The sequence below is a fragment of the Actinomadura sp. RB99 genome, assembly GCF_014706005.1.
Lineage (GTDB): Bacteria > Actinomycetota > Actinomycetes > Streptosporangiales > Streptosporangiaceae > Spirillospora.
Map to the genome: position 1 here is coordinate 1 of NZ_JABMCA010000058.1, position 56,118 is coordinate 56,118.

Consider the following 56,118-nt stretch of genomic DNA (forward strand, 5'->3'; position numbering starts at 1 on the left):
CACGATCGGCACCTTCATCGACGGCTGGAACGACCGCTGCGAACCATTCTCCTGGACCAAAGACGCCGACGAGATCATCGCCAAAATCAAACGAAAAGAAACTATTCGAGCGAAACACTAGAGGATCCGTCTTTGTTCTGGCGCTGAGACCACTTCGGCTGCTGCTCGGATGGGCGGGCTTCTGTGCTTCGGGCAGCGTTGCTTGATCCATAACCGTCTGGGACGGTGGAACTGATCCACTCACCCGGCTCCGTGCACAGCAACGTCCGCCAGATCGGACGGACGCTGTCGCTCCGAAGCCGCCGCCGTACCGATTTGAGGACCCACGTGTGGCAGGAGCTGGACGCTGCCGTAGCCGCGAAGCTTTCGGCGGCCTCTGTCGACGAACGCACCGTCTTTGCGGCCGGGGTCGCCGAGCGGTTGCTGCAGGCCCACGAAGCGTTGCCGGCCGAGGACCAGCGCGCGTTCACCATTGGCCTGCGACCGCTGCTGAACGCGGTGTGGGACGCCGCCCTTGGCGACCAGACCGCTTTCCAGGCGATCAAGCACGCGCTGGGCACCTACTATTTGAGCGAGTTCTGCCACAACGACGGGCAGGACGGCCCAGGGGATGCAGATGAGCCTGCGGCGGCTGCGGTGCTGTATGCGGCGGAGGCCTACATGCACGGCTGTGTCGACTTCGCGGTCTGTATCAGCGGGCGTGCCGTCGAAGCCATGGATGAGCTCCTCAACGAGGGCGACATCGACGCCGACGACCCGGACGAAGTCCTCGCCGACGAACTACGTCGTCAGCTCAGGGACCTCGATTTAATCTCCACGTACTCAAGACAGCTCCGCCACGCACGATCGGGACTGAGCGTCGACACCACGGCCCGGCTGAACGACACCCTTCGCCCGCTCCTGTCCCGCGTCAACGATCGGTGATGTCCGTCTGGGCTTTTGCGGCTTGCGGGCACTGAACCGGGCGATGGGCTTGGTGGTGGTCCGGGTGACCTCGGCGAGGCCCCGGCCTGCGTGGGTCATGCGGAAGGTCCCGTCAGTGTCCTCGATGGTGACGGTCGTTCCGGCGTGGTGGATGTCGACCTGGATTTTCTGCCTGGCGATGACGAGTTGGCCGCAACTGTGCGCGTAGATCGTCATCGTCACCTCGATGTCGCCGTGCCCGACGATGTCGTGGGCGACGTTGGCGCGATGCCCAGGTGGAGCAGCAGCGAGACGCAGGTGTGACGAGGCATTCCCCGACCGTCGGGTCCTCAGTGTCCCAGGAGCGACCTGAGGCAGAACGGCGGATCGTCGTCGAAATGACCATCTCAGGGCTTCAGCGTTGCAGCGATCTTGCGTGCGGCGGCATAGACCAAGTTGAGCTGCCGACTCCGCTTGTCGTCGGGCGACTGTACCCGTACCTCCACCACAAGGTTGCGGACTCTGAAGACCACCTCGGCCCCGGAGTAGTGCAGGTAGCCGTGCAGGTTGGACTGCATGTACGTATACCTGGCGAACGCTTGCTCGCCAGGACCGGTCAGCGCACTGAAGAAGTGCTTGAACTTCGCGTCATTCTCGCTGAACGCCGGGCCGTGGGCCTCGCGGGCCAACGCATCGTACCTACGAACGGCTTCGGCCACCGCCCCACCGTCCGTCGACTTGGGAACCGCAGTGGCCCTCACCTCGTAGGTCTTATACCCCTTCCCCACCTCTCTGACATGCTCGCACGCCCCGTCGTGTTTGACCGGATCGGTGAAATCGCCCAGCGACTGCAGTAGCTTGCACGGATCGGGAGCTTGCGAGAACAGCGCTGAGTCCGTCAACGAGTCGGCAGGGCGGACCGGGGCAGTCTTCGTGAACGCCTCGGCGATCGGACCACCGATGGGCGGCTCGTAGAAGAACTTCCACCACGTTGCTGTTGCAAGCGTCAGCACCAGGATGAAAGCCGCCACTACTGCCACCGTGCAAATGATCACATTCCGCCGCACCTTGTTGATCTTGCCAGCTCGTCGGCTGGGGCGTGGCGTTTAGCCGGATCCGGTAGCCAAGACGAGACACCGGAGGCGAAGCGCCCCAATTTTGACGGAGGCTCTAGGTTGTGGCCGTGACCTGGGACTCTGCGCCGTTCCGGCGGGAGTGAAGGCTTCCTTCCCGACGGGTGGTGCGTGGCCGACCCCACCGTGGATCCGAGTGGTGCTGTACCAGGCCATGTACTCGCCGGCGACTAGCTCGGCACCAGACAGGTTCTTACGCGACCTTTCATCTGCGCCGTCACGGCCTAGGCAGGACCGCGAAGACCCAGGGCGCCGGTGGTTCGCATTCAGGTGACGGCGCGGCAAGCAGTTATCGTCGGAGTGTGGACGAGGCCGAGGCGACCGAGGATCTCTGACGGGACCACGGGCGCCGACGAGTCACCCCGAGCAAGACCGAGACACGTTGGCTTGTCTCATCGAGCACGACGCAGATCCGTTCGAAGTCGAGCTGTACGAGTTAGCGGCCGCCCCGCAAACGTTGCTCATCGACCGTGCCCAGCGGCTGACGCGCCGCGCAGCACGAACGGCACGTCCAGCGGTTGAAAGGACGACGTCGGCAGGTCGATCAGTGACGGCAACGACTGCAGCCAACCGGCACCGCGGACGTACGTCAGGCACCGCATGACCTCGGCGGGCGCCACCGACGCAGGAAGGTGGCCGCTTCTGAAAGGCGGAAGGGCTCGACACTATGCCCGACGTACTCCCCGCAACCGGCACCGCTTGCGAGTGCCGCTCCGGTCCTGAGGAGAGGATCGCGGATGACGACAGACCGGCAGCCCATGGACCATGAGGCGTACGAGACCCGGGCGCGCAGCGGACCTTGTTTCGTCTGCGCCTTCCTCGAAGGGGACCCTGACTACGCACACGAGACGATCTACGAGGACGACGAAACCGTGGCCTTCCTAGACCGGTGGCCTACTCTCGCCAGCAAGGTCCTGGTCGCTCCGAAGGCCCACGTCGAACACGTCGTCCGAGACCTCGACGAGCCCGCCTACACCCGGCTGATGCTGACCGTCCGGCGAGTAGCCCTGGCCGTCGAGTCGGTCATAGAGCCAGAGCGTACGTACTTGCTGTCACTCGGCAGTCAACAGGGCAACGCCCACCTGCACTGGCACATCGCCGGACTGCCTCCAGGCGTCCCCTACCGGCAACAGCAGTTTCACGCCCTCATGACCGAGAACGGTGTGCTCCGCATGCCTTCAGACGAGACCGCTGCGCTAGCCACCCGCCTCCGCCAAGTGCTCAACACACCTTGAGCCGCTCCGGAACTGCCTAGCCGCGCCGCGTCGAGTGCCTGCCGGATCAGCCGGCCGAGGCGGTCGGCGTCATCGAGGTAGACCAGACCGTCGAGTGTGCCCTCGACGTCGGGGGCGGCCGTGTAGAGGTTCGCCCGTCAGGTCCTAAGACTCGCCGCCGGCCACCGTCGTCTCGCTCCCCATGCCGGCAAGTATCGCCGGGCTCCGGATCCCGTCGTCCATGCAACGCCTCGACGATCATCACAGTGTTGACACCCGAGGAACGCCCGGTGAGTACGAATCGGCGAAATTCTCCTTCTTATGGCCTGATCTCCCCCTGCCCGCGCCTCACCTCTCGAGACGCCCCTTCATGGACGAACAGGGCATAGGAGCGGCTGAGCGGCGCTCGCACATCGACCGTTCCCGTCGAGAGTCGGCGTCACTACTCGACTCCATGTCAACTAACAGTCAAGGGCTGCAGGTACAGGGTTCAGCTTCTGGCACACTGCAAACTACTCGACAAGGAGCAAAGCCTCCTGTATATGTTACAGTCATCCCTTTTCTCAAGTATCGGTACGACCATTACCGGTCACCCGGAGACGCCCATGCGCAAGCACGGCCGCGGTAGCTCGCCCAGGTCGACACCCCTCCCGCAGGCCGCGAGGGCAATGGCCAGAGTCGGGCGGGCGAACCAGCGCTGAAAGCCCGCAGCAAGGCGCGGCTCGGCCGCGCACGTCACGTTCCACGGTGTCAGGGAAGGAACCAATGGCGGAGAGGCAACCCGGGCCATATCCCGTGGCCCACTTGCATCGTGCGCTGCAGTTGGAGATCGCAGCGACCCTGCACAGTGACATGACGAATGCCGAGAAAGTGTCCCTGCATGACGGTCGGCTCGTCCGGCAGTCCGGCGCAGAGCGGGAGTACCTGTTCTCCTGCAGAGGATGGAGGGAGTACTTCGCCAGCAAGGATCTGCTGATCCGAACGTCGCGGTCCCGTGGTCCGTGGGAGCACGTCGAAGTGGCGCGAATGCCGGATGGGAAGATCCGGGCCACCACGGAGGCGAACCTGGGCGCCAGGTCGGTGAACGCCCAACTCGTCGAGGATGACACCGCGGGCCTTGTGGCGCTGACCGAGCGATTGGAGCAGTTAGGCGCGGGGGCAGCGGCGATGAACCTCACCGCCGCAGGATGGCTGGTCGGTCAGGGCAAGCCGAAGATCGGACGATGCGCCGACACCGAGCGGTTCATCCCCGGGTTTCGGAACCGCCAGCTGAACACCCGGCAACGGCTGGCCGTGGAACGGGCGCTCGACAGCGAGCTGACCTTCGTCTGGGGGCCGCCGGGCACTGGGAAGACCGAAGTGGTCGCGAGCATCGTGGAGGGCTGTTACCGGCAGGGCCTGCGTGTGCTGTTTCTGGCCCCCACGCACGTCTCGGTCGACCAGGCACTGCTGAGAATGTGCGACCTGCTGGCTCGGGAACCCGAGTTCGAGTCGGGGCTGGTGCAGCGCGCCGGGGACATCGCCGTCGCATCGCTCGCCGAGAAATACGGAGAGCAGATCGACCGTGCTCGCATCGCCGACAGGCTGGGCGGCGAGTTGGACACCGAGATCGCGCAAGTCACGACCGAACTCGCTGCGGTACGCGGAGCCATTGCCCGCCATGACGAGGCGGCGCGTGCCACCACTGAGCGCCATGAGCTCGGGCAGCGGCTGGCGGCTGCCGGCCAGTCCGTCCTCGGTGCCGAGGCAGGGATGAAAACTGCCGCCGGGCAAATCGCGCGGGTGCAGGAGCAGATAGCCGGCATCGGAATCCCATCCGGGATGTTCGCTCAGCGCAAGCAGGCGAAGCTGGATGCGCTCGACGGCGAGCTATATCACCATCGCCTCGCCTGGGAGGCGTACCAGCAGCAACGCGGAGTCGCTTGGGCGGACTACCAGCGTTGTGAAGCAGAACTGGCCGCCGTCGATTCGGCCATGCCACGCATATTGGCCCAGGTGCAAGGGCTGCCGCCGGTGGCGCGGCTGCGGGAGGATGCCGGGCTACTGCAGCAGCGACTCGACGACCTGCAGAAGCAACGCGAAAAGATCGCGGACACGGTGCGGAGCCGCTGCCGCGTCCTGGGAACAACGGTGTCCAAGGCGGTTCAGACCCGCCGGCTGCTCGACGAGGTCGATGTGGTGGTCATCGACGAGGCCGGGATGGTCAACCTGCCGTCCGCCTGGTACGCGGCGGGCATGGCCCGCAAGCGGGTCGTCCTGGCCGGTGACTTCCGGCAGTTGCCCGCCGTCACACGCGGTTCGAACAACCGCAACGCATCGGCTCAAGACAGAGAGCACTCGCGGTCATGGATGGACCGGGACGCGTTCCACGCCGCCGGGCTCGTCGATCCGCAGGGCCGCGTCCGCGGTGACGACTCCAGGATGATCGCTCTCAACGAGCAGTACCGGATGCGCCAGGCGATCTGCGCGGTGGTGAACGAAGTCGCCTACCCGGACGCGCCGCTGCTGACCGGCCGAAAGGACGGGACGCGACTGCCGCCCTCGCCCCTGATCGACAACCCACTGGTACTCATCGACACCTCCAGCCGGGTCCCCGACCGGGGAAGGAGGAACGCCCATACCACCAACGCCGTCCATGAAGCGGTGATCCACGAGCTGATCCGGGGCTTGCAGTACGACACGGTTCTCCCCGCCCGCAAGCACACCGGCCTGGCTGAAGGGGAAGGGCCGGCCGATCGGCTCGCTGTCATCTGCCCTTATAAGAACCAGAAGAAGGTGCTGAACACGAGCTTGACGCACCGCTTCGGTGAGACCTACGACGGCGTGGTGGACACCGTCCACCGCTTCCAGGGAAGCCAGCGCCCGCTCGTGGTGATCGATACCGTCGCGGGAGCCGGCGACCGGCTCGGCTATTTCTACGAGGGCATCGGGCTGTCCTCGGCGACCTGCCGGCTGCTGAACGTCGCGCTGAGCCGCGCACAGGACCATCTCGTCCTGGTCGCCAACACCGATTTCATGCACCGCAACCTCAGCCCGGCCAGCGAGGCCGCTCGGATGCTCGAGTACTTCGAGCGGCACGCCCAGCGGCTCCCGGTCGAGGAACTCGTCCCGGTTCGCAGCGCCGCCGACCTGAGCGGCCTGGCCCCTGAAGAACTGGCGCGGCCCGCGTTCTTCCCCGCCGACGAGGTCTCCCGCGGCGTCGAATGGGACATCGCGCACGCCCGCCACAGCATCGACATCTACTGCGCCTTCCTCGCTGCGAACCCGGTGCGGTACTGGCTTCGGCGTCTCGAACCGCGGATCGCCGCCGGAGTGCGTGTCACCGTCCACACCCGGCAGCATGAACCCGGCACAAAGGACGCCGACCTCGTCGCGACCCTGCGGTCGGCCGGCTGCCAGGTCGAGGCCCGCGAGCGCATGCACGAGAAAGTTCTGATCCTCGACGACACCGTCCTCTGGCACGGTTCCCTGAACCTGCTGGCACACGGCGGTTCGACCGACCTCATGATGCGGATCACCGACTCGACGTCCTGCGAACGCGTCCGGCACATCGTCGAACGAGCCCGGATGGACCGGCCCGCACGCTCTTGGCAACCGGCGGCAACTCGATCCACGAAGGCACCCGCCGCAGATGGGATCTCCCCCGGCGACGTGGTCGACGGCCGCCTCTACCTGCGGGTCCCATACGGGGAGAAGGACGAGGCCAAGCGTCTGGTGCAGGCGAGGTGGGATCCCAGGCATCAGCTCTGGCACGTCGCGGCGAACGTGCCGAAGGCTCGCCTGAGCCGCTGGCTTCCCGATGACACGTGAAACGCCCGCTCCCACTCCCAATGAGACTTGCTGATCGGCCATAGAGCAGTAGCCGGCGGGGCAGCCCGAAGCCTCTTTTTGTCTAGCTGACAAAAAGCTACTCTCGCCGCATGAGCGACGACCACTGGACGCCGCCGGCCGTGATGCTCGCGGTCGACTTGGTGATCTTGACGCTGCGCGACTCGCGCCTGCACGTCCTGCTCGTGGAGCGTGGCGTCGAGCCGCACAAGGGCGCCTGGGCACTGCCTGGCGGATTCCTGAGTCACGCGGAGGAGGACCTCACCGCCGCTGCTCATCGCGAACTGGCGGAGGAGGCCGCCATGGACGTTGAGGCGCTGCATCTGGAGCATCTGGATGTCTACGGCACTCCGGGGCGTGATCCGCGCGGGCGGGTGGTGTCCGTCGCTTACCTGGCGATCGCACCTGGGCTTCCGGAGCCGACGGCCGGCACGGACGCGGCAGGCGCCCGCTGGCAGAGCACCGATCAGGTGCTCTCCGGCGAACTGGAACTGGCCTTCGATCACCAGAAAATCGTTGCGGACGGTGTCGAGCGCGCCCGAGCCAAGCTCGAGCGATCGTCCTTGGCGACGGCGTTCTGCGGCCCGACCTTCACGATCACCGACCTTCAGCGGGTCTACGAGGCGGTCTGGGGAATCCCCCTCGACCCCCGAAATTTCTATCGGAAGGTCCAGAAGTCCAGCGGCTTCATCATCGCGGCGGACACCGATCGCAAAATCACGGCTGGACGGCCGGCTCGGCTGTTCAAGGCCGGCCCGCGCAAGGACCTCTACCCGCCCATGGTCCGTCCGACCGAACCTCTCGACATGAAGGGGCCAGAAGGATGAGTGGCAGCACCATCGTTGTGCTCACGGCACTGGACGTTGAGTACGACGCCGTCCGAGAGAAGTTGCACAACCCGCGGTTGCATCGGCACCAGCAGGGCACCCGCTTCGAAGTCGGCCGGCTTGAGGGTGGCCGCTGCCGGATCGCGCTCGGGCTCGTCGGCAAGGGCAACCAGTCCGCCGCGGTCCTGGCCGAACGCGCTATAGCCGAGTTCTCCCCCACCGCCCTGCTGTTCGTGGGAGTGGCGGGCGCCCTGCACTCCCACATCGCTCTCGGCGACGTCGTCGTGGCGACCCATGTCTACGCTTTCCACGGCGGGACCAGCGAGGACGACGGTTTCAAGAGCCGTCCCCGTGTCTGGGAGGTGTCTCACGGCGCCGACCAGATCGCCCGGCACGTCGACCGCGAGCGCGCCTGGATGAGAAGCGGACGGGCAAAGCACCGCCAGCCCAAGGTGCACTTCGGGCCCATCGCCGCCGGCGAGGTAGTTCTCAACTCCACAGTTTCAGCGCACGCCGATTGGATTCGACGTCACTACAACGATGCGCTCGCGATCGAGATGGAAGGGGCCGGAGTCGCGCAGGCCGCGCATCTGAACAGATCGCTTCCGGTGGTCGTGATCCGGGGTGTCAGCGACCGGGCCGACGGAACCAAGGAGGCCACAGACCGCGAGGAATGGCAGCCGCGAGCGGTGGCCAACGCCGCTGCCTTCACCGCCGCCCTGGCCGAGAGTCTCACTACGGACGAAGCGGATCACCCACGACATGAGACGACCGGAACGACGGGGAGCCAGCAGATGGGTGACACGGTCCGCAACATCGCCAAGGACAACGCGAGAGTGGGCGTCCAGGCCGGCCACGTGCACGGCGGCGTCCACCTGAAGACCGACAAGGCCGCGCAGGCGGACCCGTCCGCTGCGCTCGCGGACCTGACCGCTCGGCTTGAGCAGGCGCGGGACACGGGAGTCATCGACGAGGACACGCACCGCGCGGCGCTTGCCGAACTCGACGACGCCCGCGAAGCCTTGCACGCGACCCCCCGGAACACGGGCGCGATGACACTCGCGCTGAAGAAGGTGCGCGGGCTCGTCGCAGACGTTGCCGCCCTGGCGGCCGAGGTGGCGAGCGTGCTCGGGCTCGTCCGGAACCTGTCATGACCGGGCCGGAGACGACCACGACCAACTACGCCGAGGACAACTCCCAGGTCGGCATGCAGGCGGGAGTCGTCCATGGCGACGTCACGATCTATTCGACGCCGCCAGGCGCCTCGCCCATGGAGAGGTTCGAGATCGGCGTGAGGCTGCTCGACGGCGGCCAGTCGAGCAGAGCGCGGGAAGTCATCCGCGAGGCCGTGGAGGCCGGCCTCACCGGCAACAGGGTGTGCTTCCACTGGCAACTCGCCCTCCTCAGCGGGAGGGCGTGGAACGAGATGCCGGACGCGGACGCCGCAGCGCTGCGGCAGGCGCCGTCCTTCTGCCGCCTGAGCGGCGGGGACGTCTGGGCGGACGGCGCGAAGACCGTCCTGCGGCTCATCGACGCCGCCGCCCGGCCCAACACCGACCTCCGGCCGCTGCTGAAGGACTTCGACAATCTCGCCGAACCTCAACGCGGCATGATCCTCCGGCACCTCGAACTGTTCCTCGAAGGGCCGCTGAAAAACGAGATCTGGGACCGCGCCCTGACCGAGGCTCGGAAAGAGCAGCTGGCGGACAGTCGCAGGGACCGCGTCTGGAAATATTTCCACCCCAACCCCGTCGGCCCTCGGTTCCTTCCGGTCCGACCGCCACTGGTACCAGCCGGTACACAGGCCCGGGCCATCTGCGGGGCGGTCGTCCTTGGCGGTGCGGCGTTCAACCTGGGCTACCTGCTCCTTCGGGATCTCCAGCTGCTCACGCTGCTCGTGTACGCGCTGGGCATCGGCGGTGGATTCTGGGCCCTGCACGCGGGCACCGAATGGCATTACCTCACAGAAAGACTCCGCGCGAAGGACAGGGAGTTCAGGCGGCCGCGGGAGCTACCGTCCCGCGCGAAACCCTCCGGCTTCGCCGGCAAGGTCGACCAGCGCTTCGACCACTACTTCGCCAGGTACGTGCCACGCAATGCGAGCCGTCAGACCTGGCTGGACGGCACGGTGGGCATCCGTAGGCGCCTCCGGGACGAGATGGTCGAGGTCTACCGGGAGCAGCGCACCAGCGTCGAGCAGATCGCCTGGCTGATCCGGTACCGGGTGAGCGAGGTCCGCCGGCAGTGGGAGAACGGAACGCTGTGGGACTACCGGCGGGAACTCGCCGTCCCGCTGAGCACGAAGGCGGCGACCCTGCTCGGCCTCGCCGCGCTCGCCTCCGGGACGATCTGGGCGGTGGCGGACGCGACGCGGACGGCGCCCACGAACGCGGCGGTGTCAGCGCTCCTGGCGCTCGGGGCCACGGTGGTCGCCGCCCGCGCCCGAATGCGGATCGTCGCGGAAGCCCGGCGACACGCGGCGGACGTCGCCGAGCAGCGCCGAATCGAGGAGGGCTGCCGGGCGGCCTTTGAACGCTGGAAGCGCAAGCTCGCCGACAAGCCGACCGACCCGGAGATGGCCGTCTGGCTGGACCGCGACCGGAAGGTTCTGCTAAGTGATGCCCTGCGCCATTACGGCCTCACGATGAGCAACGTGATCGCGCACGCCTTCATCGAGGCGCCCGGGTCGTCCACTAAGCGCGCACGGGTCCGCAAAGGCCCCTGGCGCTATACGCACTATCGCCTGCTCCTCTTCGTCCTCACCAAGGACGGGGTCCGCCAGGTCACCGCTGACCTCGACTTCGAGCGGGGGACGTTCCACGACCGAGCCCGCACAAATTACCGCTACGAGGCCGTGGCAGCCGTCCGGGTAAACCAAACCGATAACGGCGACCACAGTTTCGAACTCGCTCTCGTCAACGGAGAGCTGGTCAAGGCCAAGATGTTGGCTGCAGCGATCGACGAACTCCAGGTAGACGAAACCCTTGCAACAGTGTCAGAGACGACGCTGGATGCCGCCGGCCTGGGCCACACGCTCCATGTTATGGAGGGGATCGCAGCAGAGGGCAAGCGTTGGCTCGAACAAGAACGCCGACGAAGGGCAGATCGCCAAGACCGCGCAACCGCTTGGACGGCCGCCCCACCACAGGCACCAACAAGACCACCGCGCACGTGAAACCGACCGCGACCGCCGTGTCGGAGTCGGAGGCAACCGGGGCGTGAGCCCTGACCGTCGTCGGCTCGTTTCACGGCATCGCCAGGCAAGCCCGAAGTCGTACGACATAGGTGTCGAGTGATCCGTGGTCATGTGGGCGCGATCCGTGCTAAATGTCAACGGCAGGGCCGGTTCTGCCTCATGCCTATGGCCCGAAGCACCGCCCGCCCCCGACATCATGGAGCCCCCGATGTCCTTCGCCGAGCACATCGCCCCGATCTTTCGCGCGGCCATGGAGGTCCTGCGGGACGCAGAGCGTCCGCTACAGCCCGCGGAGGTGAGGGAAGCCGTCGCGGCACGGCTCACGATTGATCCGGAGCACGAGAAGCCCAACGCGCACGGCCAGATTCGCTGGCATTCACAGCTCGGCTTCCGTACCGGAGAGGCAGCATCGATCGGCTGGATGACCAAGAGAAACGGCTGGGCGATCACTCAAGCCGGGATCCGGGCTCTGGAAGACTTTCCAGGAGACGAGCTCTATCGGGCGTTGGGGCGCCAGTACCGCGCTCGGCGCCAAGCCAATGAGACCCGGACTTATACCGACCCTCGATGGAAGCAGGTGCGCGAAGCGCTCGCACGGGTGACGCCTGGGATGTGGACGACCTATGGAGACCTCGCTGAACTGGTGGGCATGGCGGCCCAATCGGTAGGCGGGTTCATGGCCGAGTCCGGGGCCCCGGGCGCACACCGTGTTCTGCAGGCGAACGGCAAGGTCTCACCGGGGTTCCGCTGGCCAGACCCGGAGCGAGCCGACGACCCGCAAGCCGTGCTCCAGCAAGAAGGACTCAAGTTCGACAACGCCGGCCGCGCCGATCAAGCAAAGCGGATCACCGTCGACAGGTTCCGGAAGATGTTCCCGGACGCGAAGGTGCCTACGTCCCCCACCGAGACTCAGGATGACTCGAATGGGCTTCCGGCCCCGTTCGACCAGTTCCAGCAGAACATCAGCTACGCACGCCAGCTCATCCAGGGCGGGCGAAACCTGGAGCACCTCAAGGTGGGCGCCTTCGACGTCACCGACCTCTACCGAGCGGCCTGGAGCCAGGCCGTAGCGGCAATCGATCACTGGGTCACCCGGGAGATCGTCGACCGAGGCGTCGTCCTCGCGCTGCGTCCCGGGATACCGCGCCCCGCCAAGTTCGACAAGCTGACCATGCCCGTGGCGGTGTTCGAAAAGATCCATCATTACTCCGAACCGCTGGCCGAGGTGTTCCGAGCCCACCTCGAGCAGGAGTTCGAGTTCAAGACTTTCCAGAGCCCTGAGAAGATCCAGGAGGGATTCGCGCACGTCAGTGAGGTCAAGCTCTGGGTGAAGGTGGCCGAGATTCTCACCGGGCAGGATCCGAGCTCTCCGGTGACCTCCGATGAGGTGCGGGCGAGGATGCGAGAGATCGCTCGCCGCAGGAACAACATCGCCCACACCGCTGACCACAATCCTGATCAGCCCGAGCAGAAGCTGCACATCACGGCCAGCGAGGCGGAACAGACCATCGATTGGCTCGAGTCGATAGCGCTCGCCATCCAGCAGGCTCTCGGAGATCCCCCGCCACCGACGATCGATTACGACTCCGCGCCAACGGAGGCAGGGACCCTGGGACCGGCCCCAGAGCCCGTCGGCGAACGCCTCGACGACACCTCACACGCGAAACGCGGATGGGGCGAGGAAAGCCTCCTCCAAGTCATCAACCGGTACTGCCCTGACAAGGTTGCACATGCGCTGCTAGAGGTGTACAGACACGCTGAACGGCATGTCGCGTTCCGCGGTTACCATTATGGCGAAGGCGCATACCCTTCAGTCACAGCCCGGTTCAGCGTCGGCACTGACGAGGCTGCAGCCTGGAGCATCTACATCGGCGTCACGAAGGCCCTACTTTCAATCAACTTCGGCGAGCTGCGAGACCATGGAGTCTCGGCGCAGACGCTCTCCCAGCTCGCAGGAATTCTGTCACGGCTTCCAGGCTGGACCGATGTGCCGCGACGCCTGAAGAAGGCGAACTACGCTGCACGTGTCTCGATCGAGTCCGCCGCGCTGGCCGAGCCCAACACGGCGAACGTCGTCCTCGAGGCGTTCAACGCCCTTCTGGCGGCATCGAGCGACAGGTCGTGAGCGAAGACCCCAGACACAAAGGGAGGCTCCGTGCCAAATACGCGCCGAAGGCACACCCAGAGCTCACGGCACGAGCGCTTTGAGTACGAGTGTCAGTGCCAGTTGCTGAGACAGCCCCCAGAGCTCAACCTGATTGTCGTTGACTTGGCCCGCGAGCACCGCGTCCGCAGCAGCGGTCCGCCCACGTGCCGGTTCGTGGGCAGCCGGCCCGCTTGCCGAGCAGGAACGCACCGAGTTCGTCCATGTCGTCGCCGGTGACGTGATCGGCGCCGGGGGAGAACTCGGCGCCGGCCAGGGCGTGGCCGTGTGAACGGCGCGGAGCAGCATACCCTCGTGGAAGTGCTTCCGGGTGGGAAGGGTCGATCGCTGTGCTTGTGGCGCACGGGAGTTGGTCCGGTGAACGGCTCGTGCTGTGGGCGGAGCGGTCCGGTGAGGTGACGCGGAGCACCTCGCGGGCGAAGGTCAGACCGCACCCGTTCGCGGCGTCCTGCGCGGACCTGGTCAGTGCCTTTCCCGAGGTGAACGGCGTGGAGGGGCAGGTGACGCTGACGCTGCCGGGATCGGCGGGATCTCCGTTGGCCTCGCCCGGGTGCGGGGTGGCGGTGTCCGCTCGTGCGCCTCGTCTGGGTCGGTGGCGGGTTCCTGTGCTGTTCGTCGAGGCGCCCGAGGCGTTCGCGCTGCTGACGGACCGGTCGGTCGACGAGAAGGCCGGCGCGTCGCTGCGTTACCTCGTCGCAGTCGCGGCGCGGGCCTGTGACCTGGTGCGGCGCGGCCGCGTCCTCCCCCAGCTGGTGCGGGAGCCCGGTGGGTTCGCGGCGCGCTGGCGGCCGGTGCTGACCGGGGACGATGCGCGGTGGTTCCGCGATACGGCGGCGGCGATGCCGCCGGTGGGCCGGGCGGTCGAGGAGGAGCGCCCGTCGGCGCACGTGCTGATCGAGGCACTGGTGTGCCTGGTCGACGCCGCCGTCCGCGCGACGCTGCCCGGGCCGGTCGTCGGCGGCCGCCGTCCGGGCGTGCGATCCGCGCTGCCCGACCGGTGGGCGGCGGCGCTGACCGGCGCGGACGGTTCGCTGCCGGGCGTGCGGGAGGATCAGGCGCAGGAGCTGGCCGCCGCGCTGCACGCGTGGTTCACCGACGCGCAGGCGCTGGACCAACCGGTGCGGACGTGCTTCCGGCTGGCCGAACCGGACGGCGGTCCAGGCGGCGATCCGGACGGCGGTCCAGGCGGCGATGACGACACGTGGCGGCTGGAGTTCGCGTTGCAGTCGGCCGACGACCTGAGCGTCTACGTGCCGGCTGAGGAGGTCTGGGCAGACGGCGGACGAGCCGAGGAAACGCTGCTGGCGGGACTGGGCCGCGCCGCGCGGCTCTACCCGGCGCTCGACCGCGCGCTGCAGCGTGCCCGGCCGTGCGCACTGGAGCTGACCACGGCCGAGGCGGCGGCGTTCCTGCGCGACAGTGCGGCCCTGTTGCAGGCGGCCGGGTTCGGGGTCCGGCTCCCGGCATGGGCGGGTCGGCGGCGTGTCGGGCTGAGGATGACGGCGCGGCAGCGCAAGGGGCCGGGTTCGACGGTCGGGCAGGGGTTCGGGCTGAAGGAGCTGCTGGACTTCCGGATCGACCTGGCGATGGACGGGGAACCGATCGGCGAGGAAGAGCTGGCCGAACTCGTCCGGCTGAAGGTACCGCTCGTGCGGGTGCGGGGGCAGTGGGTCGAGCTGGACAGCGGCCAACTCGATGCGGCGCTGCGGGTCCTCCAGGAGCGGGGCCGGGGTGAGATGACCGTGGCCGAGGCACTCGGTGGGATTGCGCTGGCGGGGGAGGAGGACCTGCCGCTGGTGGAGGTCGACGCCGACGGGGTGCTGGGGGACCTGCTCTCGGGCGAGACCGACCGCCGGCTGGCGCCCGTCCCGACACCGGAGACGTTCCGCGGCACGCTGCGTCCGTACCAGGAGCGGGGGCTGGCATGGCTGTCGTTCCTGTCGGGGCTCGGGGTGGGCGGCATCCTGGCCGACGACATGGGCTTGGGGAAGACCGCCCAGACGCTGGCGCTGCTGCTGGCCGCACCGGGCCGGACCCTGCTGGTGTGCCCGATGTCGCTGGTGGGGAACTGGCAACGGGAGGCGGAGCGGTTCGCGCCGAGCCTGCGCGTGTACGCCCACCACGGCCCGGACCGGGACGTCACGCTCGCCCACGAGGCCGATCTGGTCGTCACCACCTACGGAACGGCACTGCGCGACCGGGAAGCGCTGGCGGCGGTCGAGTGGGCGCGGGTCGTCTGCGACGAGGCCCAGGCGATCAAGAACAGTGCGGCGAAGCAGGCGCAGGCGGTCCGCGCGATCCCCGCGCCGTTCCGGCTGGCGCTGACCGGTACCCCGGTCGAGAACCACTTGGCCGAGCTGTGGGCGCTCATGGAGTTCACCAACCCGGGGCTGCTCGGTCCGGCCCGTCGGTTTCGGCGGCGGTTCCAAGAGCCGATCGAGGCCCGCGCCGACGAGCAGGCCGCCGCCGCGCTCAAGCGGGCGACCGGCCCGTTCGTGCTGCGCCGCCTGAAGACCGACAAGTCGATCATCTCCGACCTGCCTGACAAGCTGGAGATGAAGACCTGGTGCACCCTGACGCCCGAGCAGGCCACCCTCTACCAATCGGTGGTGGAGGACATGATGGCCCGTATCGACGGCAGCGAGGGCATCGAGCGGCGCGGGAACGTGCTGGCCGCGATGACCCGGTTGAAACAGGTGTGCGGGCACCCCGCGCTGCTGCTCAAGGACGGCTCGGCGCTGCCGAGCCGGTCGGGAAAGCTGGCGCGGCTGGAGGAGTTGGCCGCGGAGATCGTCGAGGAGGGCGACAAGGCGCTGGTGTTCACCCAGTACGCCGAGTTCGGCACGGTGCTGCAGCCGCACCTGCAAGCCCTGCTGGACCGCCCGGTGCTGTGGTTGCACGGCGGCCTGACCAAGCGGCGGCGGGCCGAACTCGTGGACCGCTTCCAGCACGACGTCGGGCCGATGGTCTTCCTGCTGTCACTGAAGGCGGCCGGGACCGGCCTGAATCTGACGGCCGCGAATCACGTGATCCACCTGGACCGCTGGTGGAACCCGGCGGTGGAGAACCAGGCGACCGACCGGGCGTTCCGGATCGGCCAGACCCGCAACGTGCAGGTCCGCAAGTTCATCTGCCTCGGCACCCTGGAGGAGCGGATCGACGAGATGATCGAACGCAAGCAGGCCCTGGCCGAGCGGGTCGTCGGCACCGGTGAGGACTGGATCTCGGAGCTGTCCACCGACCGGCTCCGCGACCTGTTCGCGCTGGACCAGGAGAAGGCGGTGACATGAGCCCTTGGTTCGAAGCGTCCTGGCCGATCCAGGTCGAGGGCGGGCTCAAAGCGAGATCGCGGCGCGGCTCCATCGGTGCGCAATGGTGGTCGCGGCGGTTCATCGACGTCCTGGAGGACATCTGCGACCCCGGTAGGCTCTCGCGCGGCCGCGCCTACGCCCGCAAGGGCCAGGTCCTGTCGCTGGAGGTCGCTCCCGGCGAGGTCCGCGCGCTGGTGCAGGGGTCGCGTCCCCGCCCCTACAAGGTCGCGCTGCGGATCGACGCCTACGACGCGGACGAGTGGGGGGACCTGACCGACGCGTTGGCCGCGCGGGCCGTCCACCGCGCCAAGCTTCTGGCCGGAGACATGCCGCCGGAGATCGAGCAGGTCTTCGACGACCTGGAGCTGCCGCTGTTCCCCGACGGCTCCGAACTGGAGATGGACTGCTCCTGCCCGGACTGGGGATGGCCGTGCAAGCACGTGTCCGCAGCCCTGTACCTGCTGGCCGAGGCGTTCGACGACGACCCGTTCCTGGTCCTGGCCTGGCGGGGCAGGGCCAGGGAGGACCTGCTGGACGACCTGCGCAGCGCCCCCACCGATGAGGAGCCGCGACGCCCCGGATTGCTCGATGTGGAGGACGCCCCGTTCGCCGAGCGCATGGAAGACTTCTTCACCGGCGGACGGGTGCCGCGCGTCGCCCCGGCCCCCGCCCCGGCGGACCTGCTGCTGCGCGCTCTGGAGCCTCCCCGAGTCGAGGTGCGCGGCACGCCACTGCTCGACCTGCTCGATCCCGTGTACCAGAGTCTCGCCGCCCAGGACGAGGAGGACCCGCTGCCGGGCCCCTGAGCGCGCCCGAGGCGTCGCGGCGAGGATCAGAGGAAGCGCGTGCTCTCGGCAGCGCCGCCGGCAAGCCCCAACCCCCGTCCTGGTCGCCGCTAAGCCTCTACCAGCTTCACAAGGGCTTCCCGCTTGCCTGAAGGGGCGTCACGCAGCACCTGTCGAGCACGCAAAAGAGCATCCACATCAGCAGTGGCGGCGGCGACCTCTGCAGCAACCGAGTCGATCTTTCCGAGTCCGGCGTCAGCAAGCCAGCGAGACACCTGTGCCCAGGAGTACAGCTTGACGCGACTTCCGCGATGGATGACGGGAGCGGGAAAACCTCCAGGCCCGCGTTCGCCGGTCGTCCAATGCCCGACCGCTGCGGCGGACCTGCTGGTCTTCTCGGCGATGTCGTCGATGGTGACCAGGTCCTCCATGACACCGGTCACCGACAGCCCACTGCGCTCGCTGTCGTCGATGGCCGACAGGATCGCCCTGATCGCGTTGGGCGCCTCGCGTGAGAACAGGATGGTGCCACCCTGCTCGTCACCGGAAAGCTGACCGTCACCGCAACGCGCGTACAGCCGCTCCGCGGCCTCCTCAAGGTCGCTGACCGGACCGACTTCAAGCTCGAACCAATAGATGCTCATCAGTCCCTCCCTTCCTGCTCAGCCACCTTGGCGTTGTGCTGTCGCATTCGTCTCCGGATCTTCTCTGCCCCGTGTTCGTCGACGTCAGGAGTTCCGTTGATCGAGAACGGAGGCGTACAGCAGCCAGGTCCGCCAGGGCAGGACGCTCTCGCATAGGCGTGAGCCCGTCCACTCGTGTACGTGACCTTCCACCCGGCTTCCTCCAGCTCCTTGATGGCCGCCCGCGTGTGCTTGCCTGGCATGTAGATATTGTACTACTCATGTAGGGCTAGGCTAACATCCTCGTCCGGCGACACCCAACGGAGTTCTCCCCCAGGGCCGCATGGCCCTGGGGGAGCACAGCCATGCGTGCCGTCTAGTCCAACCAAGGTCGAAGCGGCCGCCGTGTCGCATGGAGCAATTAGACCCCCTGGTCTGCGTCGGACCGTAGGTGGGCGGCCCAGGCGATGGGGCAACCGTGGATGCCGCCGGCCGCCCGACCAGACCGCCAAGCAAGGCGAGCTCCGAGTAGTCGATTCGTAGCACAGCGTGATAGCTTGGCGAGGAACACAATCCGCTTATCGGCTTCTCGCTCGTGAGCGAGCTGGGTTTTCGCAGGTCAGTACAGCGCTGGGACGCTGTGACCTGAAAAGCGGAGGGTCGGCGGTTCGACCCCGCCCCTGCCCACACTCGCAAGCAGCACAAAGGCCCGGTACCTCATCAGGTGCCGGGCCTTTTGTACAGCAACGGTCTCAGCCGAAAAGCGCATCATCCAGCTTTCCGAGGGCCGTCCGCTTCTTTTCCGGGGCCGCATGCGCGTGGGTCGTCGTGGTCACTTCGATGTCGCTGTGCCTGACGATGTGCGGCGGGACGCGGAGTGTGTCGGCGATCGGCTGGTTGTGCGCGATGCGTGAAATCTTGGTGGGCGGGAGGGTGTCGCCGGCTGGTCGGTGACGACGGCGGTCGTGGCGGTGCTGGTTTAGAGGTCTATGACTACCTTGCCGTGGACGTGGCGGCCGGCTTGGAGTTCGGCTGCGCGGCGGATCTGCTCGAGCGGGAAGGTCGCCGTGATGGGCACGCGGAGCCGGCCCGCCGCGACCAGGCGGGCGATCTCTTCCAGGGCGCCGGGGGCCGCGTTCGCGCCGTTGGCCGCGGGCACGCCGTCGACCTGCGCGGCGATGGTGCAGATGCGGCCGTCCGGGACGCCGAGTTCCCTTGCGGCGTGCGCTGTCTCCGTCCCGTGCAGGTCGATGGCGGCGGTGACGCCGCCGGGGGCGAGGGTTCGGACCCGGTCGGCCAGGCCGTCGCCGTAGGCGACCGGGTCGGCTCCGAGATCGCGCAGGAAGTCGGATGACGTGGCCGATCCCGTCCCGATCACGCGAGCTCCCGCGATCCGGGCCAGTTGGACGGCGAACACCCCGACCCCGCCCGCCGCGCCGCCGATCAGCACCGTGTCGTCCGGGCCGGGGTCGACCAGGGCGAGGGCGGCGGCTGCCGTGCGGCCGGCGATCGTGAGGGTGGCGGCGGTGCGGTCGTCGACGCCGTCCGGAGTGCGATGGGCCTCGTTCGCCGCGGTCCCCCCGGCCGCGTCGATCACCACGAAGTCGGCGACGGCGCGGGACAGCGCGCCCCCGAACACCCGGTCGCCGGGTGCGAAGCCGGTCACCCCGTCACCGGCCTGGTCGACCAGCCCCGCATAGTCGGTCCCGAACCCGGCCGGGAGGCTCAGGCCGAACCGGGCGGCGGTGTCCGCGTCGGCGGTCATGATCCAGTCCATCGGGTTCAGACCGGCGGCGGTGACCCGCACGCGGATCTGTCCCGGACCGGCCTGCGGAGCGGGGACCTCGCGGACGTCCAGCACTTCGGGTCCGCCGAATGAATCGAGCCGGACCGCCCTGCTCCCGCCCGCCGGCGGTTGATCGCTCTGTTCCTGCATGGACGTCCCTCTTTCTGAAACGGACTATGCTCCGTTTCCATGGACGACCGTAACACAACCGGAGCGTGATCCGTTTTGGCTGAGGCGGAGAAGCGCGCGCCCCGGGCGGACGCGGCCCGCAACCGCGACCAGTTGCTCGCGGTGGCGACCCGCGTGTTCGTGTCGGCCGACGCCGAGCCGTCGATGCGTGCGATCGCCCGCGAGGCCGGGGTCGGCATCGCCACGCTCTACCGGCACTTCCCGACCCGCGAGTCGCTGGTCGACGCGGTCTACCGGGACCAGGTCGCGCGGCTGACGACCGGCGCCCGCGAGCTGCTCGGCCGGCTGCCCCCGGCCGCGGCGATGCGGCGCTGGATGGACCTGTTCGGGGACTGGATCGCGACGAAGAACGGGATGCTCGACACGCTGCTCGCGATGATCGAGTCGGGCGAGATCGCCCATGCGCAGACCCGGAGCGAGCTCCTGGCGGCCATCACCGCGATCCTCGACGCCGGTCGCGCGGCGGGCGACCTCCGCTCCGACGTCGCCGCCGACGACATCGCCGCCGCCCTCATCGGCATCTTCACCGTGGCCCCCCGGCGCGAGCACGAAGCCAAGGCCGGTCGCCTGCTGGACCTCCTGATGGACGGCCTCCGGCCCGCCGTGCGGTCGGCCTGAGGCCGGAACGAGGCGGTGGCCGACGGCGTCCGGGCGACATCCGAGCGGGTAGCACCGGGTATGGGTAGGGTCGGCACGCTTCGGGGGAGGTCGATATGGCGGAGGTCATCGCGGGGTTGGCGGTTCCCGAGACGGCGGCGGTCGCCGACGCGACCGGCCTGATCCGGGAGACGACCGGCCCTTTCCTCTTCCACCACTCCCGGCGGGTCTTCTTCTTCGGTCTGATTCAGGCGCGAAAGCTCGGTGTGGAGCCGGACCCGGAGCTTCTCTACCTGGCGGCCATGTTCCACGACGCCGGGCTCTTGAATCCCTTTTCCGACGTTGAGCAGCGCTTCGAAGTCGATGGCGCCGACCACGCGCGCAGGTTCCTTCTGGACCGGGGGTTCTCGACGGCGGCCGCTCAGACCGTCTGGACGGCGGTCGCGCTGCACACCACGCCGGGCATCCCCGTCCGGATGGGCCCGGAGATCGCGGCCACGCACCTCGGCGTCCTGACCGACGGGATCGGCTTCGGGCTGGACGGACTGGAACGCGAGCAGGTGGACGAGATCCTCGCCGTCCACCCGCGCGGGGACTTCAAGAACGAGTTCCTGCGGGTCTCCGTCGAGGGGCTCAAGGACCGTCCCGGCACCACGAACGGCACGGTGAACTCCGATCTGCTCGAACACTTCGTCCCCGGCTTCCACCGGACGACGATGGTCGAGCGCGTCCTCGGCTCACCGTGGCCGAGCTGACAGGACGCCTGATCAGGGCCGTGTTCGTGGTGGGTTGGTCGTTGCCGAGCGGGTATCGGGTCGATGTCGGCCCAGCCTCAGCGCGCCGGCGTTCTGGAAAGGAGCGAGCATGCGAGCGATCACCGCACGGGACCGTGACGCGGGCGTCGGCGGCCTCACGCTGACCGACGTGCCCTACCCGCACGCAGCGGAGAACGACGTCATCGTGCGCGTGCACGCCGCGGGCTTCACCCCCGGAGAGCTCGACTGGCCGGGGACGTGGACCGATCGCGCCGGTCGCGACCGGACGCCCAGCGTCCCCGGGCACGAGCTGTCGGGAGTGGTGGTCGAACTCGGGTACGGAACCACCGGCCTCACCGTGGGCCAGCGGGTGTTCGGGCTGACCGACTGGACCCGCAACGGCTCCCTGGCCGAATACACCGCGGTGGAGGCCCGCAACCTCGCTCCCCTGGCGGCCGACGTCGACCACACCGTGGCCGCCGCGCTGCCCATTTCGGGGCTGACGGCATGGCAGGGACTGTTCGACCACGGCCGCCTCACGACGGGTCAGACCGTCCTCGTCCACGGCGCCGCGGGCGGTGTCGGCTCGATCGCCGTCCAGCTCGCGCGGGAGGCGGGCGCCCGCGTGATCGGCACCGGCCGGGCCGGCGACCGGGACGTGGCGCTCGGCCTCGGCGCGCAGAAGTTCCTCGACCTGGGCGCGGACGATCTGCGGGACGCCGGGGAGGTGGACGTCGTGTTCGACGTCATCGGCGGAGAGATCCTCGAACGATCGACCGGACTGGTGCGGCCGGGCGGCACCCTCGTCACCATCGCCATGCCGCCCACCGTGCAGCCCGATGACGGGCGAGCCGTCTTCTTCGTCGTCGAGCCCGACCGCGCCCTGCTGGCCGAACTCGCGCGCCGCCTTCAGGACGGACGGCTCAAGCCCATCGTCGGCGACGTGCGGCCGCTCTCCGAGACGGCCTCCGCGTTCGCCCGCCACCGCCGCACGCCCGGCAAGACGATCATCCGGGTCGCGGACGAGGAGGGCTGACGTCGGCCTCGCCGCGCGGGAGGCGGTCGCTGACGTCGGCCTCGCCGCGCGGGAGGCGATCAGGGACGGGGTGGGCGGAGGCCGTCGATGAGGATCGACAGCAGTCGCGGTCCCCGCGCGTCGAGTTCGGCGTCGTCCAGGCGTGACAGCCAGCTGATGAGCACGATGACGTCGCGGGCCTCGGCGTCGGCGCGGACACTGCCGGTGGAGCGGCCAGCGGCCAGGAGGAGCTCCACCGCCTCGCCGATCGGGCCGAGGCTGTGGGCGGCGAGGTCGCGCCACGTCGCCGCTTCGATGGCGGCGAACACGTCGCGCTTGACCCGGGCGTAGGCGGCGACGCGGTCGAACCACGCCGCCAGCGCGTCGAGCGGTTCGTGGGTCTCCAGCAGGCGTGGAGCGGCGGCGACGAGTTCTTCCACTTCGCGGCGGTACACCTCGGCGAGGAGGTCCTCGCGCGTCGGGAAGTGCCGGTACAGCGTGCCCTGCCCTATGCCGCAGGCCTTCGCGACGGCGTTGAGCTTCAGCTCGCCCGGCTCGCGCACGAGGTCGCGGGCCGCCTGGAGGATCCGCTCGCGGTTGCGCTGGGCGTCCGCACGCCGCGCCGCGCCTTTGACAGAAGCGGACACGTGTCCGTTAGGCTGGTCGGAGTAACCGGACATGTGTCCCATTCTAGGCGGAGGTTCTCCATGACCATCCAGGGCAAGGTCGTCGCCATCACGGGGGCCAGCAGCGGCATCGGCGAGGCCACGGCCCGCCACCTCGCGTCGGAGGGCGCGGCCGTCGTCCTCGGCGCTCGCCGGACCGAGCGGCTGGACCGGCTCGTCGGCGAGATCGAGGCCGCCGGCGGGGAGGCGGCTGCCCTCCGGGTGGACGTCACCGATCCCGGCGACCTCCAAGCACTCGTCGCCGGGGCCGTCGAGCGCTTCGGCCGGCTGGACGTCCTGGTCGGCAACGCCGGGGTCAGCCGGATCGGCCCCGTCGCCGACCTGGACGTGGAGGGCTGGTCGGCGATGGTCGACGTCAACGTCAAGGGGATCCTGCACGGCATCGCCGCGGCCCTGCCGGTGTTCCGCCGCCAGGGCACCGGTCACCTCGTGACGGTCGTATCGACCTCCGGCCTGAAGATCGTTCCCACTCAGGCGGTGTACGCGGGGACGAAGAACGCGGTGCGCACCCTGATGGAGGGCCTGCGGCAGGAGAGCACGGACGGGGTCCTGCGGACGACGTCGATCTCCCCCGGCTACGTCCGCACCGAGCTCATCGACAACGCCGTGGACGACCCGGCCGTGCGCGAGCAGGCCAGGCGGAACATGGCCGACCTCGGCATCGACCCCCTGGCGGTGGCCCGCGCGATCGCGTTCGCGATCGACCAGCCCGACGACGTCGAGATCGGCGACCTGACCATCCGGCCGTCCCGCCAGGGCTGATCGTCCCGGAGGGTCAGATGTCGGCTTCGATGGCGAAGGTGTTGCCGTCCGGGTCCTGGAACCAGGCGATGCGCCCGCCCCCGGCCCGCGGGCAGATCCCCCTGGCGTCGCACTCGAACTGGTCGTAGCGGACGAACTCGACCCCGGACGAGGCGAGTTCGTCCACGATCTGGTCGATGTCGTCGACGTACCACGTCGCCAGCGTCGCGTCGGTCTTTCCGGCGGTGACGGACTGGTACACGTTCAGCGCCGGGCCGCCGCCGGACGCGTAGACGCGGCTGCCGCCGATGATGTCGGCGCTGGGACCGGTCTGCAGGACCTCGAGGCCCAGTCTGCCTTCGTAGAACGCGACGGCCTTCTCGATGTCGGAGACGGCGACGGACGTCCTGACGTCATACGTGCTCAAGGGCATGAACCACTCTCTCACACACGATCGGCTCGGACCTTGGGGTGCCTCGAAGGCCGCCTTACCGCGGGCATTGGCGGGGAAGGCGGACTTTTCCGGGAGTGTGCTTGAAGGTGTTCATCACGAGCCATTCGTCCAGTTCCGGATCGAAAAGGTTCTGGACGCCGAACTGGAGCACCTGCCAGAAGGTCCCCCGGTCGCGCTGGTCGACGTAGACGTCACCGAGGGCGAGCGGAAAGCGGAGGAACTTGCCGGGCGGGAGTTGCGGCACGACGACGCCGACCCTCCAGTGGTTCACGTGGCGCCGCGGGTTCCGCTGCAGCGTCTCCCGTCCGACGAAGCGCGAGGTGCCGAGCTTCTGGTTCAGGGTGTCCAGGTTGAATCCGGGAATGCGGGAGCATTCGTGGTCGTTGAGGCCGGGCCATTTGTAGGTCAGCGTGTAGAGCGAGTTCCGGTAGATGAGGTTCGTGAACCAGATCGGGTAGCGGGGGCCGCCCGCGATCATCTGGCTGTCGCCGTCTCGTCCCGTCCAGGTGAAGGGCACCGTCACGCCGAGGTCCCGGACGATGTATTTGCCCCTTCCGTGGAAGTTCCGCAGCAGCTTGGGCGGGAGCGGCCCGGCCTTTCCGCCGGCGGTTCCGGGCGACGGCGCCATGCCGGTCCGGTCCGCGGCGACGGCGGGGGTCAGGGCCGAGAGGGCGAGCATTCCGGCGACTGTTCCCGACATGGCCGCCCGGCGTGTCCGATTCACGGTTCTCCTCGGATGCTGCGTCGCGCGCCGCCGCGGCGCTGCATCCTCACGCAGCGATGCAATTGCACCGTCCCCCGCCTCGGAGACGACGAAAACCACAGGTGGGTCATGGTGTGTTCTTGCGCCGGTGAGCGCCCCGCGCGTACTCAGACGCCGTCGACCTCCATGGTCGTGACCGTGTTCGACTCGTGGACCACCGTGAGCAGACCGCCCTGCAAATCGGCGTCGGGCCGGCGCGCGTAGCGGCGTGCGGCGGGGGCGTCGATCGTGTCGGTGACCCATACTCGGGCCGCGTTCGCGCCTTCGGTCAGCGACCGCAGATCGTAGGTGACGGTTCGTTTCCGGCCGCCGTTGACGGTCACCAAAACCAGCCGCCCGGCGGACGGGTCGTGGGCGGCGACGGTGTTCGTGTGCCCGGATTTCAGGATCCGCATCCCCGGCCTGATATGGCGGCTGTATTGAGCGAGGACGTGATACTTCGTGTTGACGCCGCCCACTTCGCCTTTGAGCGTGCCCGGCGCTCCGCCGGTCGGATTCGGGGCCCGGTCGTCGTACTCGCCGTCCAGCAGCCCCCAGTCGAGCGCCTCGACGGGCTGCCAGCAGACCCATCCGGCCGCCCGGAGATACCGGATGTCGCGGCTGATGCTCAGCGCCATCGCCAATCCGTCGGGCTCGCCTTCGGCGTACTCGGACTGCCATATCGGAGTCTCTTCGCCGACGGCTTCGCGGAGCTTGGTACGGCTGCGGCCTTTCTCGTCGGGCTCGTAGGCGTGGACGTTGACCCGGCCGAGGAGCCGTCTGGCGCCTTCGGTGAGCTTCTGCCAGGTGTCGACCGCGTCCATATAGCGGCATTCGTCGGAGGCGGCGATCAGCACGTCGCCGAGGCCGTGCTCGTCCAGCGCGCGGCGCAGGCACTCGATGACCGCTTCCTGCGCGCCGAGGGTGAAATGGCACCCCTCCTGGTTCTGCCGCGCGTGCCAGGCGGTCAGCGAGGGCTCGTTGAACGGCTCGACCGACGAGAAGCGGATGCCCCAGTCGTCGCGGGCGCGCCGGGCCACCGCCGCGATGAAGCGGGCGAACGCGTCCTGGTACTGGAATTCCAGGTTGTCCTGCTCGCCTTGCTCGGCGCCGGAGGGATTCCCGTTGACGGTCATCCACCAGGGCGGTGAAACCGAGAACATCTCGAAGGTGTCGGCGCCGGCGTCGCGCGCCTTCGCCAGCATGCTCCGCTGGTTCGGGTCCGCGCTCCAGTTCCACCTTTCGCCGTCGTAGTACGTCTCGATCTGCTTGCGCCGGACGATGGCGGGCGACTCGACCATCGCCGAGCCGCCCGTCCAGGTGCAGGCCCCGAGGTTGTAGCGCACGATGTTCAGGCCCAGGCCGGGAAGCTCGATCTCGCGGCCGGAGGTCGTCACCCTGGTCGTGTCCAGGCCGAACAGGGCCGCGGCCAGGTCGTCCCTCGCGCCCAGTCCGGTGTTCGCCCACCAGGACAGGCAGGTCCCCCAGCCGTCCCATATGTACGCGCCCTCGGGATCGATGACCCGCTCATCGGACATGTCCACGCCTTCGCTCGTCCGTCGCCACCCGGGATGTGTTCGGACGAGCAGGCGCTATCCAGCGCTTTCCAGAACTTTGCCTGATCGATTCCCGAAAGAGGCTCCGGGCTCTTTCCTTATGCGGCGCAGGGCGTGCTTGCGGGAAGGCGGCCCGCACGGAAAGCGGCCGGGGAGACGCCCATGAGCGCGTGGAAGTCGGCCGTCATGTGGGACTGGTCGTAGTAGCCGGTATCGGAGGCGAGGCCCGCCCACTGCGCGGAGCCCGCGCGGGCCAGCACCGTGCGGACCCGCTGGATGCGGGCGAAGCGCTTGGGCGGCAGGCCGACCCGGTCGGTGAACAGGTCGCGCAGGTGGCGCTCGCTGACCGAGAGCCGCCGGGCGAGCGCGGCGACCCGTTCCCCGGTGGTGGACAGCGACTCGACGGCCTCGCGGAGCAGCAGGTCGCGCGCGTCCGCGCCGTCGCGCAGCCCGTCGAGCAGCGCGTGCTCGACGGCCCGCAGGATCGCGTCGGGGCCGGTCAGCTCGTTGAGCCGGGCTTCGAGGCGGGCGGCGCGGTCGCCCCACAGGTCGGTGAGCGGGACGGCCCGGTCGCGCAGCTCGCCGGCCGGGACGCCGAGCAGCGTCCGGGCGGCGCCCGGGCGCAACCGGGCCCGGACGCACATCGGCAGGTCCTTGCCCGGGTTGTAGGAGGCGCGGCTGCGGGGGCCGACCACGCGGAGGTCGCCGTCCCGGGCGCCGGTCCTGCGGTAGACGAGCGCGGTGGCGGCGTCGGGGAGGTGGACGATCGGCCGGGCGCCGTCGGGCCGCATCAGCGTCGCGTCGGCGATCCAGGGCCGCAGCGCGGGCATGGGGGTCATCGCGTCCACGCCGACGACTCTACGGCCTGCCGGTTCTTCCTATATCCGCCGTAGGGCGGGGCGGCAGAGTGCCCGGCATGATCCTCGTGACGGGTGCGACGGGCACCATCGGAACAGAAGTGGTCCGGATCCTGGCCGAGCGCGGCGAGCGGGTCCGGGCGATGACGCGGAACCCGGAGGGCAGGAGCCTGCCGGCGGAGGTCGTCCGGGGCGACTTCGACGACCCCGGCTCCCTGGACGGCGCGGTGGCCGGGTGCGACGCGGTCTTCCTGCTGGACGCGCCGGGCCCCTGGATCGAGCGGCACGACCGGGCGATGCTCGACGCCGCGCGGTCCGGGGGCGTCCGAAGGGTGGTGAAGCTGTCGGCCATCGGCACCGGCGAGGACACCGAGGTCAGGGCAGGCGGCTGGCATCTTCCCGGCGAGCAGGCGCTGCGTGAGGGCGAGGCGGAGTGGACGATCCTGCGGCCGAGCAGCTTCGCCACCAACACGCTGCACTGGGCCTCCATGATCCGCGCGGGGCGGCCGGTCGCCAACCTGACCGGGAACGGCGCCCAAGGCGTGATCGATCCGCGCGACGTCGCCGAGGTGGCGGTCGCGGCGCTGACCGCGCCGGGCCACGCCGGGCGGACCTACACACTGACCGGCCCCGAACTGCTGAGCGCGCCCGACCAGGTGGCGATCCTGCGGGAGGTGCTCGGCCGCCCGATCGGGATCGTCGACGTGCCGCCGGAGGCGGCGAAGGAGCAGATGATCGCGGCGGGCCGGGACCCGGAGTTCGCCGAGGGCGCGATGCGCGGCCAGCGGTTCATCGCCGAAGGGGGGAACGCCCGGCTGACCGCCGACGTGGCCGCCGTCCTCGGCCGTCCGGCGCGCACCTACGCGACGTGGGCCCGCGACCACCGGGCCGCGTTCGAATGAGCGGGCGGCGCCGGAGGCGGGCGCGGCTCAGCGATCCGTGCCGGTGAAGGCGCCGGCGGCGGCGGCCAGGGCGGCGGTCCGGGCGGCGTGGTCGGGGAGGTCCGGGTCGGGGGGTGTGCGGAGGAGCACGAGGTGGTGGTAGACCGGGGCGGTGGCGGCGATCAGGAGCTGCCTGGCGTTGGTGGCCGGGGGGAGTTCGCCGCGGCGGACGGCCCTGGTGACGACGATCTCGCAGCGGGCGTAGCGGTCCTCCCAGAGCCGCCGCTGGGCGCGCTCGGCCTTCTCGGAGCGGAACGACGCGGCGATCAGGGCCGCCATGACCGGCGGCCGCGCGGTCATGGCGTCCTGGATCTCGCGGTTCAGCCCGGCCAGGTCGCGTTCCAGGGAGCCGGTGTCCGGGGGCTGCCAGGCGTCGTCGGCCGCCGCGTCCAGGACGTCGGCGAGCAGGCCGCCGACGTCGCCCCACCGCCGGTGGACGGTGGCGCGGTGGACGCCGGCGCGGGCGGCGACGGCCTCGACGGTGAGGCCGTCGAACCCGTGCTCGCCGAGTTCGGCGAGGACGGCGTCGTGGACCTGCGTCCGGACGCGGGCGGTGCGGCCGCCGGGGCGGCGCCGCGGCGGCGCGGGCCCGTCGTCTGCCGGTGGCGTCATCGGTGGTGCTCCGGTTGCTCGGTGGGACGGCGTCGTGCCAGTATCTTAATGCATCAATTGTCGCATTAGTGTGGACCGTCCCGCCGGGCGGACCCGCCCCGCCAGAAGGAACGGCCCGCCATGCCGCCCGTGCCCGCCGACCCGGACGTGCTGCACCCGATCCCGGGCCGGCCGCGCGTCGTGCTGCTGAAACCCCTGGTCACGTCCCCGCTGATCGAGGTCGGCGAGTTCTCCTACTACGACGACCCGGACGACCCGACCGCATTCGAGACCCGCAACGTGCTCTACCACTACGGGCCGGAGAGGCTCGTCATCGGGAGGTTCTGCGCGCTCGGCGAGGGCGTGCGGTTCCTCATGAACGGCGCGAACCACCGCATGGACGGGCCGTCGACGTTCCCCTTCCCGATCATGGGCGGCTCCTGGGCCGAGCACGCATGTCCGGCGACATCGACGCGCTGGAGGCCGCCGCGCCCCCGCGCCCTTGACCGCGGGGGCGGGTGGCGGCGGCGCACGGCTCCGCGGCGGCGACGCCGCGAGTAGCCTTGGGCGGTGTTCTCGTCTCAGGGGCCGTCGCTGCGCGAACTGGCGGTGCAGGCGCTGTCGTCGGTCGAGCGGGGCTACGACCTGCTCGCCCCGAAGTTCGACCACACGCCTTTCCGCACGTCCGACGCCGTTCTCGACGCGACCGCCGAGGCGCTGCGGTCGCTCGGGCCGTTCGGCCGGGGGCTGGACGTGTGCTGCGGCACCGGCGCGGGCCTGCGGACGCTCGGGGCCGTGTGCCGGGAGCGGATCGCGGGCGTCGACTTCAGCGCCGGGATGCTCGCGGAGGCGCGCGAAGCGCATCCGGACGCGGAGCTGGTCCGGGCGGACGTCCGGAGCCTTTCCCTCGCCGCGGAATTCGACCTCGCCGTGACCTTCGGGGCGCTCGGCCACCTGCTGCCCGCCGAACGCCCCGCCGTTTTCACCGGGGTGCGTCGGGCGCTGCGTCCCGGCGGGCTCTTCGCCTTTCCGCTCGGCGGCCCGCTGCCGATCACGTCGCCCTGGTATTGGGCGCTGCTCGGATTCGACGCGGTCATGCGCGTCCGGAACGCGGTGTGGCGTCCCCCGTTCGTCATGTACTACCGCACCTGCCCGCTGAGCGCGGTCACCAAGGATCTGGCGGCGGCCGGATTCAGCGTGACGACCGTTCCCCTGACGGCTCTGGGCCGGCGAGACAACGGCACTCCCCGCGCCCGCCTCGTCCTCGCGCGAAAGCCCACCTGAAACAGTTCTGTCGGCCCCGGCCGCTACTCTCACGCCGTCGTCGGACGGACGAGGGAGCGCGGGCATGGGAGCCAAGACCGGACTGCTGGTGTACGCGGACGGCGACGTCGGCGGGATCCTCCGCGCCGCCCCCGCACCGGACCGGGACGCGACCGCGGCGCTGCTCGACCGGCTGTATCCCGGTTGGTCGGTCCAGGAGGACAAGCCGTCCACGCTCGGCGACGGCTGCTATCCGCCCTACGGGACGACGTACGCGACCAGCCTTCCGGGGCTCGACATCGTCTGCGACCAGCGGGTCATGCTCGGCGAGCCGTCGCGGCTCCCGGCCCGCCTGGTCGAGGCGGGCGCGGGGCGCAGGCTGGTCCTGCACGCGATGCACAGCGTCGTCGACTGGCTGGCCTTCGCGGTGTGGGAGGACGGGCGGCTGGTCCGCTCGCTGAGCCTGTCGCCCGACAACGGAGTGATCGAGAACATCGGCGAGCCGTTCCCGTTCGAGGCGCCGTACTGGGCCGGGGAGCATCCCGTGCCGCATGACCCCGTCTGGACGGAGGAGCCGTATCCGCTGCCGTTCCACCCCCTGGATCTCGGCGAGGACGCGTTGCGCGGGCTGCTGGGGTTCGTGCTGGAAGGGGAGGTCCGGCCGGACGACGCCGATCCCCACGAGGTGGAGCTTCTCGGGTTCCGGCTCACCGACCCGTCCGATCCGGACGAGGTCGCCAGGCATAAGGCCGAGATCGCGGAAGCCGTGAGCAGGATGGGGCCGCCGCGCCGCTTCACCTACGGCGCCGACGGTTCGCTGATAGAGATCACCGCGGAGGGCCCAGGGGATCAGCGCTGACGCGAGGGGTCGTACCCGGAGGGTGTGTCAGTTTCCGGTCACGTTTCGTGCTGGCGTGCGCCAAAAGCGCACTGGCTGCGGTTGCGGAGGGCGGAACAACGGGGATCTTTCGGGCACTCACATCCGGCGCGAGCATGGGGAGGCCAACGATGACCAGAACGGCGCACGGCTCGGCCCGGCACCTGCGGCCGACGTCCGGATGGCTCACGTTCGCCGGCACCCTCGCCATGGTGATCGGCGCGTTCAACGTCATCGACGGCCTGGTCGGCCTGTTCAAGGACAACTACTACCTCGTCAACGGCAACCAGATCCTGGTGTTCGACTTCACCTCGTGGGGCTGGTTCTGGCTGATCCTCGGCGCCTTCCAGATCGCCGTCGGCGCGGGGATCATCGCCGGGCGGATGTGGGCGCGCGTCGTCGGCGTCATGTTCGCCGTCCTCACCGCGATCGGCCACATCGCGTTCCTGCGGGCCTTCCCGCTCTGGTCGGTGCTGACCATCGCGATGTCCATCCTGCTGATCTACGCGCTCACCGCGCCGTCGTCGCGGGCCCGGGGCTGAGCCCGCCCACCACGGCCCGGGCCGCGGCACGGTGCTCCTCCGCCGCCGCCGGGTCCGTCCCGTCGAGGACGGCGGCGATGCCCTCGTGGGCCAGCGCCTCCTCGTGCCGGTACCCGACCTCCGGGGCCAGCTCCAGCGCCCGCCGGTGCAGCCGCAGGGCCTCCTCGGGCAGCCCCGCCAGCCGGCACGTCTCGCCGTAGCCGTTCAGGAAGTGGATCTTCCAGTGCTCCTCGAACAGCTCGTCGAGCAGCGCGAACGCCCGCCGGTGGGCGTCCAGCGCCTCCTCGTACCGGCCCATCCGGCGCAGGGCGACGCCGAGGCAGTTCAGGCACCACGCCTCGTTGTGCTTGTGGCCGTCCTCGCGCGCCAGGTCGAGGGCCTCGTGCAGATGCCGGACGGCCTCGCCGGGCTCCTCGCCGGCGATGGCCACACCGAGCGTGATCCGGGCCGTCAGCGCGGGCGCCCATGACGGGTCGGAGTGCGGGACCTCCAGGGCCCTGCGAGCCAGCCGCGCCGCCTCCTCGCGGTGCCCGAGCTGCAGCATCGCCCACGCCTCGTACGCGGTGGCGTGGGCGGCGCCCATCGGGCAGCCGGCCGCCTCGTACAGCCGCCCGGCCGTCCGGAACAGCTCCAGCGGCTCCTCGACGTGCCCCTCGTCCCACTTCAGGTAGCCGCGGCGCAGAACCAGCTCCGCCTGCGACAGGGCGTCCCCCGCCCGCGACACCAGCGGCGCCGCCGCCTCGTACGCGGCGCCGGCCTCCGCCATCCGGCCCGCGTTGTACCGCGCGAAGCCGAGGTCGCTGTGCGCCTCGGCGAGCGAGAGCGGGTCGCCGAGGCGCCGCGCGGCGTCCACCGACCGCTCGAAGAGGACGTTGAGCTGCGTCGTCCCGCAGCGCCGCGCGAAGTACGCCCGCATGAAGCGCGGCAGCTCGCACACGTGCGCGTCGGCGCCGGCGGCCACCGCGGCGTGGAAGGCGGCCATCAGGTTCCCGTACTCGGCGCCGAACCAGGCGAGCGCCGCGTTCTTGTCGGGGAAGCGCGGCAGCCCGGCCGGGGCCCGGCCCGCCGAGGCGGCCCGGCTGCCCGCCGGGAACGGCATCGCGGCGTCGGCGGCTGCGGCGGCGTGCACGTAGTAGTCGAGGACGCGGCTCAGCGCCCGCTCCCGCTCCGCCGGGGACTCGTGCTCGGCGGCGGCCCGGCGCGCGTGCTGGTGCACCAGGTCGTGCAGCCGGTAGCGGCCCGCCGCCGGCTGCTGGACGAGGTGCGCGTCGAGCAGGTCCTCCAGCATGGCCAGGGCGGTGCGCGGCGGGACGTCCGCGAGCGCCGCCGCCACGTACTCGTCGAACGACGCCCCGGGCAGCTCCCCCAGCAGCCGGAACAGGCGGCGCTGCGCCCGGTCGAGCTGCCGGACCGACATCGCGAACGCGGTGTCGAACTCGCCGGCGCCCTCCGCCATCCGCTCGACGAGGATGCCGACGGTCCAGCCCGGCCGGTGCCGCAGCCGGGCCGCGGCGAGCCGCAGCGCGAGCGGCAGGTGCCCGCACAGCCGCAGCACCTCCGCCGCGGCCTCCGGCTCGCGGGCCAGCCGGCCGCCGGGACCGCCGGACCCGCCCGCCTCGCCGCTCGCGCGGGCCAGCAGCTCCGCGCTCTCCTCCGGGGACAGCACGTCCAGCGACACCGGGGGCACCTCGTCCAGGCCCAGCAGCCGGTTGCGGCTGGTGATCAGGGCGACGGACGGGCCCGCGCCGGGCAGCAGCGGCCGGACCTGGGCGGCGTCGGCGGCGTTGTCCAGCACCACGACGGCCCGCCGCCCCGCCAGCTCCGACCGCCAGCAGGCCGCGAGCGGCTCGACGCCGCCCTCCTGCGGGATCTTCTCGGACGGGACGTCGAGCGCGGCGAGCAGCGACCGCAGCGCTGTCTCGGGGTCGAGGGGCTCGCGGCCCTCGGTGAACCCGTGCAGGTCCAGGTAGAGCTGGGCGTCGGGCCGCTCGGCGGCGAGCCGGTACGCGGCGTGCACCGCCAGGCAGGTCTTGCCGACGCCCGCCATGCCGTCGACGGCGACGACCCGGCTGCCCGCCACCGCGTCGAGGACGGCGGCGAGCGCGGCCTCCCGCCCGGTGAAGTCGGGGACGTCGCGCGGCAGGTCGTTGCGGGGCGGGCGCGGGGCGCCGGCGGGCGGCGACGGCGGCCGCACCTGGCGGCTGGTCTTCGGGGGCGCCGGCAGCGGGCTCGACGCCCGCTCCCACAGCGGACGCAGCGGGCGCGGGTCGCGCTTCACGAGCCGGCACAGCGCGAGCACCGCCGGCCACGGCGGGACGGTCTGCCCGCCGAGGTAGCGCGACAGGGACGACGAGCTGAGGCCCGTGTCCCGGGCGAGGGCCCGGACGCCGCGTCCGGACAGCTCCTGGAGCAGCCGCAGCCGGGCGGCCAGCTCCTCCTCCGGGCCGGCCTTCGCCGTCCGCTGCTGCGCGACCACCGCTCCCCCGCCTCCCTGTCCCACGCGGGCCGGATCCGCGCGGGCGCTCCCGCCGCTGGTCAAGCCCGTTCCGGCTGTCCCACGGTGTCCCATCGGCATCGTCCTGGCAAGCCCGTCCCGCTGTGATGGAGTCACGCCCCGGGGGAACGGGGCACCGGCCACGAGACAGGGAGAGACCGAGATGCAGTCCCGGATGCAGAACCCCGCCGTCGTCCTGTCCAGCGCGATGAAGCCGATCCAGGAGGTCTTCAAGGCCGTGCACTCCGGCGGGGTGGACGAGCAGACGCTGGAGCTGGTGCACCTGCGGGTCAGCCAGATCAACGGGTGCAGCGCCTGCGTCGACGCCGGCGCCAAGACGGCCCGGAAGGCGGGCGTGAGCGACGAGCGGCTGGCGCTGGTCGCCGCGTGGAGGGAGGCCCCGTACTTCAGCGAGGAGGAGCGGGCCGCGCTGGAGCTGGCGGAGGCCGCGACGCGCCTCGCGGACCGTCCCGACGCGGTGAGCGACGAGGTCTGGGACGCCGCCGCCACCTACTTCGACGAGAAGCAGCTGGCCGCGATCGTCCTGATGATCGGCGTCACCAACATGTTCAACCGGCTGAACGCCACCACCCGGCAGATCGCCGGCGCCTGGGGCTGAGCGGAACCGCCGCCGGGCGGCACCGGCGGGCGGCCTCGCTCGCCGGGCGGCACCGCCGGGCGGCGTCGTCGCAGGTGGGACGGCTGACCAGACCGGTCAGGAATCGAGAAGCACCGATGACCGAGCCGGAACTAGCGTGACCGGCACGGGCGCCCCGGACGGGGGCGCCCCGCACGAGAACCGAGGAGCGATCATGAGCGAGTCTTCCACCCAGGGGATCAAGACGGTCCTGCACCCCGTGTCCGACCTGGCGGCCGCCAAGGCGGTCTACACCGCGCTGCTCGGCGCCGCCCCGACGGCCGACTCGGAGTACTACGTCGGCTACGACGCCGAGGGCCAGCACATCGGGCTGGTGCCGGCCGGCGGGCCGCAGAAGATGACGTCGCCGGTGGCGTACTGGCACGTCGCGGACATCGAGGCGAAGCTGGCCGAGGTGACGGCGGCGGGCGCGGCCGTGCAGGACGCACCGCGCGACGTCGGCGGCGGCCGCCTGGTGGCCACCTTCACCGACCCCGACGGCAACGTCCTCGGGCTGATCCAGGACAAGGGCTGATCCAGGACAAGGGCTGATCCAGGACAATTGACTTTCTTCTTCCCTTAAGGGAGGAGATCCCTACGGCTCGCGCTGTGGGTGTTTCTGCTTCGCAGCCGACTGCGGAAGGGGGGACCCTTGCCGTCTGACATCAGCTCCACAGACATCGCCGGGGGCGCCCCCGGCTACGGCTCGACCAGCCGCAAGGATGTTCTTGGCCGCGTTGACGTCCCGGTCATGCCGGGTGCGGCAGCCCGGACACGTCCATGCCCGGGTGGAAAGGCTCAACTCGGCCAGCAGGTGCCCGCAGTGCGAGCAGGTCTTGGACGAGGGATACCAGCGGTCGACCACCACCAGGGTGCGCCCGGCCCGCTCGCATTTGTACTCCAACTGCCGCCGGAACTCGCGCCATCCGCAGTCGGAGATGGTGCGGGCGAGGCTGCGGTTGCGAACCATGTTGGCGACCGCGAGGTCCTCGACCACGATCACGTCCGCCTTTTGGACGAGGCTGGTGCTGGTGCGGTGCAGGAAGTCGGCGCGGGCGTTGCGGACCTTGCGGTGAGCGCGGGCGACCTTGGCCTTGGCCTTGCGGCGATTGACCGAACCGGGCTGTTTACGGGCCATGCGCCGCTGGTAGCGCGCAAGGTTTCGCTGCTTCTTCTCCAGATGGTGGGGGTTGGCGATGCGGTCCCCGTCGGAGGTCACCGCGAAGTCCTTGACCCCCAGGTCGATGCCGATCTGATGCCCGGCGGCATCCATGGGGGCGGGGGCTTGGGCATCGACGGCGAAGGTGACGTACCAGCGGTCGTCAGGCTCCCTCGAGATCACCACCATCGTCGGTTCCAGTGCCGCCAGGTCCACCTCATCAAAGGACCACACGAACGCCAGCGGTGCGGTGGTCTTTGCCATCCACAACTCACCCTTGCGCATCCGGAACGCCGAGCGCGTGTAGTGGGCGGACTGGCGGGAGTTTCGGGTCTTGAAGCGGGGATAGCGGGCGCGTCCGGCGAAGAAGTTGGCGAACGCGACATGCTGGTGCCGCAGCGCCTGCTGCAATGGAACGGAGGAGACCTCGGCGAGGAACGCCAACTCTCCGGTCTTCTTCCAACCGGTGAGCGCGGCGTCGGTCTCCTTGTAGGAGGTGCGCTTCCCCTCAGACCGCCAAGCGCGATGCCGTTCGGCGAGCGTCAGGTTCCACACCAGGCGTACGCAGCCGAATGTGCGCCCGAAGAGGGCAGCCTGCTCGGTGTCGGGATAGGCCCGGCACTTGTACGCCGTCCGCATGGCCATGACGTTACAGAATGACCGAGTGCATGTAAGGGCTTTCGGATGCCAGGGGCCGCAGGCACCGGGTGACACCTGACGGAGTCCAAACTCCTCTCCGGGAGCGAACCGGACATACTGTCGGACCGAGCAGGCGACACCGACGCGGCCCGCCCCTTCCGGGCCCGCCGACCCGATGGAGAGACCATGAGCACGACCACCAGCGCGGACGAGCCGGACGCCGCGCCGCGCAACGCGCCGCACGTCGCCGACAGCCACGACCTGATCCGCGTGGTCGGCGCCCGCGAGAACAACCTCAAGGACGTCGGCATCGAGATCCCGAAGCGCCGGCTGACGGTGTTCACCGGCGTCTCCGGGTCCGGCAAGACCTCGCTGGTGTTCAACACGATCGCCGCCGAGTCGCAGCGGATGATCAACGAGACGTACAGCACCTTCGTGCAGGGCTTCATGCCGGCGCAGGCGCGGCCCGACGTCGACGTCCTGGAGGGGCTGACCACGGCGATCATCGTCGACCAGCAGCGGATGGGCGCCGACCCCCGCTCGACGGTCGGCACCGCCACCGACGCGCACGCGATGCTGCGGATCCTGTTCAGCCGGCTCGGGCGGCCGCACATCGGGTCGCCGCAGGCGTTCTCCTTCAACGTCGCGTCGATCAGCGGCGGCGGCGCCGTCAAGTACGAGCGCGGCGGCAAGACGGTGAAGGAGCAGCGCTCCTTCACGATCACCGGCGGGATGTGCCCGCGCTGCGAGGGCCGCGGCACGGTCTCCGACATCGACCTCGCCGAGCTGTACGACGAGGACAAGTCGCTGAACGAGGGCGCGCTCAAGATCCCCGGGTACAGCATGGACGGCTGGTACGGGCGGATCTTCCGCGGCTGCGGCTACTTCGACCCGGACAAGCCGATCCGCGAGTACACCAAGAAGGAACTGGACGACCTGCTCCACCGGGAGCCGACCAAGATCAAGGTCGACGGGATCAACCTGACCTACGAGGGCCTGATCCCGCGGATCCAGAAGTCGATGCTGTCCAAGGACGTCGACTCGCTGCAGCCGCACGTCCGGGCGTTCGTGACGCGGGCGACGACGTTCACCGTCTGCCCGGACTGCGGCGGCACGCGGCTCACCGAGGCGGCCCGGTCGTCCAAGATCGACGGGATCGGCATCGCCGACGCGTGCGCGATGCAGATCAGCGACCTGGCCGCGTGGGTCCGCGGGCTGGACGAGCCGTCCGTCGCGCCGCTGCTCGGGAAGCTGGCGCACACCCTCGACTCGTTCGTGGAGATCGGGCTCGGCTACCTGTCCCTGGAGCGGCCGTCGGGCACGCTGTCGGGCGGCGAGGCGCAGCGCGTCAAGATGATCCGGCACCTCGGGTCGTCGCTCACCGACGTCACCTACGTCTTCGACGAGCCGACGATCGGTCTGCACCCGCACGACATCCAGCGGATGAACGGCCTGCTGCTGCGGCTGCGGGACAAGGGCAACACCGTGCTCGTCGTGGAGCACAAGCCGGAGGCGATCGCGATCGCCGACCACGTCGTCGACCTCGGTCCCGGCGCCGGCACGAACGGCGGCACCGTCTGCTTCGAGGGCACCGTCGAGGGGCTGCGCGCGTCCGGCACCGTCACCGGCCGCCATCTCGACGACCGGGCCGCGCTGAAGAAGACGGTGCGCGAGCCCACGGGGAAGCTGGAGATCCGCGGCGCGTCGACGCACAACCTGCAGGACGTGGACGTCGACATCCCGCTCGGGGTGCTCACCGTCGTCACGGGCGTCGCCGGGTCCGGCAAGAGCTCGCTCGTGCACGGGTCGATCCCGGCGGGCGCGGGCGTCGTGGCGATCGACCAGGGCGCGATCCGCGGCTCGCGGCGCAGCAACCCGGCGACCTACACCGGGCTGCTCGACCCCATCCGCAAGGCGTTCGCGAAGGCGAACGGGGTGAAGCCCGCGCTGTTCAGCGCGAACTCCGAGGGCGCCTGCCCCGCCTGCAACGGCGCCGGCGTCGTCTACACCGACCTCGCGATGATGGCCGGGGTCGCCGTGACCTGCGAGGAGTGCGAGGGCAAGCGGTTCCAGGAGGCGGTGCTGGACTACCGCCTCGGCGGCCGCGACATCGCCGAGGTCCTCGCGATGCCGGTCGCGGAGGCCGAGGAGTTCTTCGGCGCCGGCGAGGCGCGGCTGCCCGCCGCGCACAGGATCCTCCGGCGGCTCGCCGACGTCGGGCTCGGGTACCTCGGCATCGGGCAGCCGCTCACCACGCTGTCCGGCGGGGAGCGGCAGCGGCTCAAGCTCGCCACCCACATGGGCGAGGACGGCGGCGTGTACGTCCTCGACGAGCCGACCGCGGGCCTGCACCTCGCGGACGTCGAGCAGCTGCTCGGGCTGCTGGACCGGCTCGTCGACGCCGGCAAGTCCGTGATCGTCATCGAGCACCACCAGGCCGTCATGGCGCACGCCGACTGGATCATCGACCTCGGTCCCGGCGCCGGGCACGACGGCGGGCGGATCGTGTTCGAGGGAACGCCCTCCGACCTCGTCGCCGCCCGCTCCACCCTCACCGGGGAGCACCTCGCCGCCTACGTCGGCGCCTGACCGGCCATGGGCCTCGCGGACGTCCTCTCCCGCTTCCGGCGCGGGGCGGGACGCCGCGGGGCCCGGCGGCGTCCCGGGGATGTCACCGGCGGGACGTACGATCCGGGTGTGGCCCGCAAACCCGCCTCGGAGCAGCGCCTTCTCGACCTGGCGCGGCTGCGGCGCGTCCGCGACCGGATCGACCGGGAGTTCGCGCGGCCGCTCGACGTCGAGGCGCTCGCCCGGGGCGTGAACATGTCGGCGGGGCACCTCAGCCGCGAGTTCCGCGCCGCCTACGGCGAGTCGCCCTACTCCTACCTGATGACGCGGCGCATCGAGCGGGCGATGGCGCTGCTGCGGCGCGGCGACCTCAGCGTCACCGAGGTGTGCTTCGAGGTCGGCTGCTCGTCGCTCGGCACGTTCAGCACCCGGTTCACCGAGCTCGTCGGGATGCCGCCCAGCGTGTACCGGCGGCGGGCGGCGGACGCGCCGGGCGAGCTGCCGTCGTGCGTGGCGAAGCAGGTGACGCGGCCGGTGCGGAGCAGGTCGCCGGGCCCGGGCGGGCCGCCGGGTTAGCCTGGCCGCATGGACATCGCCATCCATTCGACGTTCCTCCCGCACGAGGACCCGGAGGCGTCCCTGGCCTTCTACCGGGACGTCCTCGGCTTCGAGGTCCGGCTGGACGTCGGCAGCGGGCGGATGCGCTGGATCACGGTCGGGCCGCCCGGCGGGACGGGCACGGCCATCGTCCTGCACCCGCCGGCCGCCGACCCCGGCGTCACCGAGGACGAGCGCCGCACCATCGCGGAGATGATGGCCAAGGGCACCTACGCCATCATCCAGCTGGCCACGCCCGACCTCGACGGCGCCTTCAAGCGGCTCCAGGCGGGGAACGCCGACATCGTCCAGGAGCCGGCCGAGCAGCCGTACGGCGTGCGGGACTGCGCGGTCCGCGACCCGGCCGGCAACCTCATCCGCATCCAGCAGACCCGCTGACAACCCGCCCGGCCGGAAGCGGCCGGTGCGGGTGCGGGAGCGCTGCAGGTGTGCCGTTCTTTTCCAGGAAAGGCGTGGGGACGCCGTATCATCGCGGGCCGCCCAGGTTCGGGGGGTGCGGTAATTTTGGGCGGAATCCCCGAGGGAAGGGCGTCGTTCATGGCAGCGGACGGGCCGGTCATCGACACGAGCGTTCCGCATTCGGCGCGCGTCTGGAACTACTGGCTGGGCGGCAAGGACAATTATCCGGTCGACCGGGAGGTCGGCGAGCAGGTCCGCGCGGTGTATCCGGGAATCGTGGACGTGGCGCGCCACTCGCGGGCGTTCCTCGGGCGCGCGGTGCGGTATCTGGCGGGCGAGGCGGGTATCGCGCAGTTCCTCGACATCGGCACCGGCCTGCCGACGGTGGACAACACCCACGAGGTCGCGCAGCGGGTGAACGCGGGCTGCCGGATCGTCTACGTGGACAACGACCCGCTCGTCCTGACGCATGCCCGCGCCCTGCTCAGCAGCACTCCGGAGGGCGCGTGCGACTACATCAGCGCGGACGTCCGGGACCCGGACGCCATTCTCGAACGGGCGTCGCGGACGCTCGATCTCGGCCGTCCGGTCGCGCTGATGATGCTGGGCATTCTCGGGAACGTATGGGACGACGCGGAGGCGCGGGCGATCCGCGACCGGCTCGTCGGAGCGCTGGCGCCGGGCAGTTTCCTCGTTCTGGAGGACGGCACCGACAAGGTGGATCCGGAGGCGGCCGCTCAGGCGGAGCAGACCCGCGCGGAAGCGGGCGACCCTTACAAGCTCCGCACCCCCGAGCAGATCGCGGCCTATTTCGACGGCCTGGAACTGCTGGAACCCGGTGTGGTGTCGGTGTCGCAATGGCGTCCGGAGGCCACTCCGTGGGGCAGCCCGGCGGAGGTGACGGCCTTCTGCGGCGTCGCGCGGAAACCCGCCGTCACCTGACGCGCCCTTTCCACGCCCCGCCGCGGCCTTTCCAATGGAGGCGGGCGGAGTCGACGGTCATCGCGGCGTACATGAGCGCGATCAGCGGCAGCGCCGGCGCTCTCAGCGGCGAAAGGCCGTAGAAGCGCAGCATCGGGACGTAGGTGGCGGTCATCAGCGCCCACGCGAGGAGGCCCGCGGCGGCGGGCAGGGGGCTGAGGGCCGCCAGCCCGGCGAGGGCGGCGACGGGCGGGACGGCGTACACCAGCAGCAGCCCGAGGACGGTGCCGAGCAGCAGCGCGGGCGAGTAGCGGAGCTGGTGGTAGGCGCTGCGGGTGATCATGGCCCACAGGTCGCGCAGGTGCGGGTAGGGGCGGCGGCTGACCACGTCCCGGTCGAGGTCGAGGCGGCAGCGGGCGCCGGCGCGCTTGAGCAGGCGGCCGAGCGCGACGTCGTCGATGAGCGCGCCGTGGATCGCGGCGAGCCCGCCCGCCGCCTCCAGCGTCTCGCGGCGGACGAGCATGCAGCCGCCGGCCGCGGCGGCGGTGCGGCGGCCCCGGGCGACGCGGCGGAACGGGTAGAGCTGCGCGAAGAAGTACACGAAGGCCGGGACGATCCAGCGCTCCCAGGCGGTGGCGGTGCTGAGGGCGGCCATCCGGGACACGAGGTCGCGGTCGTGCGCGGCGCGGACGAGGCGGGCGAGCGTGCCGGGCGCGTAGGCGATGTCGGCGTCGGTGAACAGGTAGAAGTCGGGCTCGCCGGCGGCCCGGACGCCCTCGGACATCGCCCACACCTTGCCCGCCCAGCCGGCGGGCCGCTCGCGGGCCCGGACGACCCGGGACGCGCCGAGCCGGGCGGCGGTCTCGGCGGTGCCGTCGCCGCTGGCGTCGTCCACGACGACGACGTCGAAGCGGCCGGGGTAGCGCTGCGCGAGGACGGTCGGGAGCGTGCCGGGCAGGACGGCGGCCTCGTCGCGGGCCGGGATCACGGCGGTGACGTGCGGCCACGCGGGCGGGTCGGCGCGGGGGCCGGCGGTGTCGGGGACGCCGGTCCGGGTGCGCCAGAAGCCGCCGTGGGCGACGGCCAGGTACAGCCAGGCCGCGAGGGAGGCCAGTGCCAGTACGCCCAGGATCAGCACGTCCGGCAGCCTCGCATCCGGCGGTGGTGATCGTCCAGCATCACGGAGCGTGAAGATGGGCATCCACAGGGTGTGGACGCTCCCTGGCGCCGGCCGCTCGTCCGGACGGTCGCGCGCATGCTGGTGATCTCGGCCTGCATGGTGGCCCTGTACGCGGTGGCGCCGCTGGACGTACGGTTCGGCGCCGCCTCCGCGCTGGCGCTGGTCGGGTCGCTGGCGGGTCTCGGGGTGCTCACCGGCTGGCAGGCGCGGTCGATCGTCCGTTCGCCGTCGCCCTGGCTGCGCGCCATGGAGGCGCTGGTGACGTCGCTCGTCGTGTTCCTGCTGCTGTTCGCCTCGTCGTACCTGCTGATGGACAGCGGCGGGACGGGCCACTTCTCCGAGCGGCTGTCGAAGGTGGACTCCCTGTACTTCACCGTGACGGTGTTCTCGTCCGTCGGTTTCGGCGACATCGTCCCCGTGTCGACGGCGGCGCGGATCCTGACGACCGTGCAGATGCTCGGTGACCTGGTGTTCCTCGGCGCCGTCGGGCGGGTGCTCCTGGAGGCCGCGCGCAGGGGCGCGGAGCGCCGCGACCGCACCGGGCGCCCGGACGGGCTCTGATGACCGGCGGCCCGGCGTCAGCCGCCGGGCAGCTCGCCCAGCTTGACCTGGACGTCCTTCTTCGACCCGCTCGGCTCCTGGATCCGGACCTTCACGGTCTGGCCGGGCTTCAGGCCGGCCAGGACCGCGGCCAGCGCCGTCTGGTCGGGCGTCGGGGTGCCGTTCACCGAGAGGATCAGGTCGCCGGCCTTGATCCCGGCCTTGTCGGCGCCGGCGCCCTTCGTCACGTCCACCACGGCGACCGCGGTCTTCTCGCCGCTGCTCGGGTCGACGATCGTGCGGACGGTCGCGCCGATCGCGGCCCGCCCGGACTGCGCCACCTTCCCGTTCTGGATCAGCTGCGGGGCGATCTTCTTGACGGTGTCGCTCGGCGTCGCGAACCCGATGCCCGCGGCGGCCCCGCCGATCTGCGGGTCGGACGCGGCGGCGGTCGGGATGCCGATGACCTGCCCGTCCAGCGTGACGAGCGCGCCCCCGCTGTTGCCGGGGTTGATGGGCGCGCTGGTCTGGATCGCGTCGCCGATCGTCGCGCCGGGGAACGCGCCCTCCTGCTTGGTGGACACCGTCCGGTTCAGCGCGGAGACGATCCCGTTCGTCACGCTCCCGGCGAGGCCGAGCGGGTTGCCCATGGCCAGCACGATCTGCCCGACCCTGGCCTGGGCGGAGTCCCCGAACGCGGCCGGGCGCAGGGTGCCGCCGGACGCCCTCACCACCGCGAGGTCGTCGGCGACGAAGGAGCCGACCAGGTTCGCCTTCAGCGGGCTGCCGCCGCTGGAGGCCGTCACCCGGATCTGCTTGGCGCCCGCGACGACGTGCGCGTTCGTGACGATGTCGCCCTTGTCGTCGTAGACGACGCCGGAGCCCTCGCCCTGGTCGGTCTCGATCTTCACGACGGAGGGCAGCACGGACGAGACGACCTGCTCGTACTGCTGCTGGAGCTGCGCCGCGCCGCCGGTCGGCGAGGGCGCCGCCGCGGCGGCCGTCCGCGCCTTCCCGCCGTCGCCTCCCCCGCCGCAGCCCGCCAGCAGCAGCGCCGTCCCCGCCAGGGCCCCCGCGAACAACCTCACGTTCCGGTCCACCAGAACTCCCCCCTCCCTGTCCGCTCCTTCCCTTTTCCGCCGCGAAGGCACTTCCGACCTGCGGAGACGTGATCGCGTTTCGGCGGCCCTTGTCCGCCATGCCCGGAATGTCGGAGGATCAAGGTCGCCACCGAGGGGAGATCGGGACCGTGCGCGACGACATCGGCGGGGTCGACACCGGGGCCCGCGGCACCTGGGCCGGGGGCGACTACGCCCGCGTCGGCAACCGCTGGCTCCTGGTGAGCGAGCTGCTCTGCGAGACCGCCGGGATCCGGCCCGGCGAGCGCGTCATCGACGTCGCCACCGGCACCGGGAACACCGCCCTCGCCGCGGCCCGCCGGTTCGCCGACGTCACGGGCGTCGACTACGTCCCCGAGCTGCTGGACCACGCGCGGGCCCGCGCCGCCGCCGAGGGGCTGGAGGCGCGGTTCGAAACCGGCGACGCGCTGGCGCTGCCCCACCCGGACGGCGCGTTCGACGTGGCGGTGTCGACGTTCGGCGTCCAGTACGTCCCCGACCAGGAGCGGGCGGCCGCCGAGCTGGTGCGCGTCGTCCGGCCCGGCGGGCGGATCGCGCTGGCGAGCTGGGCGCCCGACGGCTTCCTCGGCGAGCTGCTCCGCCTCGTCGACCGGTACACCGCCGGGGCGTCCGGGGACGCGGCGCCCACCCGGTGGGGCACCGCCAAGCACCTGGAGCGGCTGCTCGGCCCGCACGCGTCCGCGCTGGAGTGCGGCGAGCGGCGGTGGCGGTTCCGGTTCCGCTCCCCCGCCGACATGATCGGCTACTTCCGGGCGTACTTCGGCCCGCTGACCCTCGCGTTCGGCGTCCTCGACGCCGCCGGGCGGGACGCGCTGACCGCCGACCTCACCCGGTACATCGAGGCCGCCGGAGCCGCCCCCGGCGGCACCGTCGAGGTCCCCTCCACGTACCTGGAGGCGGTCGCCGTCCTCGGCCCGTGAGGCGGTCGCCGTCCTCGGCCCGTGAGGCCGGCCGGCGCGGGCCGTCCCGGGATCAGTCCGTGAGCTCGTTCTTGCCGAAGAACGGCGCGTACCCGGACGGGAGCTGGCTCAGCAGGTGGTTCAGCTCGCCGCCGGAGACGGTGCCCGCGAGGGTGCTGAGCACGGCGTCGGCATCCCACTCCGCGGTGCGCTCGGTGGCGCCGGTCATCCCGGCGACCCGGCGGCAGAACTCCGCCGACCCGTACGACTCGGCCCGCGCGGCGTCGCGGTCGCGCATCAGCTCGTCCAGCGGCTCGGGGAGCTGCGCCGCCAGGTGGTCGGCGCTCTCCTCGGTGAGCCGGTCGCGCAGCACGCTCAGCACCGCCTCGGTGACGCGTTCGGCCTCCTCGCGGCCGCTGTAGTCCCCGTTGTCGCGGACCGTCGCGATGAACTGCCCGTACTTCATGGTCTGTCCCCTCTCCGTACGCCTGCGTCCGGTCCTCTCTGCCGGGGTGCCCGTGAACACGGCCTCCATGCGGCCCGGAATGGGATGAATCGCCCGCGCCCCCGCGGGGATCCCGTGCCGTCCGCATGGATCCGGACCCGGGGGTAGGGCCCTAGGGACGGGAGACCGGGCACGGAGGGGAGCGTTGGCGCTGCGCATCGAGGACTACGGAACCGAAAAGAGCCGAAGGAGAACCGCATGCGCGCCTTGACCGTCGTCCCCGGGCAGAAGGACTCCCTGTCGGTCCGGGACGTCCCCGATCCGGAGCCGGGCGACGGCGAGCTGCTGGTGGACGGGCTGGCCGTCGGAGTCTGCGGCACCGACCGGGAGATCGCGTCGGGCGAGTACGGCTGGGCGCCGCCCGGCCGTGACCGGCTGGTCATCGGACATGAGTCGCTCGGCCGGGTGCGGCGGGCGCCGTCCGGCAGCGGGTTCGGCGAGGGAGACCTGGTGGTCGGCGTGGTGCGGCGGCCCGACCCGGAGCCCTGCGGGGCCTGCGCGCACGGGCAGTTCGACATGTGCCGCAACGGCCGGTACACCGAGCGCGGCATCAAGGAGATCGACGGCTATGCGAGCCAGGCGTGGGCGGTCGAGGCCGACTACGCGGTGAAGCTGGACCCGCGGCTCGCGGACGTCGGCATGCTGATGGAGCCGGCGACGGTGGTCGCGAAGGCGTGGGAGCAGGTCGAGAAGGTCGGCGAGCGCGCCTGGTACGAGCCGAGGTCCGCGCTGGTCACCGGCGCGGGCCCGATCGGGCTGCTGGCCGCGCTGCTCGGCGTCCAGCGCGGGCTCGACATGCACGTCCTCGACCAGGTGCCGGACGGGCCGAAGCCGGAGCTGGTGAAGAGCCTCGGCGCGACGTACCACAGCGAGGGGATGGACGCCGCGGTCGCGTACGCCAAGCCGGACATCGTCATCGAGGCCACCGGCGTCGGGCAGCTCGTGTTCGGCGCGATGGCGGCCACCGGCGCATACGGCGTCGTCTGCCTGACCGGCGTGTCGCCGGCCGGGCGGAAGCTGACGGTCGACGCGGGCGGCCTCAACCGGGAGATCGTGTTGCAGAACGACGCGATCGTCGGGTCGGTGAACGCCAACCTGGACCACTACGCGGAGGCCGCGGGCGCCCTCGCCCAGGCCGACCCGGACTGGCTCGGCCGACTCGTGTCGCGGCGCGTCCCGCTGGAGCGGTTCCAGGACGCGTTCACGCCGGACAAGGACGATGTGAAGGTCGTCATCACGCTCGACTAGCGCCCGCTCCTGCCGGGGCCGCTCAGTGCTCGGTCTCCGTCCCGAGCAGCGGCTCGTCGGAGGCGCGCAGGTCCTGGTTGGGCAGGCCGTCGGGGAAGTCGCGGCGCACCCGTTCGAGCGCGGCCAGGGCGATGTCGAGGTGCCGCCGCTTGCTCGTCTCGTAGAAGGACTTCGCGCCGTCCGACAGCTTCGGCGCGGCGTGCAGCGGCTTGTCCGAGACGCAGAGCAGCGTCGCGTTCGGGATGCGGTAGCGGAACCCGTTGGCGGCGATCGTCGCGGACTCCATGTCGACCGCGATGCAGCGGGCGCCCTTCATCGCCGCGAGCGTCCGCCGCTGGTTGAACTCCCAGTTGCGGTTGCCGGTGGTGTGCACCACGCCCAGCCGGTAGCCGGCCCCGGCCGCTTCGAGGCTGTCGAGCAGGATGGTGTTGAGCCGGTGGTTGGGGATGACCGGGATGTCGGTGGGGAGCGCCTCGTCCAGCACGTGGTCGGCGCGCTGGTAGGCGGTGGCCAGCACGTAGTCGCCGAGCCGCTGGTGGTTGCGGAGCCCGCCGCAGTGACCGACCATGATCATCGTGTCCGGGCGCAGCACCGCGAGGTGGTCGGTGACGGTCTTGGCGTTGGACGGCCCGACCCCGATGTCGACGAGGCTGACGCCGTCCCCCTCGGGGGTGCGGTGGTGCCAGGCGGGCATCTGCACGCCGGGGCGCTCCGGCCCCTCCGCCCCGGGGAACCGCTCCCGGAACGACTCGACGTACATCGCGTAGTTGGTGAACAGCACGTGCCGCTGGAACGACTCGGCGGGCGTGCCGCAGTAGTGCCAGAGCCGGTCGAGGGACAGGGCCATGCGCTCCGGCCCGAACAGGAACAGCTTCTTGCCGCGCAGGTCGACGTGGTCCTCGTCCAGCGCGGCGAAGAAGCCCGGGTCGTCGAACGGCAGCGCCCGCCGCGACGCCCGCACGGTCACGTTCGCGCCCGCCCGGATCAGCGCCGACAGCTCCCGGCGCAGGTAGTTCCGGATCGCGCCCGGCCGCGCGAACTCCCCGGTGATGTGCGGGTTCGCGGACGACCACGGGCGCTCGACGTCGATGGCCGGATACCAGCCGTCCGCGTCGATGGCGCACAGGGCGTCCAGGAGCTCCTCCACTGCCGGGGCCGGCGCCCCCGCCGTGGCCGTCGTGACCCGTCCCACCGTGCCCGGCACGCTTCCCTCGACCATCCAGGCGCCTCCCTCCGGCTCCGCACCATGGCCAGCATCCTCGATCCGCGCGCGCGGCGTGATCGATTTTCGCCCGGACGGCCGGGGAGGCGGCGGATCGTTCACGAGTGTCGCCTTCCGACGGTCCTGAATGTCATTCTGTTCTGGACGAGGGCGAGCGCGCGCGCCCGCCCGCAGGCCCCGCCTCCGGAGCGTGCATGATCGACAAGGAAGCCCTCCGCCGGAAGTACCGCGCCGAACGCGACAAGCGGCTCCGCCCCGACGGCAACGCCCAGTACCAGCGGCTCACCGGCCGGTTCGCCCGCTACTCCACCGACCCCCACCTCCCCGTCACGCCCCGCGAACCGCGCACCGACCACGTCACCGTGGCGTTCGTCGGCGGCGGGTTCGCCGGGCTCGTCACCGGCGCCCGGCTGAAGGAGGCCGGCGTCGCCGACGTCCGGATCGTCGAGAAGGGCGGCGACTTCGGCGGCACCTGGTACTGGAACCGCTACCCCGGCGCCCAGTGCGACACCGCCTCGATGGTCTACATGCCGCTGCTCGAAGAGACCGGGCACATGCCCACCGAGAAGTACGCGCACGGCCCGGAGATCCTGGAGCACTGCCGCCGCATCGGCAAGCAGTACGGCCTCTACGACAACGCGCTCTTCCACACCGAGGTCGAGGACCTGGAATGGGACGCGTCCCGGTCCCGGTGGACCGTCCGGACGAACCGCGGCGACGCGTTCACCGCCCAGTTCGTCGCCATGGGCACCGGCCCGCTGCACGTCCCGAAGCTGCCCGGCATCGACGGCATCGACGCGTTCGAGGGGCACTCGTTCCACACGAGCCGCTGGGACTACGCCTACACCGGCGGCGACCCGTCCGGCGCCCCCATGGACCGGCTGGCGGACAAGCGCGTCGCGATCATAGGGACGGGCGCGACGGCCGTCCAGTGCGTCCCGCACCTCGCGCGGGCCTGCCGGGAGCTGTACGTCTTCCAGCGGACGCCGTCGTCGGTCGACGTCCGGGACAACCGCCCCATCGACCCCGAATGGTTCGCCGGGATCGCGACGCCCGGCTGGCAGCGGCGCTGGCTGGAGAACTTCACCTCCAACCAGACCGGCGGCACCGCCGAGACCGACCTGGTCATGGACGGCTGGACCGACCTCAGCCGCCGCATCCGCGCCCGGTACGCCGCGCTCGGCCCCGGCGAGGCGACGCTCGAGCGGATGGCGGAGGTCTACGAGGACTCCGACCACGAGAAGATGGAGGAGATCCGCGCCCGCGTCGACGCGATCGTCACGGACCCGGAGACCGCCCGGAACCTCAAGGCCTGGTACCGGCAGCTGTGCAAGCGGCCCTGCTTCCACGACGAGTACCTGCAGGCGTTCAACGTCCCCGGCACCCGCCTCGTCGACACCGACGGGAAGGGCGTCGAGCGGATCACCGCGTCCGGCGTCGTCGCGGGCGGGCGCGAGTACGAGGTCGACTGCGTCATCTACGCGTCCGGGTTCGAGGTCGGCACCGAGCACACCCGCCGCGCCGGCTACGACATGACCGGGCGCGGCGGCGTGAAGCTGTCGGAGTACTGGTCGGAGGGGATGCGCACCCTGCACGGCACCCACGTCCACGGCTTCCCGAACGCGTTCGTCGTGCAGCCCGCGCAGGGCGCGAACCTCATCTCCAACATCCCGCACAACCTCACCGAGGCGGGCGCGACGATCGCGGCGGTGATCCGGCACGCCCTCGACCGCGGATGCACCGAGGTCGAGGTGACGCGGGAGGCCGAGGACGCCTGGCTCGACCTGCTGCGCACCGCGCCGCCGTCGATGCGGTTCCTGCCGGACTGCACGCCCGGCTATTACAACAACGAGGGCCAGGCGCCGTCGCCGTGGTCGCTGCTGAACGTCGGCTACCCGGCGGGCGCCACCGCCTACTTCTCCTACCTGGAGCGCTGGCGCGAGTCCGGCGCCTTCGACGGCCTCACCTTCCGCTGACCCGTCCGTCCACTCGCGGCGTGCCGTCGTCATGGGCCGCCATGACGACGGCACGCCGCGGCTCGGCGGTCAGTCGGCGACGAAGCGCATCCCGCCGCGGCGGCGGTCGTGCTCGCGCTGCCGCCGGACGACGTACGTCCCCGGAGCGCAGCCCGACGCGCCGTGCTCGGGATGCAGCAGGTAGACGACCTCCGTGGCCGTGAACACGCCGATCGCGAGGAGGGTGTCGTCGAACACGGTCGCCGTCCAGCGGCAGGTCCCCGGCTCCGCGACGAGCGTGTGCGTGTTGCCGCCGGCCTCGGCGCGCAGCAGGGCGACGCCCTCCGGCGGGACGTCCCGCCACCGGCTGGGGAGGCCGAACCCCGCCGGCTCTTCGGGCGCGGGCCGCACCGCCGGCGCGACGGCGTCCAGCGGGATCACGATCAGGTCGCCCTGGGCCTGGAGGCCGTCGACGACGGGGATGCGCATCGACCGCTCGAGATGGTCGAGCACGGTGACACCGGTCTGCCGGGAAAGGGACGCGAGGGTCTGTTCCATGGTCATCACCTTCAGGTTCGGCGGGCGAGGAGGGAGTACTGCTCGGCGGACAGCCCGTACGTCCAGGCCGCCGCGGCCACCGGGTCGGCGATCGCGCCCGGCACGGTCAGCCCGTACCGGCGGCGCCGCCCGTCGCGCTCGACCGACCCGTTGACGGCCAGCAGCACGCGGGTGTCCGGCCGCATGTCGTAGAGCCGCAGCTCGGAGCCCGGGTTGCCGGGGTCGGGCGCGGCGCCGACGAGCCGCAGGCCGGCGCCCTCGATGTAGGCGGGCCACCCGAGATGCTCGATCGCGCACCGCCGGACCTCGACGTTCGCCTCCCGGTCGATGCGCTCCGGCGACGGGTCGCCGACCACCCAGGACGGCACCGGGGTGCCGTGCCAGACGTGCACGTCCCAGCCGTCGGCGTAGCGGATCGCCGGGCCGTCCGGGGCGTGCAGGCGCACCTCGCCGTCGTCCCCGCACGGCTCGGTGCGGACGGCGACGGGCCGCTCGGACACCGCGCACACGTCCTCGTACGGCCACCACCAGCCGGCCGACGTCAGCGCGGCCCCCCACAGATCGAGGGCTCTGACCTGCTCGGACGTGAACGGAACGCCCGCGACCCGGCGCATGACGTCGTAGTAGGCGAACCAGGAGACGCACAGCCTGTCGTACCAGGTGGCCGCCGCGCGCTTCGGGTCGTGCGCCGCACGCGCGGCCATCCCCAGCGTGTCCCGCACCGAGCGGGCCAGCGAAACCTGCACCTGCTGCCGGAACAGGCCGGCCAGGCCGGAGCTATGCCCCCTGATCACCTCATCGAGGTCGAGGCGCAGCCCGAGCGCTGAGGCGGCGAGTGCGCGCGCGGCGGGCCCGTCGAAGACGTGCGGCCCGTCCGGGCGCGGGCGCATGCCGGGCGGGACGGTCTCGAAGGCCGCGAGCGGCGAGGGAACCCAGTGGAAACGGGGCGGATCGAGTCCGGCCAGGCGGTAGAGGCCGGAGATGGCCGCTTCGGCGGCCGGACGGTCGGCGGGCCGCGCGGGCAGCGCCCGGCCCAGCCATTCATCGCGGATGGCGGCAGCGTCCCGCTGCACGGCTCCGCTCATCGGATGCGGGCGGCGACGCCCCTTTCATCGATCATGCCCGCATGGTGACAGACCCCCGCCCACCCTGTCCACAGGCTTCCAGGCCCGTTCCACATCAAGGCGCCCAAGCGCCCGACACCTCGTACCCGGGCGGGCTGCGGGCCGCCAGGAACCTCTCAGGGTTCTTTCACCGGACTCTGAACCGGGGGACGTAGACCGTCCGTCATGGGTCTGACACGTCGCGGTTTCCTGGTGGGGACGGTACTGGCCGGCGGTGCGGCGCTGGCCGGCGCCGCCGGCACGCTCGACCGCACCGCCACCGGTTCCGCCTCCGCCGCCGGCACGAAGGCCGGGACGGCGCCGGCCGGCTACCTCACGCTGCCGGGAGCGCAGCCGCCGAAGGTCACCGTGCGCCGCACCGGAGCCGTCGCCTCCGGGCTGCTGTTCGTCGCGCCGTTCCGCGGCACCGACCAGGCCGACGCCCTCATCGTCGACGACGACGGCGAACCGGTGTGGTTCCGCGGCTCGAACGACCTCGTCACGGACCTGCGCGTGCAGGCCTACAAGGGCGACCCGGTGCTGACGTACTGGGAGGGCGCGCGGCTCACCGGAGGGCACGGCGCCGGCAACGGGATCGTCCTCGACCGCGGCTACAGCAAGATCGCCGAGGTCCGGGCCGGGGACGGCATGGACGGCGACCTGCACGAGTTCCAGCTCACCGACCGCGGCACCGCGCTGCTCACCGCGTACCCCAAGGTCACCGCGGACCTGCGGCCGATCGGCGGCCCCCGCGACGGGCACGTGTACGGCTGCCGCGTCCAGGAGGTCGACATCGCGACCGGGAAGGTACTGCTCGACTGGAAGGCGCTCGACCACATCGCGATCGCCGAGACGAAGATGCCGATGACCAAGGGCACCGACGGGACGAAGGGCAGGACGTTCGACCCGATCCACGTCAACTCGGTGCAGGCCCACGGCGACACCCTGCTGATCTCCGCGCGCGACACCTGCGCGCTGTACTCGGTCGACCGGCGGACCGGCGCGGTGCGGTGGCGGCTCGGCGGCGCGCGCAGCGACTTCGCGCTCGGCCCAGGCGCCGCGTTCGCCTGGCAGCACGACGCCCGCCGCCTCGACGCCACCACGATCTCGCTCTTCGACAACCACATCACGAACGTCGGCGACGGCGCGTCCCGCGGGCTCGTCCTGAAGATCGACGAGCGGGCCCGGAAGGCGACGCTGCTGCGGGAGTACACCGACGGCACGACCTACGGGCAGTACATGGGCAACGTGCAGATGCTGCCGGGCGGCAACGCGCTCGTCGGCTACGGCTCGACGGCCACCGTGATCGAGTTCGGGCCCGACGGGAGCCCGGTCATGGAGATGACCGGGGCCGGCTCCTACCGCGCGTACCGCTCGCCCTGGTCCGCGCGGCCCGCGGCGGCACCGGCCGTCGCCGTCGCGTCGGTGTCCGGCGGCCGGATGCGGGTGCACGCCAGCTGGAACGGCGCCACGGACGTCGCGGCCTGGCGGTTCCTCACCGACGCGAACGCGGCCCGCCTCACGGCCGCCGCGACGGTCCGGCGCACCGAATTCGAGACGGCCGCCACGATGCCGGTCGCGCCGCGCGTCGTCGCTGAGGCGCTCGCCGCGAATGGCGGCGTCATCGGCCGGTCCGCCGTCCAGGCCGTCAGCGTCTGAGCCGCGCCGGGGACCGGCCGCCGCGCGGCCGGGTCAGTCCGCCGGGGGCCGGCTCAGCGTCGAGTTCAGCGCCCGCAGCCGGTCCAGCTCGCGGCGGTCCCGCTTGGTCGGGCGCCCCGCGCCCCGGTCACGGCGCCCGATCGGCACCAGCGCCTCGCGCGGCGGCGGGGGCGGGCTCTTGTCGATCAGGCACTCGGCCGCCGCCGGCGCCCCCACCCGCTTGCGGACGATCTTCTGCACGACCACGATCCGCTCCCGGCCGTCGTGCCGCAGCCGCACCTCGTCGCCGATCTTCACCGCGGTCGCCGGCTTCGCCCGCTCGTCGTTCACCCGCACGTGCCCCGCGCGGCAGGCCGTCGTCGCCATCGACCGCGTCTTCAGCAGCCGGACGGACCAGATCCACAGATCGACCCGCACCGTCCCCTCGTCCGCCATGCCCTGGAGTCTATTGACCGCGTCAACGGCTTATCCGGATCACCGGTTCGCCGTGATCCACGCGTCCGCCCGCTCCCACTGCGCGTACAGCCAGTTGATCCGCGCCTCCCGCCCCTCCGGGACGTCCTCGGCGGCGATCCGCCACCACCGCGCGCGGACCGGCTCCGTCAGCGGCACCCGCCGCCAGATGTCCCGGACCGAGGCCATCCGGTCGAGACCCACGTGCGCGACGAACACCACGTCCGCCCCGGGCGCCGCGTCGATCGCCGCGAGGACGCCGCCGGGACGCGGCGGCATCAGGTTCCGCAACCGCGCCGCCCGGACCGCGTCGCGCCGCCGGTGCCGGCGCGCCAGCCGGCGGATCGCCCGGCGCCGCCGCTCCGGCGAGAAGTTCCCGCCCTCCGGGAAGATCAGCAGCGCGTCCCGCGGCCCGAGGCCCTCCGCCAGCCGCCCGATCCGCTCCGTCGCGCCGCCGCGCCCCACGAACACGTTCGGCAACCGGTTCGCCGCGATGTCGATGCACGGATCCAGCTGCAGCTCCCCCTTCATCACCACCCGCGGCCGCCGCCGGTACCCGGTCAGCAGGTGATGGACGAGGATCAGCGCGTCGCCCGGCCCCGCGTGCCGGCTGAGGACGATCACCGGCCGGTCCGCGTTCGACCCGTCCCCGCTCCCCTCGTCCTCGACCCGCAGGCCGAGCCGCCGCCCCGCCACCGCGTACAGGCCCGCCACGTAACGGCGGATCACGTCGTAATGCCGCTCGTCGCGCCCGCGCCCCGTGCACCACAGCCACGCGCACTCCAGCACCGCCGCCGACTCCCGCGTCCCCCACGCCAGCGCGAACCACAGGAACCGGACGACCCGCCTGCGCCTCCGCCCGAACAGCACGCCGAAGAACCACACGACGGGGAAGGCGGCCACCACCAGCAAGGTCAGCAGGAACAGCACCGGCGTACAGACCAGACGCCGGACAACAGGGGGAGGCACCATCTCACACCTGCTCTTCGAGATACCTCATCGACGCCGCGTAGGCCCGCTCTATATGCCCCGCGATCCCCGAGGCGTCCCGGTACCGCATCTGCGAATAGTCGACGCCCGCCTTCTGCCGCTTCCCGCCCGCCGGCAGGACGTGCACCTCCAGCCCGTCCGGCAGCGCCGCCATCTCCTCGAAGAACCGGTGCCGCCGCGCGATCTCGAACGCCACCATCCCGACTTCCCACGGCCTCCGCGGCGGGACCAGCGCCCGCTCGACCCGTCCCACCTGCAGCACGTAGATCCTCGTCGCGCCCAGCGACACCGCCCGCCCCACCGGGATGCTGTGCACCAGCCCGCCGTCGAAGTAATGCCGCCCGTCCACCTCGACCGGCGGCAGCAGCCCCGGCGCCGCGCACGACGCCAGCACCGCCGGGATCACCGGCCCCTGCGAGAACCAGTGCCCCATCGCCGTCTCGATCCCCGCCGCGACGCACTGGAACGGGACCGCCATCTGCTCGAACTCCCGCACCGGCAGCAGCCCCTCCAGCATCCGCCGCAGCGGCTCCGCCGAATGCAGATGCGTCCCCGACCGCGCCAGCGTCCACAACCGCTCCCACACCCGCGCCCCGAACACCTCCCGCGCCGCGTCGTCCGACCACACCCCGGTCAGCCGCCCCACCGCCGTCTCCGGGTCCGCCGCGACGAACGCCCCGTTCAGCGCCCCGATCGACGTCCCCACCACCAGGTCGGGCCGCACCCCGGCCTCCTCCAGCGCCCGCAGCATCCCCACCTCGTGCGCGCCGAGCACGCCCCCGCCGCCCAGCACGAACGCCGTCCCGCCCGTCTCCGCCACCGTCCCTCCTTAGCCGCCCCCGTTCATCCCCGAAGAAACCAACCCAAATCAGGCCCGCCTTGCCCCCGGCTTGACCCTCACACCGATGTGAGGCCCTACCGTCCCGTGGCATGACGACCCCGACATCCGGGCGGCGCGCGTCGATCATCCACGGTTACGGCGCCACCCCCGCGGACCACTGGTTCGGCCGGCTCGCCGAGCGGCTCCGGCAGACCGGCGTCCCCACCACGATCCCGGCACTCCCGACCCCCGAGACCCCCGACCCCGCCGAGTGGACGGCCGCCGTCCGCGCCGACGTCGGCACCCCCGACGAGGGCACGGTCATCGTCGCGCACAGCCTCGGCTGCCTCACCGTCCTGCGCTACCTGCGCTCGCTCCCGTCCCCCTGGCGCCTCGGCGCCCTCGTGCTCGTCGCCGGTTTCGTCGACCCGCTGCCCGCACTCCCCGAACTGGACGCCTACATCGCGGACGGCTGCGACGTCGAGGGCCTCGCCGCCCACGTCGACCGGCTCACCATCCTCCGCTCCGACGCGGACCCGTACGTCCCGACCGGCCACACCGACCGCCTGGCACGCCTGCTCGGAACGACCGCCGAGATCGTCCCCGGCGCCGGCCACTTCCTGGCCTCCGACGGCATCACCGACCTACCCCAGGCCCTGCCGGGCATCGGGGCCAGCGGGGCCAGTGGGGGCACCACGAGTGGGGCGGCTGCCACGGCCTGAAATGATCAGAGCGGGAGGTCGTCTATGCGCTGGCGCAGCGACTCCGCTCCTGGTGCGCCCGCCCAATGAGTCGAATCCACAGGCTGTGGATAGAGACTGAGGACTTCCTTAGGG

General features: G+C 71.1%; 51 protein-coding genes. 31 read left to right on the forward strand and 20 right to left on the reverse strand.

Translation table 11 applies throughout. The features are described 5' to 3' along the window. The first annotated feature begins 225 nt into the window (after positions 1–225). Together amrb99_RS36325 and amrb99_RS36330 are read left to right on the forward strand one after the other, a co-directional pair. Positions 226–924, forward strand: coding sequence for a hypothetical protein (locus tag amrb99_RS36325; protein WP_190864915.1), 699 nt, complete (start codon positions 226–228; stop codon positions 922–924). A 144-nt stretch (positions 925–1,068) separates the two neighbouring features. Next, positions 1,069–1,227 (forward strand): hypothetical protein, encoded by a 159-nt coding sequence (locus amrb99_RS36330; RefSeq protein WP_190864917.1) that lies wholly within the window; start codon positions 1,069–1,071, stop codon positions 1,225–1,227. An 83-nt stretch (positions 1,228–1,310) separates the two neighbouring features. Here the strand turns inward: amrb99_RS36330 and amrb99_RS36335 are convergent, their stop codons facing one another. Then, entirely contained in the window at positions 1,311–1,943 is a 633-nt protein-coding gene (locus amrb99_RS36335; protein ID WP_190864919.1) for a hypothetical protein, read from the reverse strand. A gap of 830 nt (positions 1,944–2,773) precedes the next feature. On the opposite strand from amrb99_RS36335, the gene amrb99_RS36340 reads away from it, so the two are divergent. The 8 genes from amrb99_RS36340 (at position 2,774) to amrb99_RS36375 (ending at position 17,382) form a co-directional block, all read left to right on the forward strand. Then, entirely contained in the window at positions 2,774–3,271 is a 498-nt protein-coding gene (locus amrb99_RS36340) for an HIT family protein (RefSeq protein ID WP_241756265.1), read from the forward strand. Between the two features lie 783 nt (positions 3,272–4,054). Continuing rightward, positions 4,055–7,060 carry an AAA domain-containing protein gene (locus amrb99_RS36345; protein WP_190864921.1) on the forward strand — a complete coding sequence of 1,002 codons (3,006 nt, stop codon included), beginning with the start codon at positions 4,055–4,057 and terminating at the stop codon, positions 7,058–7,060. 110 nt (positions 7,061–7,170) lie between these two features. Next, a complete protein-coding gene (locus tag amrb99_RS36350; RefSeq protein ID WP_190864923.1) occupies positions 7,171–7,905 on the forward strand; it encodes an NUDIX domain-containing protein in 735 nt (244 codons plus the stop codon). Then, positions 7,902–9,059 (forward strand): 5'-methylthioadenosine/S-adenosylhomocysteine nucleosidase, encoded by a 1,158-nt coding sequence (locus amrb99_RS36355; RefSeq protein ID WP_190864925.1) that lies wholly within the window; start codon positions 7,902–7,904, stop codon positions 9,057–9,059. Before amrb99_RS36350 ends, amrb99_RS36355 begins: the two co-directional genes overlap by 4 nt. After that, entirely contained in the window at positions 9,056–11,080 is a 2,025-nt protein-coding gene (locus tag amrb99_RS36360; RefSeq protein ID WP_190864927.1) for a hypothetical protein, read from the forward strand. The genes amrb99_RS36355 and amrb99_RS36360 overlap by 4 nt, the downstream gene beginning before the upstream one ends. Positions 11,081–11,309: 229 nt before the next feature. Next, positions 11,310–13,226, forward strand: coding sequence for an MGMT family protein (locus amrb99_RS36365; RefSeq protein ID WP_190864929.1), 1,917 nt, complete (start codon positions 11,310–11,312; stop codon positions 13,224–13,226). 644 nt (positions 13,227–13,870) lie between these two features. Next, entirely contained in the window at positions 13,871–16,555 is a 2,685-nt protein-coding gene (locus tag amrb99_RS36370) for a DEAD/DEAH box helicase (protein ID WP_347257001.1), read from the forward strand. Beyond that, positions 16,552–17,382 carry an SWIM zinc finger family protein gene (locus amrb99_RS36375; protein WP_190864934.1) on the forward strand — a complete coding sequence of 277 codons (831 nt, stop codon included), beginning with the start codon at positions 16,552–16,554 and terminating at the stop codon, positions 17,380–17,382. The genes amrb99_RS36370 and amrb99_RS36375 overlap by 4 nt, the downstream gene beginning before the upstream one ends. An 89-nt stretch (positions 17,383–17,471) precedes the next feature. On the opposite strand, the gene amrb99_RS36380 is transcribed toward amrb99_RS36375, so the two are convergent. Together amrb99_RS36380 and amrb99_RS36385 are read right to left on the reverse strand one after the other, a co-directional pair. Beyond that, a complete protein-coding gene (locus tag amrb99_RS36380) occupies positions 17,472–18,005 on the reverse strand; it encodes a hypothetical protein (protein WP_190864936.1) in 534 nt (177 codons plus the stop codon). A 958-nt stretch (positions 18,006–18,963) separates the two neighbouring features. Continuing rightward, entirely contained in the window at positions 18,964–19,920 is a 957-nt protein-coding gene (locus amrb99_RS36385) for an NADP-dependent oxidoreductase (RefSeq protein ID WP_190864938.1), read from the reverse strand. Positions 19,921–19,995: 75 nt separating this feature from the next. On the opposite strand from amrb99_RS36385, the gene amrb99_RS36390 reads away from it, so the two are divergent. From amrb99_RS36390 to amrb99_RS36400, 3 genes are all read left to right on the forward strand, one after another. Continuing rightward, positions 19,996–20,577, forward strand: a complete 582-nt coding sequence (locus tag amrb99_RS36390; protein WP_190864941.1) for a TetR/AcrR family transcriptional regulator — start codon at positions 19,996–19,998, stop codon at positions 20,575–20,577. A gap of 95 nt (positions 20,578–20,672) precedes the next feature. Further along, complete coding sequence (locus amrb99_RS36395; RefSeq protein ID WP_190864943.1) at positions 20,673–21,311, forward strand: HD domain-containing protein; 639 nt, start codon at positions 20,673–20,675, stop codon at positions 21,309–21,311. Positions 21,312–21,420: 109 nt separating this feature from the next. Then, complete coding sequence (locus amrb99_RS36400) at positions 21,421–22,347, forward strand: NADP-dependent oxidoreductase (protein ID WP_190864945.1); 927 nt, start codon at positions 21,421–21,423, stop codon at positions 22,345–22,347. Between the two features lie 59 nt (positions 22,348–22,406). On the opposite strand, the gene amrb99_RS36405 is transcribed toward amrb99_RS36400, so the two are convergent. Then, positions 22,407–22,973 (reverse strand): TetR/AcrR family transcriptional regulator, encoded by a 567-nt coding sequence (locus tag amrb99_RS36405; protein ID WP_347257002.1) that lies wholly within the window; start codon positions 22,971–22,973, stop codon positions 22,407–22,409. Between the two features lie 60 nt (positions 22,974–23,033). On the opposite strand from amrb99_RS36405, the gene amrb99_RS36410 reads away from it, so the two are divergent. Beyond that, positions 23,034–23,774, forward strand: coding sequence for an SDR family oxidoreductase (locus tag amrb99_RS36410; protein ID WP_190864949.1), 741 nt, complete (start codon positions 23,034–23,036; stop codon positions 23,772–23,774). Between the two features lie 13 nt (positions 23,775–23,787). Here the strand turns inward: amrb99_RS36410 and amrb99_RS36415 are convergent, their stop codons facing one another. From amrb99_RS36415 to amrb99_RS36430, 4 genes are all read right to left on the reverse strand, one after another. Then, a complete protein-coding gene (locus tag amrb99_RS36415; protein WP_190864951.1) occupies positions 23,788–24,186 on the reverse strand; it encodes a VOC family protein in 399 nt (132 codons plus the stop codon). A gap of 55 nt (positions 24,187–24,241) precedes the next feature. Next, positions 24,242–24,886, reverse strand: a complete 645-nt coding sequence (locus tag amrb99_RS36420) for a hypothetical protein (RefSeq protein WP_190864953.1) — start codon at positions 24,884–24,886, stop codon at positions 24,242–24,244. 191 nt (positions 24,887–25,077) lie between these two features. Continuing rightward, the gene (locus amrb99_RS36425; protein ID WP_190864955.1) at positions 25,078–26,487 is read right to left on the reverse strand and encodes a glycoside hydrolase; all 1,410 of its coding nucleotides are present in this window, start codon (positions 26,485–26,487) and stop codon (positions 25,078–25,080) included. A gap of 116 nt (positions 26,488–26,603) precedes the next feature. Further along, positions 26,604–27,344 (reverse strand): helix-turn-helix domain-containing protein, encoded by a 741-nt coding sequence (locus amrb99_RS36430; protein ID WP_190865024.1) that lies wholly within the window; start codon positions 27,342–27,344, stop codon positions 26,604–26,606. 77 nt (positions 27,345–27,421) lie between these two features. On the opposite strand from amrb99_RS36430, the gene amrb99_RS36435 reads away from it, so the two are divergent. Then, positions 27,422–28,264, forward strand: a complete 843-nt coding sequence (locus amrb99_RS36435) for an SDR family oxidoreductase (protein ID WP_190864957.1) — start codon at positions 27,422–27,424, stop codon at positions 28,262–28,264. A 27-nt stretch (positions 28,265–28,291) separates the two neighbouring features. Here amrb99_RS36435 and amrb99_RS36440 read toward each other — a convergent pair whose 3' ends face one another. Beyond that, complete coding sequence (locus tag amrb99_RS36440) at positions 28,292–28,915, reverse strand: TetR/AcrR family transcriptional regulator (RefSeq protein ID WP_190864960.1); 624 nt, start codon at positions 28,913–28,915, stop codon at positions 28,292–28,294. 120 nt (positions 28,916–29,035) lie between these two features. Between amrb99_RS36440 and amrb99_RS36445 the strand changes: the two genes are divergently transcribed. The 4 genes from amrb99_RS36445 (at position 29,036) to amrb99_RS36460 (ending at position 31,576) form a co-directional block, all read left to right on the forward strand. Continuing rightward, positions 29,036–29,455, forward strand: a complete 420-nt coding sequence (locus tag amrb99_RS36445; protein WP_241756266.1) for a hypothetical protein — start codon at positions 29,036–29,038, stop codon at positions 29,453–29,455. A 9-nt stretch (positions 29,456–29,464) separates the two neighbouring features. After that, the gene (locus tag amrb99_RS36450) at positions 29,465–30,178 is read left to right on the forward strand and encodes a methyltransferase domain-containing protein (RefSeq protein WP_190864962.1); all 714 of its coding nucleotides are present in this window, start codon (positions 29,465–29,467) and stop codon (positions 30,176–30,178) included. Between the two features lie 64 nt (positions 30,179–30,242). Further along, positions 30,243–31,016 carry a hypothetical protein gene (locus amrb99_RS36455; protein WP_190864964.1) on the forward strand — a complete coding sequence of 258 codons (774 nt, stop codon included), beginning with the start codon at positions 30,243–30,245 and terminating at the stop codon, positions 31,014–31,016. A 149-nt stretch (positions 31,017–31,165) separates the two neighbouring features. After that, positions 31,166–31,576 (forward strand): hypothetical protein, encoded by a 411-nt coding sequence (locus amrb99_RS36460; RefSeq protein ID WP_190864966.1) that lies wholly within the window; start codon positions 31,166–31,168, stop codon positions 31,574–31,576. On the opposite strand, the gene amrb99_RS36465 is transcribed toward amrb99_RS36460, so the two are convergent. Next, a complete protein-coding gene (locus tag amrb99_RS36465) occupies positions 31,545–34,076 on the reverse strand; it encodes a tetratricopeptide repeat protein (protein WP_347257003.1) in 2,532 nt (843 codons plus the stop codon). The genes amrb99_RS36460 and amrb99_RS36465 overlap by 32 nt on opposite strands. 157 nt (positions 34,077–34,233) lie before the next feature. Between amrb99_RS36465 and amrb99_RS36470 the strand changes: the two genes are divergently transcribed. Then, on the forward strand, positions 34,234–34,689 hold the full coding sequence (locus amrb99_RS36470; protein ID WP_190864970.1) for a carboxymuconolactone decarboxylase family protein: 456 nt from the start codon (positions 34,234–34,236) through the stop codon (positions 34,687–34,689). A gap of 193 nt (positions 34,690–34,882) precedes the next feature. Next, the gene (locus amrb99_RS36475; protein ID WP_190864972.1) at positions 34,883–35,242 is read left to right on the forward strand and encodes a VOC family protein; all 360 of its coding nucleotides are present in this window, start codon (positions 34,883–34,885) and stop codon (positions 35,240–35,242) included. A gap of 60 nt (positions 35,243–35,302) precedes the next feature. On the opposite strand, the gene amrb99_RS36480 is transcribed toward amrb99_RS36475, so the two are convergent. Beyond that, the gene (locus amrb99_RS36480) at positions 35,303–36,505 is read right to left on the reverse strand and encodes an RNA-guided endonuclease TnpB family protein (RefSeq protein WP_190864974.1); all 1,203 of its coding nucleotides are present in this window, start codon (positions 36,503–36,505) and stop codon (positions 35,303–35,305) included. Between the two features lie 186 nt (positions 36,506–36,691). Between amrb99_RS36480 and amrb99_RS36485 the strand changes: the two genes are divergently transcribed. From amrb99_RS36485 to amrb99_RS36500, 4 genes are all read left to right on the forward strand, one after another. Beyond that, positions 36,692–39,094: an excinuclease ABC subunit UvrA gene (locus amrb99_RS36485; protein ID WP_190864976.1), complete on the forward strand. Its 2,403-nt coding sequence runs from the start codon at positions 36,692–36,694 to the stop codon at positions 39,092–39,094. 108 nt (positions 39,095–39,202) lie between these two features. Beyond that, positions 39,203–39,649 carry a helix-turn-helix transcriptional regulator gene (locus amrb99_RS36490; RefSeq protein ID WP_347257004.1) on the forward strand — a complete coding sequence of 149 codons (447 nt, stop codon included), beginning with the start codon at positions 39,203–39,205 and terminating at the stop codon, positions 39,647–39,649. Between the two features lie 9 nt (positions 39,650–39,658). Further along, positions 39,659–40,069 carry a VOC family protein gene (locus amrb99_RS36495; protein WP_190864980.1) on the forward strand — a complete coding sequence of 137 codons (411 nt, stop codon included), beginning with the start codon at positions 39,659–39,661 and terminating at the stop codon, positions 40,067–40,069. A 159-nt stretch (positions 40,070–40,228) separates the two neighbouring features. Next, positions 40,229–41,032 carry an SAM-dependent methyltransferase gene (locus tag amrb99_RS36500; RefSeq protein WP_190864982.1) on the forward strand — a complete coding sequence of 268 codons (804 nt, stop codon included), beginning with the start codon at positions 40,229–40,231 and terminating at the stop codon, positions 41,030–41,032. Here the strand turns inward: amrb99_RS36500 and amrb99_RS36505 are convergent. Further along, on the reverse strand, positions 41,025–42,149 hold the full coding sequence (locus tag amrb99_RS36505) for a glycosyltransferase (RefSeq protein ID WP_347257005.1): 1,125 nt from the start codon (positions 42,147–42,149) through the stop codon (positions 41,025–41,027). The two genes, amrb99_RS36500 and amrb99_RS36505, sit on opposite strands and share 8 nt — an antisense overlap. Before the next feature lie 117 nt (positions 42,150–42,266). On the opposite strand from amrb99_RS36505, the gene amrb99_RS36510 reads away from it, so the two are divergent. Then, positions 42,267–42,752 (forward strand): potassium channel family protein, encoded by a 486-nt coding sequence (locus amrb99_RS36510; RefSeq protein ID WP_190864986.1) that lies wholly within the window; start codon positions 42,267–42,269, stop codon positions 42,750–42,752. 17 nt (positions 42,753–42,769) lie between these two features. Here the strand turns inward: amrb99_RS36510 and amrb99_RS36515 are convergent, their stop codons facing one another. Beyond that, complete coding sequence (locus tag amrb99_RS36515) at positions 42,770–43,831, reverse strand: trypsin-like peptidase domain-containing protein (protein WP_190864988.1); 1,062 nt, start codon at positions 43,829–43,831, stop codon at positions 42,770–42,772. A 149-nt stretch (positions 43,832–43,980) separates the two neighbouring features. On the opposite strand from amrb99_RS36515, the gene amrb99_RS36520 reads away from it, so the two are divergent. Further along, the gene (locus tag amrb99_RS36520) at positions 43,981–44,790 is read left to right on the forward strand and encodes a methyltransferase domain-containing protein (protein ID WP_347257006.1); all 810 of its coding nucleotides are present in this window, start codon (positions 43,981–43,983) and stop codon (positions 44,788–44,790) included. A gap of 52 nt (positions 44,791–44,842) precedes the next feature. Here amrb99_RS36520 and amrb99_RS36525 read toward each other — a convergent pair whose 3' ends face one another. Next, entirely contained in the window at positions 44,843–45,235 is a 393-nt protein-coding gene (locus amrb99_RS36525) for a DUF2267 domain-containing protein (RefSeq protein WP_190864992.1), read from the reverse strand. Positions 45,236–45,472: 237 nt separating this feature from the next. Between amrb99_RS36525 and amrb99_RS36530 the strand changes: the two genes are divergently transcribed. Continuing rightward, positions 45,473–46,522, forward strand: coding sequence for a glucose 1-dehydrogenase (locus amrb99_RS36530; protein ID WP_190864994.1), 1,050 nt, complete (start codon positions 45,473–45,475; stop codon positions 46,520–46,522). Between the two features lie 22 nt (positions 46,523–46,544). Here amrb99_RS36530 and amrb99_RS36535 read toward each other — a convergent pair whose 3' ends face one another. Continuing rightward, on the reverse strand, positions 46,545–47,741 hold the full coding sequence (locus amrb99_RS36535) for an AMP nucleosidase (RefSeq protein ID WP_190864996.1): 1,197 nt from the start codon (positions 47,739–47,741) through the stop codon (positions 46,545–46,547). Positions 47,742–47,938: 197 nt separating this feature from the next. On the opposite strand from amrb99_RS36535, the gene amrb99_RS36540 reads away from it, so the two are divergent. Next, a complete protein-coding gene (locus amrb99_RS36540) occupies positions 47,939–49,720 on the forward strand; it encodes an NAD(P)/FAD-dependent oxidoreductase (protein WP_190864998.1) in 1,782 nt (593 codons plus the stop codon). 69 nt (positions 49,721–49,789) lie between these two features. Here the strand turns inward: amrb99_RS36540 and amrb99_RS36545 are convergent, their stop codons facing one another. After that, positions 49,790–50,257, reverse strand: a complete 468-nt coding sequence (locus amrb99_RS36545; protein ID WP_206700250.1) for a hypothetical protein — start codon at positions 50,255–50,257, stop codon at positions 49,790–49,792. 11 nt (positions 50,258–50,268) lie between these two features. After that, entirely contained in the window at positions 50,269–51,330 is a 1,062-nt protein-coding gene (locus amrb99_RS36550) for a DUF6745 domain-containing protein (protein WP_206700251.1), read from the reverse strand. A 216-nt stretch (positions 51,331–51,546) separates the two neighbouring features. On the opposite strand from amrb99_RS36550, the gene amrb99_RS36555 reads away from it, so the two are divergent. After that, on the forward strand, positions 51,547–53,019 hold the full coding sequence (locus tag amrb99_RS36555; protein WP_190865004.1) for an arylsulfotransferase family protein: 1,473 nt from the start codon (positions 51,547–51,549) through the stop codon (positions 53,017–53,019). Between the two features lie 33 nt (positions 53,020–53,052). Here the strand turns inward: amrb99_RS36555 and amrb99_RS36560 are convergent, their stop codons facing one another. From amrb99_RS36560 to amrb99_RS36570, 3 genes are read right to left on the reverse strand one after another with little or no spacing between them, the layout of a single operon-like run. After that, positions 53,053–53,454 (reverse strand): RNA-binding S4 domain-containing protein, encoded by a 402-nt coding sequence (locus tag amrb99_RS36560; RefSeq protein WP_190865006.1) that lies wholly within the window; start codon positions 53,452–53,454, stop codon positions 53,053–53,055. A 39-nt stretch (positions 53,455–53,493) separates the two neighbouring features. Then, the gene (locus amrb99_RS36565) at positions 53,494–54,444 is read right to left on the reverse strand and encodes a 1-acyl-sn-glycerol-3-phosphate acyltransferase (protein WP_190865008.1); all 951 of its coding nucleotides are present in this window, start codon (positions 54,442–54,444) and stop codon (positions 53,494–53,496) included. Position 54,445: 1 nt separating this feature from the next. Beyond that, on the reverse strand, positions 54,446–55,282 hold the full coding sequence (locus amrb99_RS36570; RefSeq protein ID WP_347257007.1) for a patatin-like phospholipase family protein: 837 nt from the start codon (positions 55,280–55,282) through the stop codon (positions 54,446–54,448). A 110-nt stretch (positions 55,283–55,392) separates the two neighbouring features. On the opposite strand from amrb99_RS36570, the gene amrb99_RS36575 reads away from it, so the two are divergent. After that, the gene (locus amrb99_RS36575) at positions 55,393–56,004 is read left to right on the forward strand and encodes an alpha/beta fold hydrolase (protein WP_190865010.1); all 612 of its coding nucleotides are present in this window, start codon (positions 55,393–55,395) and stop codon (positions 56,002–56,004) included. The last annotated feature ends 114 nt before the right edge of the window (positions 56,005–56,118 follow it).

Excerpts from the sequence above, each read along its gene's own strand:
- amrb99_RS36425 (WP_190864955.1), bottom strand. The coding sequence starts at position 26,487 with ATGTCCGATGAGCGGGTCATCGATCCCGAGGGCGCGTACATATGGGAC.
- amrb99_RS36575 (WP_190865010.1), top strand. The coding sequence starts at position 55,393 with ATGACGACCCCGACATCCGGGCGGCGCGCGTCGATCATCCACGGTTAC.
- amrb99_RS36340 (WP_241756265.1), top strand. The coding sequence starts at position 2,774 with ATGACGACAGACCGGCAGCCCATGGACCATGAGGCGTACGAGACCCGG.
- amrb99_RS36555 (WP_190865004.1), top strand. The coding sequence starts at position 51,547 with ATGGGTCTGACACGTCGCGGTTTCCTGGTGGGGACGGTACTGGCCGGC.
- amrb99_RS36485 (WP_190864976.1), top strand. The coding sequence starts at position 36,692 with ATGAGCACGACCACCAGCGCGGACGAGCCGGACGCCGCGCCGCGCAAC.
- amrb99_RS36525 (WP_190864992.1), bottom strand. The coding sequence starts at position 45,235 with ATGAAGTACGGGCAGTTCATCGCGACGGTCCGCGACAACGGGGACTAC.
- amrb99_RS36475 (WP_190864972.1), top strand. The coding sequence starts at position 34,883 with ATGAGCGAGTCTTCCACCCAGGGGATCAAGACGGTCCTGCACCCCGTG.
- amrb99_RS36415 (WP_190864951.1), bottom strand. The coding sequence starts at position 24,186 with ATGCCCTTGAGCACGTATGACGTCAGGACGTCCGTCGCCGTCTCCGAC.
- amrb99_RS36440 (WP_190864960.1), bottom strand. The coding sequence starts at position 28,915 with ATGACGCCACCGGCAGACGACGGGCCCGCGCCGCCGCGGCGCCGCCCC.
- amrb99_RS36510 (WP_190864986.1), top strand. The coding sequence starts at position 42,267 with ATGCTGGTGATCTCGGCCTGCATGGTGGCCCTGTACGCGGTGGCGCCG.
- amrb99_RS36560 (WP_190865006.1), bottom strand. The coding sequence starts at position 53,454 with ATGGCGGACGAGGGGACGGTGCGGGTCGATCTGTGGATCTGGTCCGTC.
- amrb99_RS36385 (WP_190864938.1), bottom strand. The coding sequence starts at position 19,920 with ATGCAGGAACAGAGCGATCAACCGCCGGCGGGCGGGAGCAGGGCGGTC.
- amrb99_RS36530 (WP_190864994.1), top strand. The coding sequence starts at position 45,473 with ATGCGCGCCTTGACCGTCGTCCCCGGGCAGAAGGACTCCCTGTCGGTC.
- amrb99_RS36435 (WP_190864957.1), top strand. The coding sequence starts at position 27,422 with ATGATCCTCGTGACGGGTGCGACGGGCACCATCGGAACAGAAGTGGTC.
- amrb99_RS36375 (WP_190864934.1), top strand. The coding sequence starts at position 16,552 with ATGAGCCCTTGGTTCGAAGCGTCCTGGCCGATCCAGGTCGAGGGCGGG.
- amrb99_RS36420 (WP_190864953.1), bottom strand. The coding sequence starts at position 24,886 with ATGCTCGCCCTCTCGGCCCTGACCCCCGCCGTCGCCGCGGACCGGACC.
- amrb99_RS36400 (WP_190864945.1), top strand. The coding sequence starts at position 21,421 with ATGCGAGCGATCACCGCACGGGACCGTGACGCGGGCGTCGGCGGCCTC.
- amrb99_RS36470 (WP_190864970.1), top strand. The coding sequence starts at position 34,234 with ATGCAGTCCCGGATGCAGAACCCCGCCGTCGTCCTGTCCAGCGCGATG.
- amrb99_RS36445 (WP_241756266.1), top strand. The coding sequence starts at position 29,036 with ATGCCGCCCGTGCCCGCCGACCCGGACGTGCTGCACCCGATCCCGGGC.
- amrb99_RS36495 (WP_190864980.1), top strand. The coding sequence starts at position 39,659 with ATGGACATCGCCATCCATTCGACGTTCCTCCCGCACGAGGACCCGGAG.
- amrb99_RS36540 (WP_190864998.1), top strand. The coding sequence starts at position 47,939 with ATGATCGACAAGGAAGCCCTCCGCCGGAAGTACCGCGCCGAACGCGAC.
- amrb99_RS36430 (WP_190865024.1), bottom strand. The coding sequence starts at position 27,344 with ATGACCCCCATGCCCGCGCTGCGGCCCTGGATCGCCGACGCGACGCTG.
- amrb99_RS36500 (WP_190864982.1), top strand. The coding sequence starts at position 40,229 with ATGGCAGCGGACGGGCCGGTCATCGACACGAGCGTTCCGCATTCGGCG.
- amrb99_RS36535 (WP_190864996.1), bottom strand. The coding sequence starts at position 47,741 with ATGGTCGAGGGAAGCGTGCCGGGCACGGTGGGACGGGTCACGACGGCC.
- amrb99_RS36395 (WP_190864943.1), top strand. The coding sequence starts at position 20,673 with ATGGCGGAGGTCATCGCGGGGTTGGCGGTTCCCGAGACGGCGGCGGTC.
- amrb99_RS36350 (WP_190864923.1), top strand. The coding sequence starts at position 7,171 with ATGAGCGACGACCACTGGACGCCGCCGGCCGTGATGCTCGCGGTCGAC.
- amrb99_RS36365 (WP_190864929.1), top strand. The coding sequence starts at position 11,310 with ATGTCCTTCGCCGAGCACATCGCCCCGATCTTTCGCGCGGCCATGGAG.
- amrb99_RS36565 (WP_190865008.1), bottom strand. The coding sequence starts at position 54,444 with ATGGTGCCTCCCCCTGTTGTCCGGCGTCTGGTCTGTACGCCGGTGCTG.
- amrb99_RS36460 (WP_190864966.1), top strand. The coding sequence starts at position 31,166 with ATGACCAGAACGGCGCACGGCTCGGCCCGGCACCTGCGGCCGACGTCC.
- amrb99_RS36545 (WP_206700250.1), bottom strand. The coding sequence starts at position 50,257 with ATGGAACAGACCCTCGCGTCCCTTTCCCGGCAGACCGGTGTCACCGTG.
- amrb99_RS36455 (WP_190864964.1), top strand. The coding sequence starts at position 30,243 with ATGGGAGCCAAGACCGGACTGCTGGTGTACGCGGACGGCGACGTCGGC.
- amrb99_RS36480 (WP_190864974.1), bottom strand. The coding sequence starts at position 36,505 with ATGCGGACGGCGTACAAGTGCCGGGCCTATCCCGACACCGAGCAGGCT.
- amrb99_RS36355 (WP_190864925.1), top strand. The coding sequence starts at position 7,902 with ATGAGTGGCAGCACCATCGTTGTGCTCACGGCACTGGACGTTGAGTAC.
- amrb99_RS36380 (WP_190864936.1), bottom strand. The coding sequence starts at position 18,005 with ATGAGCATCTATTGGTTCGAGCTTGAAGTCGGTCCGGTCAGCGACCTT.
- amrb99_RS36360 (WP_190864927.1), top strand. The coding sequence starts at position 9,056 with ATGACCGGGCCGGAGACGACCACGACCAACTACGCCGAGGACAACTCC.
- amrb99_RS36410 (WP_190864949.1), top strand. The coding sequence starts at position 23,034 with ATGACCATCCAGGGCAAGGTCGTCGCCATCACGGGGGCCAGCAGCGGC.